The following is a 57,671-nucleotide window of genomic DNA, read 5'->3' as shown; positions in this document are numbered from 1 at the left end:
TCTTTTTTTATCTAATGATGCCGTTACTATAATATCATGAAGCCCAAGCAGGTACGTAATCTTAGAAAACAAAAGTATCAGATAATTGAATAATTATTTGGAAAATCATCTCAGATACACAACATTATAAGCTTTAATGCAGCGATCAATAGACACTGAGATGCAATTCTGACAACTGAAATAAAAATCAATGATAAATTCGATCACTCAGGAAGAAATGAACAGTGCTATTCTGAATAGCATTGGCGAAGCAGTGATACTCGTTGACCCCGACGGGCGAATTATCAGAAATTGCAATACGGTCACTGAAGAATTGTTCGGTTATAGTAAAGATGAGTTGATCGGACAAAAAACATCCATCTTACATGTAAGCCAGGAACACTTCGAGAAATTTGGTGAAGAATCTGAAGCCATGCTGGACGAAAGCGGTATCTATGAAGGGGAATTTCAGATGCAACGGAGAGATGGGAGGATCATTGATACCTATAATACCGTGAGCGCACTGCGAAAAGAGGAAGGCTGGGAAAAAGGAGTGGTCAGCGTTATAAGGGATATCACTGATAAAAAAGAAACAGAGAGGCAGCTTCAAAGCCATAAAAAAGAGCGCTCCATCCTATTGGCAGAGATGCACCACCGTGTAAAAAACAACCTGGCCATCATTGCCGGACTGCTTTACATGCAGATCGAGTCTTCAGTTAATGAGAATGTAGTTGAAAGCCTCAAGACATCATATTGCCGCTTACAGTCGATTGCGCAGGTACATGAGCAACTTTATAAGGATGCTGAAATGGATGCCAACATTTCCTTGTGTGCTTACCTTCATGAAATGGCTGAAAGCGTAGACAATGTCATTTTAATGCCCGGTAAGAATATAAATATCGATATAAACTGTGAAAGTATCACTATTCCCCTGATTCAGGCTGTGCCGCTGGGTTTAATTATCTCGGAGTTACTGGTGAATGCCTATAAGCATGCTTTTGTAAACAGAAATGAGGGACATATTCAAATTACGGCTGAACAAATAGAAGAAAAGCTGATGATCGAGTTCAGGGATGATGGTGTCGGGTTACCTGACGAATTATCTTCAGATAACACCTCTATAGGTTTCAATATCATTCAGGCTCTTACTGATCAGCTTGACGGTAAATTCTCATACTCTTCTCAACCGAAAAACGGCGCTGCATTTACTGTCTCATTTTCGATACAGTAGTAAGTTAAAGCATTCCTGACCCACCACCACAAGTAATGTAATTATGCCTGCATTAAATGGCTTAATTACCCCTTTAATATTGATCTTCATTAACCTTACTATATTTGCTTGTCTCAATTTTTTAGCCGTTTATTAGAACAGTCCATCCATCTAAAAATAAGGTTTAAGAACATACAGGAGGAAATAAGCGATGTCTGATCAACTTCAATGTCAATGTTTAAAAATCCCGGTTCAAAAGGGTAAGATCAAACAAATTGAGTCCTGGATCGCAGGCTTGTCGGATCGGGAAAATGAAGTGATCGAAGCCTTGCGATCAGAAGGAATCAGAGACGAAGCCGTATTTCTTTTGAATGAAGGCGAAATGAGTTACCTCTACCTATATTCACGTTCAAAAGATCTTGTGTCTGCAGGTCGTGCTTTTGAAGAATCATCACTTCCTGTCGATATTGAGTTTAAACAAATAATGGCAGAATGCCTCGATCTTTCAAATGCTGTTCCGCTGAAACTGGTTTTTAGTGCTGATGGTTCAGAGAAAACCGTTTTTTCCGAAGAACCGGAAGGTTGACCTGTTTTCAGGCTAAATTTCATCTCAAGGTTTCTAAAAAAAGAACTGGTGACAAAAAACGGAGAAAAAATGGCAAATCTTAGGCCAGGAACATTGATCAAACAATGGGTGGATGTCTTCAATCAAGGTGATGCAAAAGCCTTATCCGAATTTTACGCGGAGGATGCCGTAAACCATCAGGTTGCCGAAGATCCGGTAGAAGGCAGGCCCGCCATTCGCGAAAGGTTTGAAAAAGAATTCAGCACTGCTGATATGACCTGCATCATTGAAAATATATTTGAAGATGGCGAGTGGGCTATCCTGGAATGGAAAGACCCACAGGGACTCAGAGGGTGTGGCTTCTTTCATATTATTGGTGGGAAAATACAATTTCAGCGAGGGTACTGGGATAAACTCAGTTTCCTGAGACAGCATGGGTTGCCCATTCCTGAGAAATAGAATAAATCTAAAAAAATAAAAACTATCGGTTTACCTGATCGATCTTCTGGATTCCAGGATATGTTGGTATCCTCCCTCAAAGTAACAGATGAGAGGTTCTGCTTTTTCCAACATCACAAATAACCCATTTATTCTTGAATGTACTTAGGATGGCTCTCTCGTTTTGGGAAAAATACCATTAGAAGCAAAACGAATGAAAGCCCCCAAAGCAGTAGAATAGTATTATCACCCACTCCCGGAAAAACTGAGGTCAAAAAGATATAATCCTGAGCTTGTAACCATATCAGCAGGGAGATCAGTATGACAAATAGAAACAGATCTATGTATTGCAAGAAGGCAAAGGTCCTGAATCTCATATTGAATCTTCTACTGCCTTTTGCAGATCAATTAAGATCCTGGCTGCAATAAGCAGAACTATCACCAGTATCAGAATGTTCAATACCCAAAGGATTGTTATCGCATTGGAGATCAGTTTCATTCCAACTGACTTTATTCCGATTCCTTCTGTCCAGGCACCTAGTATTTGTGATATCAGTGGCCAGCTTCTTGAACTGTTTGTCAGGATCACAATACCCTCTCCTTTTTCCGGTAACATATGAAAATGTGTCATCCATCCATGCCCCTGTCCTCCACCAAAAACAGCCTTTTCGCCTCCCGGTAATGCTTCAATGAAATGCCCCAAACCATATGTATCCGAAACCAGGCTGTAAATTCCGGCGGTTTCAATTACAGGCTCATACAGTTCTTGTAAACTCTTTTCGGAAAGCACGTTCTCCGGAAAATAGAACTCGTTCACCATACCCGAGATCACAAATTGAGCCAGATCCCCAACGTTTGCAAAAAGCCCTCCGGCTGCTTTTTCAGAGTAAACATAAACAGGAACTGGTCTTCCGTTCTGCTCATAGCCGTTTGGGACCGGTGTGATAAAATCTTTTCTCCATTCAAAACCGGAATCTGTCATCCCAAGGGGATCCAGGATCTCTTCCTGCATATATTCTGAATAGACTTGTCCTGTAACATCTTCTATCAGCAATTCAAGAAGATGATAGCCTACATTTGAATAGTTGAATGCCATTCCAGGTTTGTGAACCATCTTAACTTCTTTCGAAAGACTTTCCCTCAAGGTTTGCTTAATAGCATTAGGAGCATATTCCAAGCCAAGTGTACCCAAGGTTAGGCCGGAACTATGGCTGAGTAATTGTCTTATCGTAATGTTTTGCACATCAGGTTCTGAAGGAGGAAATTGCCAGCTATGAATGTACTTTACCAAAGGATCCTCAAGGTTTATCAGACCTTCTTCCACAAGCTTCATGATAGCCCTTGCCGTTACTGATTTCGAGATCGATTCTACCCTGCATACAGTTTCAGTGGTCATAGGTGCATGTTCTTCCAGATCGGCTACACCGTAAGCATTTGACCAACTTACCATTCCTTCCTCTATAACAGCAATTATGACCCCGGGAACTTCATATTTACTCATCCAACGCGGAATTTGTTGGTCAAGCTGTTGAATATTATTCCCACCTAAGTTGCCATCATCATGGCCAAACTTCAGGAACCCCATTATCATAAAAAATGGAAGCAGTATTAACGCACTAATTATTTTCAATCCTTAGTAGCTTTATGCTAGTTTATCAATCAAACCTAACTATATCGGCTCTTACAGTCACCCGTACTTTAGTATAGACAAATAGATTTATGATGTCGGTATCATATCTTACATTTACCAGTGCGAGCTTTTGGTCCTTTACATCTTCACCCGTCACCTCAAAGTTCTCCCAAAGATTTTCCAGAGCCTCAGCATACATCATCCCAGTTCCATCTACCCTTGCGATCGCAAATGTCGCAGCTGTAAGTCCGGTGGAATAACTCAACCCAATGATGTAGGCTGATTCAGATTCACCCATCACATTAGTGGCTGCAATGGTATAATTACCCTCCTCCAGATTTACTATGGTCTGATTTGCTGATAAAAAAGCCCCGGAATTTGAGCAACCGCCGATGACCAGAGTTAAAAGAACCAGTAAATAAATATTATCTCTCATTTAAACTCCCTTAATACATTGATTTAGTTTTGTATATCCTAAGCAGTTTAATACCATATAGTATGTAGGGGAAATACTGATTCTAGGGTCTTTTTGAAACATTAGTTCAGATACAATTTGTATTGGGAGAGGAGGAATTGATATCGGAAATGGTAACGATACATTGATCCTTTCTAAAATCTTCAACAGTCACTATGTTAAGGATATGAAAAACCCCTTCTCAGATCTCCAGAACCGTGAGTTTAGGATCCACCGCATATTCATAAGGATCTTGTTGGCGCTTCTCTTTGTTGAATGGCTGCTTCTTTTGGTAGATCAAAGCTGGCTGTCTCTTTTCCTGGTCACACTCATCATTATTACGGTGTTCTCTCCCATTCTTTTTCGAAGACAATTACAAATGGAGATCCCTGCAGAACTTCATTTTACGGCTGTTATATTCGTATTCGCTTCTTTTTACCTTGGAGAAATTCAAGATTTCTACCATCGATTATGGTGGTGGGATATGGCCCTTCACACCTCAGCCGGACTGCTGATGGGGATCCTCGGTTTCATCCTTGTATATGTATTAAATGAAAGTAAACGCGTACATGTAAACCTGACCCCGGGATTCATTGCCTTTTTTTCCTTTACCTTCGCCCTGGCCATTGGTTCTGTTTGGGAGATCTTCGAGTTTGGAATGGATCAGCTATTCGGGATGAACATGCAGAAAGAAATGCTGGGCGACCCCTCCGGGCTAACTGATACTATGTGGGATATCATCGTGAATGCGCTTGGGGCTTTCCTTATTACTTTTGCCGGCTATGGTTACCTAAAAAGGGAAAAAAGCTTCTTTGTGAAGGACTGGATCCGGTCTTTTATAGAAAAGAATCCTGAGTGGTTTAAGCAATAGGAATTTAACATCAACTCAGAGTTTTACTCAAGACCTGAAGATATTATCGGCTGTAATATATAATCCCACCTTCTTTATTCCCCGACAAAAATTCTAGAATCCCGTCCCCATCCAAGTCTGCAAAATGTGGAGTACTGAATTGGGTTACCCTGATATTGACCGGAAGATCTTCTTCACTGAATTGCGCCCCCTGTGCATTACCGGTATTTCTATAAAACCTGATGCCTTCCACTTTTGAACCGAGAAACAAGTCCATATCTCCATCACCGTCCACATCATAAAAGGCAGGTGCACTTCTATGGCGGACTTCCACATTGGTGAAAGCATCTTCAACAAGCTGGAATTCAGGTTCGTCGGGCGTTCCGATATTTTCAAAATAAGCTACACTTCCTCCGGATGCTCCTACCATCACATCCAGGTCCCCATCTCCATCCAGGTCTGCCATGGCCGGTACCGCATTACTCCCACGAGGCAGTTCGAAAATAGTCTCTTCGACTAATTCAAAAGTGCCACCTTGATTCTCATAATAAGCCACTCCGCCTCTCCATCTGCCAAGGAGCAAGTCATCGAGACCATCCCGATTCAGGTCTCCTAAAATGGGAGCATAATGATAGGCATCAGGCAGGTTCAGGGTACCATTTTGATGGTATTCAGGAGCGGTTTTAGTTCCAAGGTTTTCATACAGATATACGATCGAGGAGTTTCTGTTAAACGGGTCGATCTTATTAGCCAGCATCAGATCCAGGTCCCCATCTCCGTCGATGTCGCCGGTGGCAGGAATGCTTTCATTACCAACATCCAGATTTCTGAGGAATTGTTTGGTTTGCAAACTGAATTCTCCCGATGATAGCTGTTCGTAAAACAGAAAATTTTCAGCCAGTGTCTGGTTAGCATTATAGGCACCACCCAACACTCCAAGGAACAGATCCACGTCTCCGTCATTCCCCCAATCAGTGAGCGTGGGAGCATTATATCCACTGGTTTGAACCGGATCTCCGTATGGAAAAGGACGCGGTTCACCCTGAAACTCAGGATTGGTTGGAGTCCCCCGGTTTTCCAGTAAAAGCACGCTTGGTTCAAAGAAATCACCCCAGAATATATCCTGGTCACCGTCTGCATCAATATCCATAAATGCCATGGTGTTGGCACCGTGCATGGTACCGAACTGTTTTACGATCTCAATATTTTCGAACCGTTGGGTCACCAGCTTAAACTGTGGAATTTCGTTTTTGTCTCTCCCAACTGACTCATACCGCATCAGTGTACCATCCAAACGTCCTATGAACAGATCAAGATACCCGTCATTATCAATATCTGTGACGTTTGGAATATTTTGGCGATCGGAGAAGATCGGTTCCCCATTTGTATCCCTTAAAGAATCAACGGCGAGCTCAAATTTCGGACTGCTTTCATTGCCCGCATTCCTATATACCCTGATGTAGCTATAAGGTTGTTCTGTGAGCAGATCCAGGTCGCCATCCTGATCCAGGTCCACAAACCGGAACCACTCCCCGATATCCAGGGTTTTATATTTATCTGTTTTCCAGATTAATGGAAATCCATTTTCTATACTTGTGTACTCAAAATATTTTAGATCTCCGGTATTTTCCTGCACAAAAAGGTCAGGGTCACCATCAGCATCAATATCCACAAACTGGGGACGGGGAGCGTTGAACCCACCAAGAAATGGGAAATCGATCGCTTCGCCATTTTGATCAAAAAATGGGAATGGTTCCACATATTGCTGATACGCTTCCGTGAGCCTGTAATCCGTGTTAACAACCGTTTTTGAGGGACTGCAAGCGTTAAGTAAGGTCAGTGACAGCAGTATGGGAAATAATTTACGAAGCATTTTGAAGATCATTTTATAATCAGATTACCGGATATTGGTACCAATGCCTGATGGGTAGTGTCCAACTTCGATCACTTTTACAATACTATGCGTTTCTGTGTCGATTATAACAACAGTTCCCGGCAGATCCTGCTCACCCTCTGCTCCGTCGGGGTTATAGGTTCCATCCAGGTTATTATTTGTGATGTATAGATACTTACCATCCCCGGATAGAGCAGCACCATGGGGTTGCGCCAAACCCATTCCCTTTATGGTATCTTCTACCGTTTTAGACTGCAGATTAACAACGGATACACTGTGGTCTTGTTTGTTGGCAAAATACGCATATTTCCCATCTGCTGAGATCACAGGGTGCCATGGTTGTGCGCCAACTGCTACACTTCCCGTCAATTGGGGAGTCATCGGATCTGATACATCAAAAAATAGCAACTGCCCGGATACCTGTCCGGTTGCGATCATGGTTTTGCCATCCGGAGTAATGGCAAAATTCACAAATGTATGGGTGGGTCCCGGTACATTGATCAAATTGGATTCTTCTGACTCAATATTGGTTGTATATATCTGGTTCTCACTAAGGCTGCCTATATACATCCAGTCGCCTTCAGGAGCACTGACAATGGCATGTGGACGGGCAAAAAACAATCCGACTTCATCTATGACTTCCATATCCGATCGATTCACCACTCCAAAACTCTGAGGTGGGTTGACCGCACTCATGGACCGGCCTACATACAAAATATCTTTTGTTGGGTGCATAGCCATTAATCCCGGAACTTCCAGTTCAACAGTTGCGATCAGTTCATTTTCACGGTTAAATTTCAATACTCGGTTTTCACCGATCAAAGTGAGATACCAGTATGAACCATCTGACTCCGCAATGGCATAATGTGGCTTGGCATTGGCTGAAAAACCTAATTCCTGTAAGTCAACCGTTTCAGCTATTTCATTGGTTGAAACATCGATTACGGTGACCGTTGCAGACCCTTGATTACACACATAAATATACTGAGGAAGATCATTCGACTGAGCAAACAGGTCAACTGACAATACAAGTATCAGTGTGGTGACCATTATAAATCTTGATAACACATTCATAGATCTCATCTTTAATGAATAAAAAATGGCAACTTCAAAAGCCTTCAAACCGAAAACTCCGAAGTTGCCAAATTATTTTAGTGTGCCTTTAATCGTCCCGGTTGGCATCTAAAATGAACAACCCTTCGTTAGAGCTTGTCATTAATACGATGTCATCGAAATATGGATAATTACTCCAGGTTCCGGGAAAGCCGGGACCGTCTTCTTCGAATGGATGTGAATCAAAATAACCGACACGCTGAGGTTCCGCAGGGTTGGAAATATCGATCACCTGTAATCCGCTTGAATAATTGGATTGATACATGGTATTACCCTCGATATACAGGTTGTGGTCAGATGATGGATTTGGAACGAAGAATTCCGTCACAAACTGCGGATCATCCAGATCACTTACGTCCCAAACCAAGGTACGTGTTTGGTCCACATTTCCTGAAAGCTCATCCAGTTCATCGTTCTGGAAGAAGTAACGCTGATCTTCTGATAACCATCCCTGGTGGATGTAAGCATGATCCGGATATGAAGCTGTTGAAAGAGCAATTGGGTTGTCTTTATCTGTTACATCCGCAATGCTGACGGCCGTTTCATTCGAGCCAAAGCAAACTTCACTTCCCTGATGATCTTCATCAGGTCCTTCATAGATCACGCACTGCGCATCATGTGAATATCCGGTTCCGGATCGCCCTGTAGATGGATCTGCAAAGCAACCGGCAAATGTAGGATTCTTGGGATCCTGAATATTGATCATGTGAAGTCCACCGCCACAGGTTTCGCCTCCGCCGCTGCTACCTACTGCAAATGCAAAGCCCGTGCTTTCGTTGATCACGATATTATGGGCACTGTTTATATTGCGATAGATCGCATCTTCTTCAAACAGTATCGGTTCACCGTCAAATTCTCGCAGTTTGGTCAGGTCCAGAACCTGCATGCCATGTTCTCCTGCATTATCGGCAACCACAAATACATGGTTCTTGTACACTTTCATGTCTCGCCAAACATTGGCACGGGAGCCTTCGGTCATCGGTAAATTGCCCACATAGATGGGATTCAATGGATCGGTCACATCCACAAATGAGGTTCCTTCATTACGCCCTACGATCGCATAATTCTTACCCGTCTCATCGTCGGCCCAACCCCACATGTCATTGAGACGAACTCCACGGTCGCCACCAATGGCACTGATGGGAAGGAATGAGATCAGGTCAACGTTATCACAACCATAAATTCCGGCCATTCCGTCCTCACAATCCACGCGACCACCTGTGATCGGCTCCAGAACATCATCGCCTTTTCCCATCAAAATTTTCTGAGTTGCCCAACTGCCCGCATCATTTTGTTCCATGATCGCAGCCGAACCGGCTCCATAATCAGCACCGGTAAGACCCACAACAGCAATATCTCCTTCAAGAGCCAGGGTTCCGGCAAAATTGGCTCCTTCTTCCTGATCCGATCTCATTTTCTGAGCACTGATCCAATTACCTGAGTCATCCGAATTAAATTCGTAGATAGCTCCATTCCCTCCGTCTGCATTCGGAGCCCCTATCCATACACTGTTACCGGAATATTCGATAGCGGCCCCAAACATGTACCAGTTTTGGGCATCAAATGCCACTAAACGGCCGTCCTCTGTCCATTCACCACTTTCTGCGTCTTTTGAAAAGACAAATACAGCGCCGGCAGCTCCATTTTGACGGGGTGCAGCAACAAAGATCTGTTCACCTTTTATATTAACTGCGGAACCAAAAAGGCTTCGTTCGTCAGCCTGATCACTGTTTAGGGTAGCTGTTAAATTCCAACTCGAGCCTGCATTTTCAAACACATATGCATTACCACCAGAACGTTGAGGAGCACCTACTACCAGGTTCATCCCGTCCATTGCCAGGGTTGATCCAAACCCTGAACCACTGGTATCAGGATTAACGATAGTGGCAGTTTCATTCCAGTTTCCGTTACGGTTTCGGTAGACCACAACAGCTCCGGTGCCATCTGCATGACCCGGTGCCCCAATAAATGCATGATCACCTTTCAGCAAAACACTTGATCCAAATGACGTTCCTTCTGTATTCAAAGTTAGAATAGCCTGTTCATTCCATTCTCCGGCTTCTGCCTTATAGTAATATACAGTACCATTGCCGTCCATTGCTCCGGGAGCACCGATCAGGAGTTGTTCAGAGTCAGCAGATAGTACAGAACCAAAGTTATTGCCGATCTCACCATCTGATGCTTGCAACTGGACCTGCTCCACCCAATCTCCCCCATTTTTTGCATATAGATAGACGATGCCCGCTTGGTGATAGTTGGCAGGTTCACCAATAAACACTATTCCATCAGACACATCTACCGCACGAGCAAAACCTTGCATCGGTTCAGCTTCTCCATCGGCTGTAGTTTGTGCATGTAATGGAAAGAATAAAAAAGTAAAAAGCAGTAGCGGAATTATGTGTGAATATCGTCTCATAGGAAAATGTATTTGTTCTTTGATAATCTAGATCTAACGGGCTAAAGATACATTCAACCTATCAAAAAACAATAAAAAGAGAGCAAACATTGCCTACAAGGTTTTAAAAATTCTTAAAACCTTACAAAAAGAGCGAAACATTAAATGCTTCGGCACTCATCCAATTGAGACTTATTCTCCCCTCAATTTATAGATACTCCATGCTGTTACCCCGAGAATAGCGGCGGTACCACCGAGTATGAGTGCCAGGTTAACATCCCGTTGAATACGCTCAGCGCGAGATAGATAATCTGCCCCAATTCCTCTCTTGTGTATCAGGTTCTCTATCTCTTCAATTTTTGCTTCCAGTTCTTTTCTGGTTTTATTCTTGAGACTCATAATACTCCTTGTCCTTGGTTTTCTAAACTCTATACCAATAACATAACATAGATTTATGTAGTTCATTTGAAGCTAAAGCTAATGTATTGCCTGAAGACCTGTTATTTACTCAGGATCATGTACACACAAAGCAATTCGATACGTTCATTTACAAATAAGCATTTCAATTCGCTCTTAATGATGCTATATTCCCAACCCCAAATTTGAACCTCAAAAAAGACAAGATGAGCGTATTAGTTGGAAATGATACCCGCCTGATCGTACAAGGAATTACCGGTAGTGAAGGTAGCTTTCATGCGGAGCAAATGATCGAGTATGGCACCAATGTAGTTGGTGGTGTAACTCCCGGAAAAGGCGGACAAACCCATTTAGACCGACCTGTTTTTAACACTGTTGCTGATGCCGTTAAAGAGGCAGATGCCAACACATCCATAATTTTTGTGCCCCCTGCCTTTGCTGGTGATGCTATCACCGAGGCAGCATTTGCAGGCATCAAAACCATAATTTGTATTACCGAAGGTATCCCGGTTAAGGATATGATCGTAGCCAAGCAGATCGTGAAGAGTCACGGTGCTACATTGATCGGCCCTAATTGCCCGGGTGTTATTACTCCAGGCGAAGCCAAAGTTGGTATCATGCCCGGAAATATCTTTACTCCCGGTAAGGTTGGATTGATCTCCCGTTCCGGAACGCTCACTTATGAAGCTGTTGACCAGCTCACCAAAGAAGGATTGGGACAAAGTACAGCCATCGGTATCGGCGGTGACCCGGTTATCGGAACCACCCACCTTGATGCTGTTAAATTACTAAATGACGATCCTGATACGGAAGCCATCGTACTGATCGGTGAGATCGGTGGTACGGCTGAAGAAGAAGCCGGTGAATGGATCAAAGAAAATTGCAAGAAGCCTGTAGTGGCTTTCATTGCAGGATCAACAGCACCTCCGGGCCGACGAATGGGGCACGCTGGAGCTATCATCTCAGGCGGTAAAGGAACCGCGCAGGAGAAGAAAAAATCACTGGCTGCTGCAGGTATTACTGTAGTTGACAGTCCTGCTGAGATCGGAGTGACACTGAAGAAAATGCTGGAAACTGCCTAAACTCTTCAGTTAGCCTAAGAAACTTAAAGCCTCTTCCCTTTCGGGTTGAGGCTTTTTTATTATGTTTTCACTACACTTGTCAGTAGTGTCGTAAAAATGACGTTAACAAGTCGTACAAATTGAATTCTTTACCATTTACATTTTGCGCAGATCATACAACCAAATATTAACGAATAGTAGAATTGAATATGTCAGTTGCAAATAATGTAAAGTCATTTAGGAAGAAGTTTGGATTATCACAGGAAAATCTAGCCGAGGAAACCGGACTAAGTTTACGAACCATTCAGCGTGTTGAAAATAATGAAACCGAACCCAGAGGTGACACCCTTAATAAGATTGCCAGTGCTTTTAAAGTTTCTCCGGAAGAGATACTGGAATGGAACAAGGAAGAAGACACCTCTTATCTAATGGTCTTAAGCCTGACTCAGTTCACATTTATTATTTTCCCACTTTTAAGCGTTCTTATACCTTTATTGCTATGGATACTTAAAAGAAAAACAATTTCAAAAGTTGATGATATCGGTAAAAAGATCCTGAATTTTCAGATTACCTGGTCTATCACAATTTTTGCAGGATTGATTACCTATTTCCTTTATGTAAGCAGTATAATTTTTAGGGATATTGAACAATATTTTACTGCTTATCAAAACAGCATGATCAGCTTTTGGCTATTTGCCGGTTTAGCAATATCGTATAACATTGGTATCATCGTGTTCAATACCCTAAAGATAAAAAGAGGCGAACAGGTTTATTTTAAACCAGCTATTCCGTTTCTCAAATAGTAGTCCCATCCGGGATCGTGGTTTTCTTTTTCACGATCACTATGCCATCTCTTACATAATGATACTTATGATCTCCATCCTCAAGGTGGTCGCCCCCCACTATCCGTACATCATTCCCGATCCTGGCATTTCGGTCTATGATACAGTTACTCAGATAACAGCGTTGACCAATTCCCATTGCTGGCTTTTCTGGTGAGGCATTATCAATATCTTCTCTGGCCTGGAATATATCATTACCCATTACTATGGAGTTCTCGATGGAGGTCCCTTTTCCAATCCGTGACCGGATCCCGATCACTGACCGCTCAATGCGGCTTGCTTCAATGATACATCCTTCAGCCACCAATGCATGTTCAAGCGTGGTGCCCCTCAGCTTTGATGGTGGCAGCAAACGAGCCCTTGTGTAGATAAAGTTCTCATTGTCATATAAATTGAATTCCGGTATGGTATCTGCCAGCGAAAGATTCGCATCAAAGAATGACTTGATAGTTCCAATATCGGTCCAATAGCCCCCAAATTCATAGCTGCAAACTTTTTGGTCGCCATGGACACATTTGGGAATGAGTTCTTTACCGAAGTCGACCGCATCAGGATTGTCATTAAAGAGTTTATTCAGCACCTCACGATTGAAGATATAAATTCCCATCGATGCGAGGTAATCCTTACCTTGAGAGCTGTAAACTTCAGGCACATCAGATTTCCAATCACCCAGTTCATCCGTTGAGGGCTTCTCAATAAAATCTTCGATCACACCATCCTTATTGGTCTTCATGATCCCAAAACCGGTGGCATCTTCTGCATTCACAGGAATAGTGGCCACGGTCAGGTCAGCATTATTTTCCTTATGGCGTTCCAGCATCTTACGGTAGTCCATTTGATAGAGCTGATCGCCTGAAAGGATCAGCACATGGTCATGTTCATGGTTTGCCATATGATGAAGAGACTGACGAACAGCATCAGCCGTTCCCTGAAACCAACCGGTGTTATCCGGGGTTTGCTCAGCTGCCAGGATATCCACAAACCCACTGCTGAATACATCAAAATTATAGGTGTTCTTAATGTGGCGGTTCAGCGATGCGGAATTAAACTGTGTCAGCACATAGATCCGTCTGATATTTGAATTCAGACAGTTAGAGATCGGGATATCCACCAATCGGTACTTACCTCCAACCGGAACCGCGGGTTTTGACCGATGGTCTGTTAATGGGAATAAGCGTGTTCCTCTTCCCCCTCCTAGAATGACTGATATGACTGATGAACTTTTCATAATACCCTGTTTAATCCTTTAATAGTGACTTATACATTTCTTCGTATTCCCGTGCCGAACGCTTCCAGGAAAAATCCAGCTTCATAATTCTACTTAAAACTTCGGAATATTTCTTAGAATCTTTGTAAAGGTCGACAGCACGACTGATGGCCTCGGATGCCGCCTCTAAACTAAAGTCTTCAAAAGTGATCCCGTAGCCGCCTTCTTCCGAAACATCTTTAACCGTATCCTTTAACCCCCCAACGGATCTCACAATTGGCACCGTTCCATAACGCATGGCAAACATTTGGTTCAATCCGCACGGTTCAACCCTTGACGGCATGATAATAAAATCAGAACCGGCATAGATCTGATGAGCAAGCTTTTCATTGTATTCAAGTGTTGCATCAAAATAACCCATATGATTTCCTTCCATCTGCGTAAAGATCTGATGCAGCTGTGGATCACCGGTTCCCAGTAAAATGAAATTAACTTTCTGATCTGAGTACATGACCTGCCTGAAGAGGTCCGGAAGAAGATCCGCTCCTTTCTCTCGAACCAAACGACCTATAAATGCCACCGTTGGATGATCCGGGTTTAGGTCAAAGTGCTCACATAAGTACTTTTTGTTAAGGCTTTTTCCCTTCTTTCGGTTGCGGTGACTGAAGTTATGCTCCACCAATTCATCTGTTGCAGGATCCCAGACTTCCGTATCTATTCCATTGATGATACCCGTTGATTTCTGACGTTCATGCTGAAACAGCATTTCTAATCCATTACTATTATCAGAAAGTTCACTCATATAGTTTTTAGACACGGTCGTGATCTTCCAGGCACATTTCAGACCGGAAGCCAGTGAATTGAGCTGACCATCCCAATCCAATAAACCAAGCTTGTCAATATTAAAGGCCGGCAACAAATGGTATTTTTCTATGTCTTGCACACCATGATATTCGGCATTATGTACGGTGATCGCGGTCGGTATATCACTCATATCCCGATATCGGTTGCACTGAGAGGTCATGAAAGGAACCAATCCGGTATGGTGGTCGTGACAATGAATGATATCAGGTTGCCTGTCGCGCAACTTCAACCATTCCAATGAGGCGATCTGAAAACTCACAAAACGCTCCAGTTCGTCCCAATATCCGTGCCCCGACCATGGATCTATATAGATTCCGGGCCGATCGAACCTACCCGGTATATCGATGACATAAAAAGGAAACCCCAACGCATCGTCTTTGTGTCTCTGTACCGAAAAGGAGACCTCTTCTGATCCCATTACAAAGGTACCTTCATGAACGACATCGAACTTCTGCTTCCCTATCCAGGTATTATGATACTTTGGGATGACAACATCACAGTAGTGGCCTGATTGATTCAAATATTTTGGCAGTGAGCCAACTACATCTGCGAGCCCGCCGGCTTTGGCCGCAGGATAACATTCTGCACTCAGATGAACAATGTGCATTTTAGTGTAACCTTCTTCCTAATTGTTCGTTTACTTGTTTATATCAGGAAATAAGCAATCTTTGGGCATCTTCCAAAATAAATAAGGGCTTATTGGGCAAAATTTTATGATTTGATAATGAGCAGAATAATAAGTTCGATATTATTTTTGTTTCTGCATGTTCCCGCATTTTGTTTATCATTTGCACCAATTTAATTCAATCAAAATCACCAATAAAACATGGCTATAATTAATGTAGACGGCATCAGTAAATCGTTTGGTAAAACAAAGGCTGTGAACGATGTCAGTTTCGAAGTACATAAGGGGCGTATTTTTGGGCTACTTGGACCAAACGGAGCAGGTAAAACCACAACGATCCGGATGATCAACTATATCCTCACACCGGATACCGGATCGATCGGAATCAACGGGATCGAAGCGAGCCCGGAGACACAGAAAATGATCGGGTATATGCCGGAAGAAAGAGGATTATATAAAAAAATGAAGGTCTTTGACCAACTCATGTACCTGACCCAACTAAAAGGAATGAACAGTCAGGCTGCCAAAAAAGCCATTGACTACTGGCTTGATCGTTTTGATGCTTCCGAATGGAAAAAGAAGGAGATCAGTGAATTATCTAAGGGAATGTCTCAGAAAATACAGTTTATTGCCACTATTGCTCACGATCCCGATATCTACATATTTGATGAGCCTTTCAGTGGGCTGGATCCCATCAATAGTGAGACCCTCAAAGAGATCATCATTGAATTAAAGGACAATGGAAAGACCATTTTATTCTCCACTCACCGCATGGAACAGGTGGAACAAATGTGTGATGATATTTGCCTGTTCAACAATGGTAAAGCTGTGCTAACCGGAAAACTGAGGGAGATCAAAGCTTCCTTTGGCGAAAACACCATTAATCTGGAATTTGACGGTGATGGTTCATTCCTCGATAAACTTGAGGAGGTTCGTATCAACAATCGCTCAACAAATTTTGCTGAGATCCGAGTACTGAATGACCAGAATATGCAAGACATCCTGAAGCTGGCTATGGATCATTCAGAGATCCACAAATTTGAGCGCATACAACCATCACTGACCGACATTTTCATTTCCACTGTAGGAGAAGACAATATCAAAAAAGAGGAGATCCAATAAGATGAGTTTACATAAGATCTGGCTGGTACTGAAAAGAGAATATTTGACACGGGTAAAAAGTAAATCCTTCATCATTATTACTGCATTGACTCCCCTCGCCTTTGTGGCTTTTATGGGGATCATCGTTTACATCAGTATTTCTGAAACCGAAGTTGAAAAAAGGATCGGTATACTGGATGAGACCAATGTTCTGGTTGAACGACTGATCGAACTAAATGAAACCCGGTATTTTGATGTCAGTGACCGTGAAATTGATCAACTTAGAGATGAGGTCATGGCTGGTGATCTGGATGGATACATCGTATTGTCTGACTCTGTGATCGAACATTCCAAATCTCCAACTCTTGTGCACGGTGGAAGCGGTGGCCTTAGCTTTCTTTCTGCTGTTCGTTCGGATCTCAGGGAAGCTGTTCGTGAAGAGCGCTTGACACGGCAAAATGTATCTGATGAGATCCGGGATATCTTCGAAACCCGAACAGGATTGGAAGCCGTGAAACTTACAGAGGAGGGTGAATCTGAAGACAACACTGTATTTGCCTCGGCACTTGGCTTTATATTAGGCCTGCTTATCTTCTTCGGGATCTTTTTCTACGGTGCCTTACTTATGCGGAGCGTGATCGAGGAAAAGACCAACCGCGTACTGGAAGTGATAGCCTCTTCAGTAAAACCAATTGAACTTATGTTCGGTAAATTATTTGGGGTCCTATCGATCGCCCTCACTCAATTTGGAATCTGGATCCTATTTTACACCGGGCTTTCTATTGCAGCTGCACCTGTGGCAGCCATGATCGTGGATGCACAGATGGATTCCCTCCCCCAGGAAGCCGCCAGTGAGGCCTTTGACCCGGCAATGCTGGATAACCTTGTGATCGATCCATCGATCTTTATTTATTTCCTGCTGTTCTTTTTCCTTGGTTTCCTGATCTACAGCGCTCTGTTTGCAGCCATTGGCGCAGCCGTTGACAACGAGCAGGATACACAGCAATTCATGCCCATTGTCGGTATGCCTATATTCATTGCATACTTTCTCAATACAAAGGTGATGCAGGCACCAGATTCATCGCTATCAACCTTTGTTTCCATTTTCCCACTGACCTCTCCGATCAACATGATATCCAGAATTGCCTCAACCTCAGTTCCGGCCTGGCAGATCATTGTATCTATTTTACTCATGATACTTACTTTCCTGGGGATCATGTGGCTGGCCGCCCGTATCTACCGAGTAGGAATTCTGATGTATGGTAAAAAACCGAGTTTCAAAGATCTGGCTAAATGGATCAGGCAGTGATACACAAAAATATATACTGATCCTAAAAAGGGTAAGACATACATCTTACCCTTTTCCTTTTTAAGATTTGTATTTCTTTTCCAAATAACTCGATTCGAATTAGTGATTAGGATTCAAGTCATTCCCTTATATGTAGAAATCTTATACACCTTTTTGACTTGACGGTTGAACCCAAACACCTATTTAATTTTGCTCTCTAACAGCGAAATAACTTCCTGCTCTGTCAGAAGTAAAAAACCAAAAACTAAATCAATTCATCAGAGACTCTATCCTTCGGATCACCCTTGGATCAAGTTCTTCATTAAGCATAGATGATAATAGCTCATCCCTTTGATCCGGGCCCAAATGCTTTACAGCCTCCAATGCATGATATCTGATGCGCGCATCACGGTCTTCCTTCAACGCATTCAGTGTCTCATCCCAGTATCCAGCACTCGTGTTGTTGTCGATCAACATTTGCAATGCTTCTTTTCTGACCTCGTAAGGGTAATTACCAAGGGCATATCGATCAGCTAACTGCAGAGCTGAACCGGTCGTATCGGTTTCGATGACAGCCTTCAGAGTTTTCAGGGCTTTATGATCATTATTATCACTTCCCTCGAATCTCTCGGCTAAGCTTATCAAATCACTGACCGGAGCTATTTTTATATACGTACGAAGACCTGTATTAAAGACAGTATCTTCTTCAGTTCTGATCAGTTTATTACGAACCGTGTACGCAGCAGACTCATTTCCTTCATAATTAACAAGCGCCTTCAATCCTGAAAGCTGTGTAGCTATGTTATCAGAGTTAACGTAACTGATAAATGTCTCTTCAGTTCCGGTGGCATCTTTGGTTATGGAGGATAAAGTCTCAAGCATGGCAGCTCTTACCTTCTCATTCTGCTCCTGCCCCATTACATCTCTCAGTGCCAGCTGAAGGTCGGGATTATCACTGAATGCTCTTAGCGACTCAGCTGCCTGAATTCTGTTTTCAGGATCCTGATCTCTTAACTGACCGATCCAGAACATGAATGGTTTTGATTCATTCAGGATGAGATCCGGGTACTCCGGTATGTTGATAGTCAGGTAATCAATTCCTGAAGAAAGATTGACCCCCACCGTATCTTCGGCCCCGGTAAACGTAAGTTCTGTTTTTGTGGTATCGGTAAAGCTATAGGCTGTAGCTTCAACGGAAACCAAGGTTTCAATGGGATCTCCTTCTGACTCAAAAGCCAGCAACAGGCTGCCGTTTAACTCATCATAGATGTACTCCACATTGTAAACGGGCTCATTTGTTGATTCGGTACGCTCCTGAGATTCAGTAACCTGTGGCTCAGGCAACGAATCCCAGTATAAACCCACTTTATCATACCACAGATCCGCATAGTCATCCCAACCGGTCACACCATCAAACTGTTGCATCATGTTACCAAAGGATCCTTTGATCACCTCTTTGAGGTAGTTTTCATTTATAGTGTCTATGCCTTTCTCCCAGATATTCCAACGATGAACTGATTGAAGGTTCCCATCATTGTTTAACTGATCCGTATTATCTGTATTTGCCATAAGGACTTTCAGGAATTCATACCTGTGGTCGGTGGTATTCAGATAACGGTGATAGTTTCCAAACCACTGCCCGGCAATTCCGCGTCTTAATTGTGTAGCCAGAGAACCCATATTTTGGTAAAGATATATGACACCGGCTCCTGACTGTATCTCTTCCCAATGATGATCAGGAAGAACTACCACATTCAGCGATCGATAAGGGAATTCAAAAGATACTTTTTGTTCATAATCTTTTAATGTGGATACAGCTATATCCAGTAACCCCTCTCTGACTTCCGGAAGCAACGCATTCTCGTTGGCAAACAGTGAAACCTGTTTGACACCTGATCGGGCACTTATGGTCTCATAACTACCCAATGCAAAGGTCAGACCACTGACCGGTATTTTTTCCTCTGAATTCCATTGAACCGTTTTTTGATCCACTGAAGTTAGATCGTCAGAAACTTTGGTGCCATGAGTTATTACCGATAACTCTGTCGGAATGGTAAAAGTGGTATTTAAAATAAAGCTTACTTCAGGATGATCCGGCAATGGGATCCAATATCGCCTGCTTTTAGGATTAAGCGAGGACCAAAGATTACCATACACATCCTTATTGATACCATACCGGGAATTAGAGGTCCATTTGATCGTTAGTTCCATGCGGTTACCGGTGCTGATAGCCTCTGCTAAGGTAATGATCAAAGAATCTGATGAGACCTTAAAGTTGGCCTGCTCACCGTTAATGAGAATATCCTCGATCTGAGATTCAGATGTATTGAATACAATTTCTGATAATTCAGGATTTCTGGACATGATCGTATAAGTGCCCTCTGAGATCATCATCGGTTGTTGAGGATCGATACTCATCTCAAGATCCAGTTTTTCTATGGTAAAGGGCAAGTCAGGGTAAGCAGCATACTGCCATATCGTGCCCTCATTTTGTGCAAAAAGCTGACCGGTAAAAACAAACAGAAATAGTAAGGTTGCAATCGATTTCTTCATTCTGAAAAGTATTTTTCAAAGATTTTCTTTAATTCAGGAGATAAAAATTCATTCGTGGAATATCCGTTTCCTGAATGTATGGTTTGTTTACCATATACATCGCAGAAAATTCCTCCGGCTTCCTTAACTACCGGTAATAACGCAGCGGCATCCCAAATATTCAGTTCAGGATCATACATCAGGTCTGCGCGACCTGTGGCTACCATCATATGTCCATAGGCATCTCCCCATGTTCTGTGAAGCTTAGTTTGATCCAAAAGTTCCTGAAACAACTCCTGTTGCCCCATTTGCCGGAACCGGTCGATCTCAGTCACCAGAAAGGTAGCGTCTCTCAGGTCTTTAGTTTCGCTGACACGGCAGGGTTCACCATTGAATGTAGCTCCCAATCCGATACCGGCAGCACAAAGTTCGTCAAGTGCCGGTGCATAAATTATACCAACTACCGGCTCATTATCGATCAATATTCCAATGAGTGTGGTGTAAAAAGGAATCCCATGAATAAACGATTTGGTTCCATCTATTGGATCAAGTACCCAGGTAATGTTACTGCCTTCATTGGTTTGACCATACTCTTCCCCAATAATACCATGCTCGGGGAAACGTTTAATTATTTCATTGCGTATGATCTGTTCCGTTTCACGATCAGCAACTGTTACAGGAGAATCATCCTCTTTTGAAATTATGGTTATGTCTTTCTTGAAATATTTAAGGGTATGTGTTCCACCGATTCGTGCAATTTCGATGGCTGAGTCCAATAATTCTTTTGTCATTAACTTCGTATGTTCATATAAAATTTAAAATAGATCTTTAATATCCTGCCAAAACTATGAGTATGATTAAAACACTGTCAACGTTGTTGGTTGTCACATTTGGGTTACTGCCTGTCTTAACACTTGCTCAGGATGGACAGGTTCAGTTAAGAGACAGCAGTAAGTTAAGCATTAAAGGAAAATCAAATGTAAATGAATTTACCTGCGAATCTGAGCACGAGCTTCAAAAAGATTCACTGGATTATGCTTACACTGTCAGTGGTGATACTGTACAGGTAAGTGGGGTTAACTTAAATCTTGAGATCGATCAGTTTGATTGCGGTAAAAGAGCCATTAACCGGGATTTCAAAAGTACTTTAAAGTACAAGGAATTTCCTTTCATTCAGATCATATTAAATGAACTGGTAGTCTCAGATTCAACCAGCCTGATCCCTAAAGAAGCAAAAGTGACCATCCGGATCGCCGGAGTGGAACGTCATTATACCGTACCACTCAATTCATTTTCCAGCAGTGAAGAAAGTTTTACAGTTGGTGGTAACAAAATACTCAGAATGACTGATTTTGGCCTTGAACCCCCATCTCCTATGTTTGGCCTTATCAAGGTTGAGGATGAGCTCGATATACAATTCGACCTGGTGATCGTTCGAGATCCTTTCGGCACCTGATCTCTTTTTCTAATTGAGAACCCTCCAGCTTCCTCCTAGCTGTTCATCCTCTGTTCCTATTGTGAATACACTGCCCGGAATCAAACCGGTTCCTGCCGATATCCCTTCAACTTTATACCCATCTATTCTTTTATAGACAACCATTGGATCAGAAAGTTCAATGGGATCTACGCTACTTCCCTGAACCCTGCCTATCCTGAAAACAATGGAGTTAAAGGGGCCATTTTCACCTAATTCCTCAGAAGCAACCGCCCAAAGTCCGTTATCCTCATCTAAATGTAGTCCGGAAATATCTCTGTTCAAGCTATCATTTGTCCAGTGCCCGGGGGCGTTTATTTCAACTCCTACTTTACCCTTAGGTGTCCATTTCAATTCATAGGTATCCAGGTCAGCCTGTGCCCACCTGATCAAACCATTTTTATAAGCATTGGATCCTCCTCTTTCTCCAAACAACACCATGATGTCATTAGAATCAGTCAGCAAACATGCTATTCCTTCTATCTCATCACCCGCATCGTCATCCGGACCTTTAGAATCAAATTCCGGAATATCGAATAAACCCAGTACCTCAGCTTTAAAATTCGTGGCTGCAGCATACAGCCGGATATGAAACATACGGCCAAACCGTCCATCCCATTTACCTGATTCCGCGATCAGAAATTCATTCTTCTGACCGGGCAAACTGCATACGGATTCAAGATCACTGCCTTTCCCATCCGCGTGCTGCCAGTTAGCAATCGGAACTGGGTAAACATTTATCCCCTTATTTTCCGATAGCCTGATCACCCCCACCCTATACCCTTCCTCAAAACTTTTCAGGTCATATACAGCCAGAAAAGAACTGTCGCTGATCATATCCATACCGCTGATCGCCATCATGTCCGGATCATCCGAAATTGATTTTTTAACACTCTTTTCACCGTTACAGGAGATCGCTATAAAGACTAGAAACATAAGGCAGGCTATTTTGCCTGCTGAAGAAGGTGCAATAAGGCGCATAAAAAAGATTATAGATGTGATTTAAACCAATCCGATCAAATATAAATAATACACCAATAGGATCACGGTACATTTATTTTGTCCATCAGTTCATATTAAAAACCAGCCTTCTCGTAGAGACACGATGCATCGTGTCTCTACGAGAAGGCTGTTAATACATTTTAAAGGGTTTGGATTCCCGCAAACAAAAAAGCCGAACGGCCGGATCTGAGATCCTGTACCATTCGGCTTTAGCGAATACCGAACATAAAAAGGGCGAGCCTTTCACAGCGCGCCCTTTTCCTATGAGGTCGGTATATTAGAAGCTAATAACTGCTTCTAACATGATTCCGCTAAATTCAGCTCCGGCATAATCGCCGCCGAAGTTATCGTATGATTGTTTCACATACTCTAGTTTGGTCATCACATTGTCGGTCATGAACCAGCCACCGCCAATATTTAGTCTTGTTATATCTACATCAACGTTATTTACATCTTCACCAGATACGGTATTGTAACGAGTACCTAGATAGAAGTCTTCATCCATTCCAAATCTGTAAAGCAGCTCCGCACCTAACTGTGTGAAAGAACGGCTGTCTGCTTCTGTGTCGATTTGACCAGTTACAGTTTCAAATACTCCAAAGAACTCAAGACCCTGGAATTTTACGAATGGATTTATCATGATGGCTGTCATTTCACCAGCAATTGGGCCACCTGGAGCTCTACTGGATACAGTATAGGTAGGAGAAAATCTACCGGCGCGGAAGTTTCCTGGCTCAATAACGTTGTAGTAACGAGTACCGGCACGGTCGCCTGAGTATAGGTAGATAGAAGAACTTTGAGATACTCTGAACAAAGAACCGGTCAATCGAAGTCTTAGATCATCATTAACCTGACTGTCATAACCAATTTTAGTTAGGAAAGAAGGCTTGGTTTTGATCGTTTCTTCGTTAGTACTTTGATTTAGTTTACCATTAGTTAAACCAACCATACCAAAGATATCTCCAGAGTAAACATATACTTCACCACCAACTTCTGTGGTAAAGGAATCCATAATGTAGTTACCTACGAAAGGATTAAGAATAGCTGCACCGTTATCTGATCTTCTGAAGTGTGTGTCACCATAGTTATTTTCCATGTGACCTACTTTTATTCGGATATTATCAGACAGACTTGACAGGAATCCTTCTTCAATGAAGTCGAAACTGTCAATTTGGAGATAACCACCTTTTACCCACGCCTCAGAATGGTGCTGAGAAGACAGATAAGTACGAAGGTGCATTCTCATACCGGGTGCTAAAGCAACATCAAAATCGAGGTTGGAAGTAGCCAGGTTAAAGTTAGATTGTAAATCAGAAAGATTATTAGCGTCATTTTCGTGACTTAGTCCCTGAAATTGTAGTGTGTTAGAACCACCAATTCTTACATAAACACCGTCAAATTCTTTGTCGGTTGTAAATGGGGCTTCAAATACATTCAATCCTGCCTTGGTAGGTGGTGTGTAATATTGAATGTTATTGCGTTCCTGTGCTTGCGAGGAGAATGAGAATGCTCCCATAACAACCGCAGCAAGTAACATTGTGATAGATCTATTTAGTAGTTTCATGACCTTAAAGGTTTAGTTAGTTGTTGGTTAGTTAAATTGAGTTGGGTTGTTACTGAATGAATTTGGCGTCAAAGATCACATCCACTTCTTCGCCGGCTTTGATGGCTCCGAACATGGCTTTTGGCGGATCTACGTCATAATCCTTCATATTTATATTTTGTGTACCATTGAATAGTACTGAGCCGTCCGGAAGGATCTCATATTCAACTTCCATTTGAATAGATTTTGTAACTCCGGATATGGTCAGGTCACCAGTTGCTGTTAGTGAACTGTCGTTTATTGAAGTGACTTCTGAAAGTACGAATGTAATATTTGGGTACTTTTTCTTGTTAAGGGCGTCATAAGTTTTACTATCCATTCCGCCTTTACCACTTTTTATTCCATCCACCACAACATTAAATTGCAGATCTGTAACGGATATAAGTGAGTCCTCTTCAATTCCGATGGTTGCATTTCCTGAGAATTGTTCAGCTTCAGATTCCCAGTCGTGTACATTAGACGTCCCGTCAATGACCACTTTACTGTTTTCAACATCTATGCTGTAGTTCTGTGCAAAAGCAAGCATACTACTGAACGCAAACATTAATGTGATTAGAATTCTTAACATGTTGACCTCATTGGTTTATTTTGAATTGTTGTATTTGAATTCGTTACCAATATCTCCTCTCAAAATGAAGAAAAAATGAAGAGACAATTTTATTTTTTTATTCTCTCAAACCATTAGGTAATAAAAACTTACATCAACGGAATTTCAAGCTTTATGTGAAGATTCGATGAAGTTGTTATAACAGGCTGATATGTAAGGTGTGGCCACATTGCATTTTGTTCCCTCATAAATATTAAAACCCATGGATTATTGATTTAACACTGAAGATAGTTTCCGAAACCTCATTAATTAATTCTTCAGATCATTCTACCGGCAGGCCTTCCATCTGCATGATCTTAAGGGCATTGGTTGTAGGACAAGGCCCTTCCTTGATCTTGTACTCGAAACTCATTTTACCATTTTCTATGGTTTCTGCAAAATGCCAGTTGCTTATACCTGATATCTCTTCCTCCAGGGATGCCAGCTCCAGATCATGCGTAGATACCATCCCTATACCATTTTTGCCGGCCACGTTCTTCAAAAAGGCCGTACTGCCCTGAAACCGCTCCCGGTTATTTGTCCCCTTGAAGATCTCATCCACAAAAAAGAATAAAGGTACAGAATGATCCCCTTCCAGTTCATCCAATAATCTCCGTAATCTTCTCACTTCAGCATAGAAGTGCGAAAGTCCACCCTCCAATGAATCCTTCACATTGATACTGGTGAAAACCCTGAATTCTCTGGTATAAAAGTCTGATGCATTAACCGGAGCCCCGGCAAAGGCTAGTACCAGATTCACTCCTACAGTCCGTAAAAAGGTGCTCTTCCCGGCCATATTGGAACCGGTGATCAAAAACAGGTCATTTCCTTGCTTTACAGTAAAATCGTTTGTAACCCTTTCAGAATAATGGATCAATGGGTGCCCGAGATCACTGGCTTCCAAATGGGTCTCACCTTCTGATTCAAAATCAGGGAAACTATAAGATGGATTCAGGTACCCAAAGTTGGCTATGGAGTTGAGTACTTCCAATTCATAGAAATCATCCAGCCATTCCGTCAGTTTTGGTTCAAGTTCCCTTTTCAGGTCTTCCATTTTCATAGAAAAATACATATCCCAGGGTATCACCATATTAACCAATGGCCAAAGCACCTGATTAGTTTGTAAAGATGCGGCACCGGCCATTCTGGAAGCCTTTTTTAAATAATTTGAAGGAGCGTCTCCCTCCTTCTGAAAATTTGAGAGAAAATCAGCAAGCTTAGACCCATCTGAAAACTGATATTGTTCAATGTATAGTAATATCTTTCCAAACCGATCCATCTGTTTATCGATCTGATATCCGGCATCAAATAAACCGGCGATCTTATGGCTGTTGAAATTATAGTACCCTAAATACGTCAGAAACGTGATCAGCACCCAAGGTCCGGTGAGTCCTGAGATAGCTGTGATCAATAAAATGATGTTTGATATGGATAACAGACTTAAAATTGCCAGGGTTAATCCAAATTTCACATTACGGGGCTCACGCATCCAGCTAAGTAATCTGTCCAGGCTCCAGTCTTTGTCTGATTCTTCCTGACGGGAAATAAAAGCCTGAACCTGAAGCCTGTCCCTGAAACTGTTCAATGGCATAAGTTCCTTCACCAACTGATGTCTTTTGATGACCTGCTTTGTATCAGGCACTTCATTTAATAACCAATCGGCTAACCGTTCCGAGCTGCCTTCATATATAGAGGTATCCATTAAATGATGAATAGAGAATTCACCTGTTATATGAAGATCATTTGAGAAAGCATGATCATTCAGGTCTCTGCTGAACGTATATTCGGGTAATTTATCCCATTGCAGGTCCATTCGTCCGATCTGTTGCTCCTTTACCTCCTTCAAAAAAGAGAGTTGATCCCTGTGATCCGTGATCTTTTTATGGCGTGAAATGAGATAAATGAATCCACCTGTCAATGCCAGTAAAGAGGTAAAAAAGGTGCCGTCACTTCCGGTTTGTGCTACAGCATATAAAGCGATCACAGAAATCACAAAATAACCCCCTCTGATATAAGAAAAGCGGGTGCTTGCGTTCTCCAGTTCAATGATCAATCTTTCCAGTTTATCGATCTGCTGATTGAACTGATCTCGTAATTTCTGTTTTGGATGCTTACTCATGGAATAGTTGATTATAAAATGGTCGCGAATTTAAGGATAGGCATAATTGAACTTAGTAGACAGTCTTCAATTATATTTAAACTCAACGGGGATCTTTGAGTGACATTTAATCATTTTTTATTTAAGATCGATGCTTATACAGTTGTCCCTGAATTAATTTCCAAACTTACAAACAAACGCCCTATGTCCGGATCCTTAAATCTTGCTGTATTGATCACATTGTTACTCATATCCGCATGTACCCCCGAGGCTGACAAAGAACCTCAGAATCCTTACAAGGGTGTTACAGGTACCGTGGAATATCATGAAGATTTCGAATCAGATTTTGTAGCACCGAGAAATGTTGAGGTTTGGCTTCCTCCCAATTATTCAGATGAAGACTCATCCTACCAGGTGTTGTATATGCATGATGGGCAGAATGTTTTCAATCCACAAACCTCCTATAATGGAAATGACTGGATGGTGGACGAGGTGCTTACCAATCTGATCAGGGAAAACAAAGTACAAAAGACCATAGTGGTAGCTTCCTGGAACACTGGCGAAACACGATTTGCGGAATACATGCCCATTAAACCGGCAAAACAGCCCTCATTGGGCTATGACGAGGTGATCTCGGATGAATACCTGAAGTTTCTGGTTCAGGAATTGAAACCCTTTATAGACACCAATTATCGGACGAAGGCACAACCTGAGTTTACATCTATCATGGGTTCCAGCATGGGGGGACTCATCTCCTTATATGCCATTATGGAGTACCCGGATATTTTTGGAGCTGCAGCCTGTCTGTCAACCCACTGGCCGGTGGCAGACAATGGTGATAGCGACTTTCTGAGTTATATACCGGAAGCCCTGCCGGATCCAGAAACTCATAAGATCTATTTTGACTTTGGTACTCGAGGGCTGGATGCCAAATATGAGGTCTATCAGGATCAGGTAGATCAGATGATGAGGAACAAGGGGTATGAAGAAGGCCTGAACTGGGTGACTAAAAAATTCGAAGGTCACGACCACAAAGAGCAGTATTGGGCTATGCGTGTGAATGAGCCTCTGACCTTCATTCTGAATTAGCAGACTTTAGTTCTGCGATAGTGGCACCCCAGCCACTTCTGTCGCTGGCCAAACTGTATGATTCAACATTTGGATTCCGGTCTAACAGGCTGTGAACAGTTCGCCTGATTACACCCTTCCCCTTTCCATGAATGATCCGAACTGAATAGATCTCATTCTTCAAACACTCATCAATATAATCAGGGATCAGGTCTCCCAGATCTTCCGGCTTAAAATGATGCAGATCCAAACTACCATCGATCGGTAATTCTACCGGCTCCAGTTCAGACATTATGACCTCCTGGCTACAATTAACTGATAGTTATCCATGGTTCACTGAACATAGTCTGTAACCCGACGTTCACTGACTACTTTTTTGATGAATGAAACCACTTTTTGGTGATCCGGGTGGTCTGCATATGTCTGAAGGTCTTCTTTGGTTTCGCAGCTCACTGTCAAAACCACATCACAAATGGCTTCACTGTCACCTTTTAAAATATTAAGGCCTACCTCAGCTGACTTCAATTCTTTAATTTTTGAGGGAAGATCTTCCAGTAATTTCTTCATGGTTTCAGCATTTTCTGCCTTGGTCTTACCCTCTGCTACGTCCTTCAGCTTCCACATTACGATATGCTTGATCATTTCGTTATTCGTTATTCATTATTCGTTCAAGTAAATATCTTATTTACTATCTCAATTCCCAAAATAGTATACTTCAAAATTCAATGTTCCTTGTTCAATGTTCGATATTCTACTGCTGTCAATTAATGCTTGGAACCCTTAACTTTGTGGTTCTGTTTAACAGGCGAAAGTAACTACCTGTTATCTACACAAACACAACCCGAAATTTTGAAAACATTGGATTTAGATAAGATCACGGCCGAGGAGATCGGCGAAGACCACGTAAGTACCTCAGCACAAACTCCACTTAGAGAGGATGCCTTTGAAATGAGCGATTCAGAAAAGATCGATACCATTCAGGAACATTTTGCTGAGATCATGAAGACTCTGGGATTGGATCTTGAGGATGACAGTCTGAAAGGAACTCCATATCGCGTGGCAAAGATGTATGTCAAAGAGATATTTGAAGGGCTAAACCCTAAGAATAAGCCAATCGCCCGCCAATTCAGCAACAGTTATGAATATAATGGTATGCTGATCGAAAAGAATATTCAGGTTACCTCCTTTTGTGAGCATCATTTTCTGCCATTTATTGGCAAAGCACACGTAGCCTATATTCCCTCCGGAAAAAAGGTGATCGGACTTTCCAAGATCAATCGTATCGTGGATTATTATTCGCGTCGACCTCAGGTACAAGAGCGCCTGACACTGCAGATCGCTGACGAATTACAAGCAGCTCTTGAGACCGAAGACGTTGCTGTTTTTATTGACAGCAAACATTTATGTGTGTCAACGCGCGGTATCAAAGATCACAGCAGTACCACGATCACAGCTGAATACCGCGGTGCTTTTAAGAATGAAGACACCCAGCAGAAATTCATAGATTACATCAGAACCAACACGCAGATAGACTAATACTGTGGCTGAAAAAGCAAAGAACCTTCAGGTTTACAATACTCTTTCACGACAAAAAGAACCGTTTGAACCTTTAAACCCACCTCATGTGGGTATGTATGTATGCGGTCCTACTGTATATGGTGATGCCCATCTTGGCCATGCCAAGAGTTATGTTTCTTTTGATGTGATACTCCGATACCTCCGATATCTTGAATATAAGGTCCGTTATGTGCAAAATATCACGGACGTAGGTCACCTGGTTGATGATGCTGAAGAAGGTGAAGATAAGCTCAGCAAACAGGCCCGTATAGAAAAGGTGCAACCTATGGAGATCGCAGAGAAGTACACATATACCTACTTCCGCGATATGGATGCCCTGAATGTACTCAGGCCGGATATAGCACCCAGGGCAACGGGCCATATCCCTGAGCAGATCGCCATGGTCAAGAAATTGATCGAAAACGGCCATGCCTACGAGGTTAACGGCAACGTTTATTTTGATGTTTCTTCCGATCCGGAATATGGTAAACTAAGTGGACGTAAAACTGAAGATGCTGAATCAGGTACCCGCGTTGAAACAGCATCTGATAAACGAAGTCCCGAAGACTTTGCCCTTTGGAAGAAAGCAGATGATGGACACATAATGAAATGGGACTCCCCCTGGGGGGTTGGCTATCCAGGTTGGCACGTTGAGTGTTCGGCTATGAGTACCAAGTATCTGGGCGAAAGTTTTGATATTCACGGGGGTGGACTTGAAAATCAGTTTCCTCATCACGAATGTGAGATCGCCCAGGCTGAATGTGCCCACGACAAACAATTTGTAAAATACTGGTTGCATAACAATATGGTGACCCTTGAGGGTCAGAAAATGGGTAAATCGCTGGGAAATGCGATCAACCTGCATGAATTTTTTACCGGAGACCATAAGCTCCTGACCAGAGCATGGCCACCGGAGGTCATTCGTTTCTTCCTGCTTCAGTCTCATTACCGCAGTACCACTGATTTTTCTGAAGAAGCTTTGGGTGGAGCTGAAACAGGACTTAAGAATCTGCATTCCATGATCAATTCTATTGAGAATGCTGAACCCGGCAACGATGCAGCTTTTGATCTTGATGGTTTAAAGAATTCTGTAGAAGGTGTCATGAATGACGACTTCAATTCTGCTCAGGCCATTGCGATTCTTTTTGAGCAATTAAAAGAGATCCGAAAGCTGATCACCGATAAAAAATCACCGTCCAATCTTGAAGAGATCAAAACCTTTCTTCATGATTTTGTGGATGGTGTGTTAGGGATCTGGCCACAGGAAGGCGGAAGCAATGAAGAACTAACCAAGGGTTTGATCGAATTGCTTATTGAGATCCGTAAAGATGCACGAAGCAACAAGAATTTCGAACTTTCAGATAAGATCCGTGATGACCTCAAAGAATTAGGGGTTCAGCTAATGGACGGAAAAGAAGGAACATCCTTCGAAATCGAGTAATGAAATGGCTGAAGCTCATATTCAGCAAACTGATCGTTGGATCAGTTCGCTTCTATCAGTTGGCCATTTCCCCCTGGCTGGGTAAAAGCTGCCGGTACACCCCTACTTGTTCTCAATATATGATCGAGGCAGTAAATGAGTGGGGCCCGATGAAAGGCTTTTGGCTGGGTATAAAGCGAATCGGAAGTTGCCACCCCTGGGGCGGTGAAGGCTATGATCCGGTTCCAAAAAAGAATAACGAAAATGAACATTGAACAACGAATATCGAAGTAAATGAGTGACATTAAATTCAAAAATCGTATTACCGTAGAACAAGTAGAAGAAGGCAATGACCTGGCTCCTAAATTTCAGGATGATGGACTGATCCCGGTTGTTACTACCGATTATGAATCCGGTGAGTTGCTGATGCATGGTTACATGAATGAGGAAGCTCTGAAAAAGACCATTGAGATCGGTGAAGCCGTTTATTACAGCCGCAGCCGAGAAACACTCTGGCATAAAGGTGCCACCAGCGGTCTTGTTCAAACTGTTAAGGAAATGCGTATTGATGATGATCAGGACTGTGTATGGCTTCGGGTTGAAGTACAGGGTAACGGTGCCAGCTGCCATGTGGGATATCGTTCTTGTTTCTACCGCAGTGTCCCAACCGGTGAGGAATTTGAGAAAAAAGACGGCGAATTGAATTTCGAGGAAGACGAAAAAGTCTTCGACCCCAAAGAGGTCTATGGAGATGCGCCGAACCCAACCAAGCTGTAGTAGAATAGCTCAGCTGCTATAAACTTTCAGTTAAATTACTAACCGTAGGGGCAATTCATGAATTGCCCCTATGGTTTTTTTATACTACCCTATTATCCTTTCATCCACTTTTAAGTTTGGTTCTGAAAGTTCTGCGTTGGAACCAATAGCTTAACTAAGCTAACTCTTTTCGGAGCTCTGCTCCGAAATGCCACTGACAGGATCCGACTCCTTTTGCCTCAAGAATTTAATGGTAACCAACAAAAAAGCCCTGAACCATTGCTGGAACAGGGCTTACATACTTTACGCTCCGACGCAGAGCGTCAGATCGAGTCTGTATTGTAGGTTCTTAATTCATATTCTGAGGCTCAGTAAAGCTTCAGAACTCACCTGATTGATCGTAATGCACTATGAGCATGTAAAAGCTCAAAAACTGGCTCCAAGCGCTCTGCACCGGAGCCCCATAATTATGCATAAACCTCAGGACTTCTTTTCTTCTTGATACGTCCGCCTTTGGCTTTTTTGGAGCCACCGGAGTTTCTCTTTCCCTTGTTAGATCTTCCGCTATTTCCAGAGGATGAACCATTTTTATCCGGCTTGGCCAGTTCAACACTGATATCACGGCCTTCAAACTGTGTTCCATTCATGGCATCAAACAGTTTTGAATCAAATCCTTCCTCAACCTCAAAGAATGAGAAATTTGTTTGAATATCGATCTTACCGAAATCAGGCTTCTTACCGTGCATTTGCTCATTGACAACGCCCATGAGTCGTGCAGGATTCAATCCGTCTCGCTGACCAACATTCAGGAAGTAACGGGTATATCCTTCCTCAGCCACACGATTATTGCTGCGGCCGCCTGAATTGCGTTCTCCCTTGTTTGAAGAATTTCGCTTGTTATTCTTTTTATTGGATCTGCCTGCAGATGCGTTGATATCACCGGCCTGCTCGTAGTATTCCAGGATCTGATTGAATTCCATGGAAACAAAATGCTGAATGAGTTCCTGCCATCCAAGATCAGAAAGTCGCTCATAGACTTCCGGCAAATACTTTTCGATCTGCTTTTCGTTGACTTCTGTGGTTCTGAGTTTCTCAACCATGTCCATCATGCGGACACCACAAACTTCTTCACCTTTCGGCACGTCCTGTTTTATGAAATTCTTACCGGACATTTTTTCCAGTGCTCTGATCTTATTCATTTCACGAGTGTGAATGATGGAAACAGAGATCCCACTGTTACCTGCACGACCGGTACGCCCACTTCTGTGAATGTACACTTCCAGATCGTCAGGCAGGTTGTAGTTGATCACATGTGTGAGGCTGTCTACATCCAGTCCACGGGCAGCAACATCTGTCGCTACCAATAGCTGAAGTTCTCCGGAACGGAATCGGTTCATAACTTCATCACGTTGGTTCTGCGAAAGGTCTCCATTCAGCAGGTCGGCATTATATCCTTCCTTAGAAAGTTTTGAGGCAATATCAGCCGTTTCACGGCGGGTTCTGCAGAAGATGATCCCATAGATATCCGGGTTAACATCTGCAATACGCTTGAGAGCATCATAACGATCTTTGGCGTTCACCATGTAGAAATGGTGCTCCACATTCAGGGCGCCTGAGTTACGGGCATTGACCTGAATCTCTTCAGGGTCATTCATGTACTTACGCGCCATTTTTGAGATTTGTTTTGGCATGGTTGCCGAAAACAGAAGTGTTTGCTTTTCTTTAGGAGTATCATGAAGAATGGCATCCAGATCATCCTGAAAACCCATATTCAGCATTTCATCGGCTTCATCAAGGATCAATGAGCGAACATTTGTTACATCCAGTTTTCCTCTCCTAATGAGATCCAACATTCGTCCCGGTGTTCCGATCACAACCTGAGTCCCTCTGTTGAGAGCGCGGATCTGAGTAGAAATGTTTGCACCACCGTAAACGGCAACTGTGCTGATTCCCTTCTGATACTTAGCAAAAGCTTTAAGATCTTTTTCGATCTGTATGGCCAGTTCACGGGTAGGTGAAAGCACCAGAACCTGAACATTGTTTGAATTGGCATCCACTTGTTGCAACACAGGCATACCAAATGCACCGGTCTTACCGGTACCTGTTTGGGCAAGGGCAACCAGGTCTCTTTGTGAAGCTAAAATGGTTGGAATAGCTCTTTCCTGAACTTCAGTGGGGTTTTGAAAACCGAGATCTTCTACGGCTTTACATATTTCGGGCGACAGGCCCAGTTCTTTGAACGTTGACATATAGTAATTTTAAGTCGTTTTTATCCCGTTCAGAAATTGGTGCTGTACTGCTTCTTGTCCGGAATGTTAAATGGGGTGAGCTATGGACAAGAGGCAAGCGCGACTGCTTGATTTACAAAGGCCAGCAAGGTTCTATAAACCTGAAAAGTATAGGATTCCAGTCTTATCGCGAACTCACAAATTTTCAATAAGCCTTAAAGATACGGATAAAAAACTTCTGTTATGAATTTGAGGTGAAAATTAATTTCAGATCATTACAGCAACTAAAAAGATTTATAAATTCAGCTTTTATATTCATATCAATTTTAACAACCGGGATTTATTTTCCCTAAATTGGGTTTAGTACATTTGATATGATAACCAAACATTTCAATTAACTGCTATGAAACATATTTCTGACTATTACAACAAAGCCGTTTCGCTCACTGATCTTAAAGAAACCATTATAAAAGAATTTGATACCAACGAAGTTCCAATATCCAACTCTATTTGGGGAACTTCAATTTGCAGCGATGAGATCAACAATACCTTTTTAACCTTAGGTGAGCTCTTCAAAGCACCCGGACCGTTTTTCTTCGGGGGTATTTCTGGCTTACCATTCACCGGAAAAACAGGATTTGGAGCCTTTGCAAGTCATATTCCGGATGATGGAGCAGCTATGATCCTCTATGGCCCACATATTGGTGTTACCGGAGATGGCTCTTTTGGAAAGGTGCTGAGAGAAGGACAAGAACAACCAAGTTCAAGCTGTGGGTCCCTTATTGCAGGGTTGAATGCTGTGAAAAAAGGAGCCGTTTTAGAGGTTGAACATAATGATTATCAGCAGGGGCAGGTCAACAAAGTGTTAACAGAAAATCATGAAACGATCATTAAAGCTGAAAATGAAGTGATTGAAACCACCGAAGTGGCCTATGATCAGATAAAGCGAGAACTCACTGATATCATTGGTTCAGGGATCGAAAACCTTGGTAGTAGCCCTTTACTTTTAGTTGGCGGAGTGATCCTCAACACCGATTGGGACAAGGAAGATCAATTCGACCTTCGCGATATTTCCTGGTTTAACAAATAATCTTAAATCCAATCCTATGTATAGAGTTAATACCATTGCGCTATTTTCGATCATCCTGTTTGGAATGATCGGGTGTCAATCTTCCGAAGAACAATCATCCCTAAAACTTAATACCGTACAGGATTCAACGGATATCGCTTACACTATCACAGGACTCGATGGTCCTGAAGCGGTTCGGTATGATCCGGGACAAAAAGTATATTTCATCGCTAATTTCACCGGTGGCGGAAACGATCAGGACTCTACAGGGTTCATCACAAAAGCAGATGCCGAAGGAAATATCCTGGAACTAAAGTTCATGACCGGGACCGATGAAGCTCCTCTTCACGCTCCAAGAGGTATGTATATAGTAAATGAAACTCTTTGGGTAGCCGATGTTTTAGGGGTTCATGGATTCAATAGAACAACCGGAGAACAAACCGATTTTATCGATTTCACTCAATTTGAGATCGGGTTCCTTAATGATATCTCAGCAGACGAAAACGGTGTGCTATATGTAACCGATACCGGAACCTCAGTCGTTTATCAGATCAAAAATGGAGAACCATCTATCTTTCTGACCAACCTGCCAAGTGCCCCCAATGGGATCACTTTGGATCCAAACAGTGGTAAATTCCTGCTGGCACCCTGGGGTGGTGATCAGGTGTTCTACTCTTTTGATAACTCAGGCGAATTAGAGGAATTCGCAACGCTTGAAGGCGGAAATTTTGATGGTATTGAATTCATGGGTGAGAATTTACTCTCGGCGAGTCAGCGTGATTCTTCAATTCGGGTATACCGTCCCATGCATGAAATGATATTGATACTTACCACCGGCAGACCTGCTGATATTGGCATTAACACCGATCTGAACCACATAGCGGTTCCCTACATAGCCCTGGATAAAGTTGAGATCTGGGCGCTAAATTAGGTCATAATTATGGCGGATTCCGCATCAAAGCGTTCTAATACTGAGTTCCAACGACTTCTTAAACTGGCAGAACTGGATGTTGATTTTTCTACGGTTGACCAAAAACTGGATGACCTCACCAAACTGGCAGCATATATCACCGGAACCACTATCTCCCTGATCAATTTATTGGAGGCAAATACGCAGTGGACCGTTTCAAATTATGGCCTGGACATCAGGCACACACCGCGTGAGGATACCGTTTGCCAGTATGTGATCCAAACCGATGAACCGCTTGAAATTGCAAGCATGCCTGAAGACGATCGGTTCAAAGATAAACAGTATGTGATCGAGTCTCCTCACCTTCGGTATTACTATGGGATACCTCTTTCAAACGGGGATGGGAATCGAATTGGTGCATTATGTGTGATGGACACCAAACCTAAAGATCTAACCGATGCACAGAAAGAAATGTTAGATGTCATCGCTGATCAGGCTATGGCATGCATTCAGAATCATCACAAAATGAAGATGATGCAGGAGGCAATAGACAACCTGAAACTGGTTCAGCAGAAAGTAACTCACGACATCAGAGGACCGGTCGGTGGAATTATAGGTATAGCTGAGATCATGGAAGGTGAACTGGAAGATCCGGATCTTGATGAATACCGGCGTTTTCTGGAGTTGATTAAAAGTGGCGGGCAATCTGTACTAGATCTGGCAGATGAGATCCTGTCAAACGATTTCAGACTCAGTGAGCATGTGGAAGAATACAGGTATCAAACCAATATCAAAGAGCTACAAACCAAACTCCGAACTCTCTATAAACCTCAAGCATTATCTAAATCTTTAGAACTGAATATTACGGTTACAGCTGAGGAACCTGAGCGATATTTCCCAAAGCACAAACTTATGCAGATCTTTGGAAACCTTATAACAAACGCCATAAAGTTCACTCAGTCCAGGGGCATTATTGATATCGACCTTGCTCTTGTTGAAACAGATGAAACCATTCTGAAATTTAAGATCACAGATAATGGTCAGGGTATGAGCCCAAAAAGGATCAATGAAATACTATCAGGCAAACCAGAATCAACGGCTGGAACTAAGGCAGAAAGAGGATTTGGATATGGCTTTCAATTGGCTCGTCATTTGATAGCATCCCTGAATGGGGATCTGTTTATCGAATCAGAGCCGGATGCAGGAACTTCTGTGACCGTCCATATTCCGACTTTACTTCCCTGATAAAAGGTCCGGTTTTGTATCTATTAACCTTTTTTCAGGATCTGCTCGATCACCCTCATATTTGCAACGGCATCTTCCAATGGTGTTGGAACCGGACCATTTTCAATAATGGCTTCTGAAAATGCATCTCCCTGAAGCGTGTAGTGATTAGCCTGAACCTTTTTTTGTTCAATGATCTTTTCACCCTTGATCAAAGACACTTTGACTTCTTTTTCCAGTGGATTGAAGGGAATTTCAAATTCAATGATACCCTCAGTCCCATATATGGTCATGTTCTGATAGCGATCCGATTGGGTGGAACAATATATTGACGCGGTACCATGAGGAAACTTCAACAAAGCAGAAACATGACGATCCACCCCAAAATCAGGATCTATGTCGACGATACTATGAATACTTTCGGGCTCGCTTTCAAAGATATAACGAGCTGAAGAAATGCAGTAGCTCCCAACGTCCAGCAGTCCGCCCCCTCCCATTTCGGGGTGATTGCGGTAATCATCCTCGTTTTTATTAAAGTAACAAAATGCTGATTGAATGGAATTTACCGTGCCAATCATGCCTACACTCAGCCATGATTTCACAATGTCCCACTGTGGATGAAAGCGATACATAAAAGCTTCCATTACTCTGATTTCAGGATATTTTTTTGAGTGCTCCAATAAGGTTTTGGCTTCAGAAACATCCATGGCGATAGGTTTCTCACACAACACATGCTTACCTACTTCCATAGCTTTGATGGTCCATGGTACATGTAAATGATTGGGTAACGGGTTGTATATGGCATCGATCTCTTCGTCTGCCAACAACTCCTCATATGATCCAAAGGCTTTTCGGATGCCCAGTTTTTCAGCCACTTCTTCTGCCTTTTCTGCATCTCTTGAAGCAATGGCGATCATATCCGTCAATTCTCCTTTTTGCATGGCCGGTATCACGTGCTTAACACCAATATTAGCTGTACTAAGAACGCCCCATTTGATCTTTTCTGACATAATTCATTTTTAGTTGATTAAATCCCCTTTAAAATAGCTGAAGTCAGGTTGTAATAACAACAAAAACAGAATTTTTTGCATATTCAAAACGTTTTAACAACAGCTTCACAAAAAATTCACATTAGCTAACGACCTTTGAAGCGAATAAAAGACATGCGCATCTGAAATAGAGGTCGGACACGCTTTAACCCAAAATAATCAATTCATCACCATGAGATATTTACTATCTATTTTAACGATCATTACACTGGCATTTTCAACCGCTGTAATGGCACAGGATACGGTCGAGATCACTATTGAAGGTAACGACCAAATGAAATATAACCTTAACGAGATCAAAGTTAAGGAAGGTCAAACCGTAAAACTTACGCTTAAGCACGTGGGTAAACTTCCAAAAGCTGCAATGGGCCATAATTGGGTTCTACTCAAACAAGGAACCAATATTCAGGAATTCGGAGCCGCTGCTGCTAAAGCTGCAGGTAACGATTACATCCCTGAAGGTACTGACAAAGTAATTGCTAACACCAAAATGCTGGGCGGCGGAGAAGAAGTAACCATCGAATTCACTGCTCCTGCAAAAGGCACCTATGATTTCATCTGTAGCTTCCCAGGTCACTATGCCATGATGAAAGGAAAATTTATTGTTGAATAGGAGAGTAGTTAGTTGCACATCTAAACTACTTATTTATACCCATAACCCCGGAAATTTGACCATCTCCGGGGTTTTTTATTTTCAGGATACTTCGTGTACAGCCTTCTCTATATCTCTAGACCCTTGTAAAAGATCCAGGCTACTGCCATAGGTATTATCCGCGTTCAACAGGTATAAAATAACTTCAGCTACGTCATCTCGGGTGACACTTCTATCCCCTATTTCTTCAATACGCTCGCTTAATTCTACTTTTCCGGTCCCCTCCTGATTGGTCAGGCGACCTGGCATTAATATGGTATAATTTAATCCAGACTCCCTGAGATAACTGTCTGCGCTGCTTTTGCCTCATAGTAGTGCTGCATAGAGGTTGGCCATCGCTTTGGATCTCTGTTTGCCATCAATGCACTGACCATTACAAACCTGTCTACCCCCTTTTCCACTGCCTGATCAATCGCTTTTTTGGCACCATTCTCATCGATCACCTTTGTCTGTGACCTGGGAGTGTCTGCCCCGGATCCGGCTGTAAATACAACTCCATCAATATTATCGAAAGCGTGGGAAATATCTTTCTCAAGATCAGCTAATACTGCTTTTATACCCTGATCTTTAAAGTTTTGGATCTGCTCTTCTTTTCGGACCATTGCGATAGGTGTATGATCGCTGTCTTTAAGTTTATGGGCAATTCGTGTTCCGATTTGCCCATTTGCACCAATTATCAAGATCTTCATATTTATATATTTTATTCAATATCGATTTGTAATAACCTACAAAAGAACTTAGGTCAGCTTCGTTTCAACTATTATAAAAGACGATTCGATTATTCTTATCAGGTTATGATAGATTCTTTATACTTGGACAACCTTTAAGTATTTGTTCAATATTCAAATTACACCTCAGATCTATGAAAAAAATATTAGTAGCTACCGGGGGCGGAGACTGCCCCGGTTTAAATGCCGTCATCAGGGCTATTGTGAAACGCGCAGAAGTTGCCGGAAACTGGGAAGTACATGGTAGTATTGAAGCTTTCAACGGGGTACTCAGAGAACCAAAAGAGATCATCAAACTAAATGATGAAAATGTAGGTGGCATTCATGCCAAGGGAGGTACTATCCTAAAGACCACAAACAAAGGAGGCCCTTTTAACTGGCCGGTTCAAAATAAAGATGGCAGTTGGGAATCGGTTGATCGCTCTGATGAGCTGGTAAAATTCCTTAATGACGAAGGTTATGATGCCGTGATCAATATTGGCGGTGACGGTTCTCAAAGGATCAGTCAGGCCTTATACGAAAAAGGGGTTAACATAATTGGGGTCCCAAAAACCATTGATAATGACCTTTCCTGTACTGACTATACTTTTGGGTTTCAAACTGCTGTAGATATCGCCACGGATGCCGTGGATAAATTAGTTACTACTGCTGAAAGCCATCACAGACTCATGATACTTGAGGTTATGGGCCGCGGAGCCGGTTGGATCGCTTTACACGCTGCCGTTGCAGGTGGCTCTGAAGTCTGCCTTATCCCTGAAATTCCTTATGACGTGAATAAAGTTGTTGATCATTTGAATGAAAGGTATAAAGAAGGCAAGGGTTTTGCCATTGTCGTCATTGCAGAAGGTGCAAAGGCAAAAGATGGAACGGTTATTTCACGTAAAAGTGAAGAGGCAGGATATACAAACCCAAGGCTCGGAGGTGTAGCTTACCAGTTATCTGAAGAAATAAGAAAAGCCGGTTTCAAGCATGACATTCGTGAAGTAGTACTTGGGCACTTACAGCGTGGTGGGACCCCCATTGCTTTTGACCGGGTGCTAGCCACCCAATTTGGGGTTAAAGCGATGGAAATGGCAATGACAGGTGATTTTGGTAAGATGGTCTCTTTCCTTGATAATGAGATCACTTCTGTATCACTAAAAACAGCTACAAAAGGGCAAAACCTTGTAGATCCTGATAGTTTTCTGGTGAACACCGCAAAAGGTGTAGGCATCAGTTTCGGGGATTAAGTTTGTCAGCCTAACAAACCGATAAGTTTTAGATAAAGTAAACTTACCAGCATTGCCAAACCGAAACTTAAAAGGGTACCGATAAGGATATATTCTGTAAGCTTTATCCCCTCTTTTTCCTTCAGATCACCAAAACGGAAAACAGATTTAGCGGCTAATAAAAAACCAATACCCGACCAATTTCCACTTACTACAAATCCGAAGACGAAGAGTCTTTCCAATATCCCGATCAATTTTCCTGCATTGGCCAGAGTTTTCTTCTCCTTGCTTTCGTTTTCGGGGAGCCATCCTGCGATCAGCATCTTTATGATGATAGCAGATGGTTGGGTCAACATAAAAAGACAGAGAAGTAGCACCAGATTTTGCTGTTTGAAAAGCATTGTAATTAATCCAAAAGACTCTTCATCGATCCAGAACCAGATACCGAATATCACCAGCAGATGAAAAAACTGATCCGTAAAAAAGAGGACCTGCTCATTTTTGGTATTCTGTTCATAGCTTTGCTGTACCGTATTCTTCCACAGCATAAGCTTGACGGCATCAATTATAAAATGGGTGATGAGAATGATCATGGGAATCCATAGATACATTGGGTCTTTACTGATCTCCGGCCACAACAAAAGTAAAGTGATTAAAGCATGAATAACTACGTGAACATACAAATAGACTGATCTCATGCCATATTCGTGCTTATGGTCCACCCATTTTTTGAACTGAAGACCAAAATCACCGACCAGATGAGCCAATATAAGTTTAAGCAGAACGGTCATATCAAAACTCCCGGTTTCTTAGCATTTCCCGATATCGATCTTCCACCGCTCTTACTTCATCCATGTATGCACGCTTATGTCGCTCACTCACCGAAGACTGCGTGATGCCCAATTTCTTGGCGATATCTTCTTGCTTCAGATCTCCTGTCAAATTCATACGCACATATTCTGCCGATTTTGGGGTCCAGTTATCCATGGCAATAAGCAACAAACGCAAATAAAGATTTATTTCATCATCAAAGGCGGCATCAGGGGTTTTCACGATGATATTCTGTTTACCGGTCAATAAGAGTTCATAGGCTTCACCAGAACGAACAAAAGCATCCCCATTCGATTCAGTAATATTTGGAGCATCAAATGTTTTGTTACCAATACCAATGCTTAAACGTACGTCTACCCCCTTCACTTGTTTTACCGACGCCTTGATATCAATAACATGTTGAAGGGCGTGTTTCGGATCGGTGATCTCGGCTTGAAAACTGTCACCCCGGTAGATCTCCCAGCTTTTCGGGGAAGAACCGATCTCATCGAGAGCTTCTTTAAGCGGTTTCAGCCACTTTTCAGCTTTCGCCTTTCTTGAATTGATGATATCACCGGTTATTACACTGATCATGTTAAATTATAGGCTATTTATCCGATAAAATCAATTATCGGCTTTAAAGCCTGTATTCACTCTTATTGATGATATAGCCGATGTAATTCTCAGAAATGGAATACAGGCTTATTAAAAGAATGCCATGCAGTATGAACTTATCCTACCCTGAACCTAAGCTCATCAATAGTAGACAGGATCTCATCCCGGTCCATATCCCTGTAACGTTCCGGAAGTAGTTCCCTGGACGTACATTCAATGACCGCACTTAGAGTTTGCAGCTCTATCTCTTCCGGATAGGTTGGTGGGAGAAAATCTTCAAGGGCAAGATCCAGGGTTTCAGGAGAAACTTTAACATGACCCTCAGCGGCTGCTCGAAACTTGGCCCTGGTCAATGCCGCTTCCATATCAGCTCCCGAAAAAGTCTTATCACCCTTTTCAATAACTTTAGGAATATATTTTTCTGTCATCTTGAGGCCGGTTTTTCTGGCCATTGCTTCAAATAACTCAACCCTTTCTTCCTTGGTATGAGGTGGGAATAAAGCAAGGTGTTCCTCAGCCCTGCCTTGTCGCTTAAGGTCGACCGGCATGAGATCAGGCCTCGCAGTCATTAAGAACCAAACGATGCGACCTCTGTTAGCCGTATCACTCATGAAGGTTGCGATCTGCGAAAATACCCGGCTTGAAACGCCGCTGTCACCGCTTGCATCGCGATCACCAAGGTAAGCATCCGCTTCATCGATCATGACAGCCACAGGGGCCATTGCCTTAAGCAGAGAAAGAATCTTTTCCAGGTTACCTTCGGTTACTCCCTGCCATTGACTTCGAAAGTTCTTGAGTTTAACCATGGGTATCCCAACTTCACTGGCAAAACAGGTAACCAAAAAGGTCTTACCGGTCCCAACAGGCCCACACACCAGATATCCCATTGGCATTACATCCTGCCGCCCTGCTTTTAGGGCTTGAACAGCCTGACGAAGATGTTTCTTTACATGAGTATGCCCGGCCACGTTATCCAGAGAGTAAGGTGTTTCAACAAACTCCAGGAGCCCGTATGCTTCTGCCTCTATGAGCTCTTTTTTGGACTCAGATAATCCTTCAAAGGTGATCTTTTCCTTATTTTCCCTGGCATGAGATATTACACTCCGAATATTCACAAAGTTCAGACCGGCTGTTTGCTGAGCCACGATCTCAGGCTTCACATTTGAAATATTTTTCCATTCATCATTTTCAGCTTCATACTTGATGAAATCAAGACGATCCTTATCTCCCGGTATATTGATCTTTATATCACTTGTATAAGGATTCTGTACCAAAGTCTTGTTCAGATCAGCCAGGTTTTCAGTGATCAAAACCGTTGTAAAGTCAGAAGCCAGAAACATAGGGTCATGTGCCCATCTTGAAAGGTAAACCATGGAAGTCCGGTCTTCATTACCTATCGATGCCGCATCACTCATTGGCACTATGGTCTCAGCATAATCAATGATCAACCCAATACTCTTCTTCTGGTCGAGTCGGAGACGGAAATATTGTTCCAGCAGCGACATCACTCTCACAGGATCCTTAGGCATTTTATTCGCGAAGTCAGTACCAACCAGGCTGTCTCTTCCTGCAAGCGCCTGATTGAAATCAGCCTGAGATTCCTTATCTCGGAAATAGATACCGGAAGCCCGGTCGTAAAAGATCACAAAGTCGCGAGCTCCAAAGAATTCATCAGATAAAAAAGACTTAAGCCTGTTGAACTTGGTACCTTCCTCAGTTTTCAGCGGAACCAGATCATGAACATTCCCATGAATAATAAACTGGTTAATAGTCCTGCTAAGGTATTTCCTGGCAAATTCCTGCGACCATTTCGGATAGTGTTCAAACATGTTATTTGAGTTACAGAGTTACAAAGTGATTGAGTGACAATGTTACAAAGTGATGAAATTCTTTGACGCTTTGTAACTTTGTCAATCGATTAATACGAGCTTCACCGTTTCAATACGACTTGGTGTGGCTTTGCTGATAATGAACTTATTTCCGTCAATAACCACTTCCTCATTTACCTTTGGTATGCGCCCTAAATGATTTATGATGTAGCCTGCTACGGTATCATACTCAGAAGGTTCCACAGGAAGATCAATAATTTCAAACTTTTCACAAAGTTCAGCGATCTCGACATTACCACTTATCACAAAACTGTTATCTGACAGCTGCTTCATGATCTCATCTTCCACATCATACTCATCCTGAATATCACCTACTACTTCTTCAAGAAGGTCTTCGATTGTGACCATACCTGCTGTTCCTCCATATTCATCCAATACAATAGCCACAGACATGTTGGATTGCCTGAATTCTGTAAGCAGGTCATTCGATTTCTTGCTTGAAGGCACCAGCTTTACCGGCCTGATGATCTCATGTAGGCTTTTGGGTTCGTGAAAGAAATCGTGGGCAAATACCACTCCTATCACATCATCAATAGAATCTTTATATACCGGCAGTTTTGAATGGCCTGTTTGAATAAACATATCAAGCACGTTATCAATAGAAGTATCTTTTTCCACCGCCTCGATCTCTATACGGGGGATCATGGAGTCTTTAACCCTTTTATTGGATAGCTCCAGTACATTATGAAGGATCTCAGAATCTTCTTCATCAATATCTACACTGCCGCCGCCATCACGCAGTTCTTTGAATATCATCTCCACATCCTGTCGACGATAATAGTTTTCAGGAACTTCAGCATCTTTAACCAATAACCTGATCAGAATATTTGAGGATCCTCTCGATATCTCGATCAGTGGCCTGAACAGATAATAGGCTATACGAAGCGGGACTGAGATCGCTGTGATCATATTATCAGCCAAAGCCCGGAAAATGGCTTTGGGCAGTATCTCACCAAACAGCATTATGACCACAGAGGCAAGAATAGTTTGCACCAAAAGGGTCTCAAGGTCAGTTGGGATGATACCGAACCAGACCTCACTGTACCTTTGTATGGGTTCCACTAAAAATATAGCCATAAAGGTGGCATACAGTACATTCACTATGTTATTTCCAACCAGTGTCGTTGTTAGGAAGGTTTCCGGCTTACGGGTAAAGAACTCGATGGAGTTACCCAGAAAGTTATTCTTCCGGGAGGCAACTTCCAGTTTTAGCTTGTTGGCTGTAACAAAGGCAATTTCGGAACCCGAAAAAAATCCGCTCAAAATGATGGTTACAACGATCAGGAGAAATTCGGTCATAGTAATCCCCCTGAATCTGCTGATGAACGTTTAAAAGTGTTATAACTACCCGATGGAGGTTCGTCTTTCATTCAGAAATAATTCGTTCTTATTTACCGGAGAAATTTGGCTTTCTTTTTTCGAGAAATGCGCCGGTACCTTCTTTAAAATCAGCAGTACCACATAATTCTCCAAACAGACGGGCTTCCGCTTCGTAGCCATTATCGGAATTGGCTTCTTTTACGGCCAGAATAGCATTTTTAATTGCTACAGGGCCTTGTTTTAAGATCTTACCCAGCATAGCTTTGGCTTCTTCAACAGGATCCGTCTCGGTAACCTGATTTACCAGGCCAACCTCAAAGGCCTCATCTGCCTTAACCTGTCGCCCGGTCATAATATATTCAAGGGCTTTGGCGCGACCTGCCAATTCAGATAGCCGCTGGGTTCCCCCATATCCGGGTATCAACCCTAGAGAAACCTCGGGCAGACCAAGCGCTGCACTTTCAGATGCAATCCTTAAGTGACATGCCATAGCCAATTCACATCCGCCACCAAGAGCATAACCGTTCACTGCAGCGATCACTGGAATAGTCAGGTCTTCAATTTTTTGAAAGATACGCTGTCCTTTTTCTGAAACTTTTTTTCCTGAAACTGGATCGAGTGAACTCAGCTCCTTTATGTCTGCTCCTGCTACAAAGGCCTTTTCACCAGCCCCGGTAATGATCAATGCGTTGATCTTATAATTATCTTTGATCGCATCAACAGCGGTATCCAGTTCATCCAGCACCTTATTATTGAGTGCGTTAAGTTTATCGGGGCGATTTATGGTTAGAGTACAAATTCCGGATTCATCAACATCTAGAAGCAACGTTTCGTAGGACTGATCCATGTTTATTCTTTAACTTTCCTTGTGGGTTTGATTTCGGTTTCAACATCGTCTGAGAGTTCATCCAATATGGAATCAAAATCCATATCATTTTCCCATTCATTATTGTACTCAGGTAAAATATCCTGATCTAGGTCATCAATCAATTGTGAAGTTTCTTCAACTTCGTTCAGAAGGTTGTCCAGTTGGAATCCGATCTCTTCAGGATTACTCATGGTCATAGACTGCTCATAGATATACCTGACGGCATCTTCTATGGTTTCAAGATGAGTTTCACAAACCAGATATTTTTCTTTGGCAACGCTGAATTTCTTAAGTCGCTTCTGCATAATTGCTACGCGCCGAGCTTTTGTGCGCTTCAGCTTCTCTGATTCCAGCTCTTTGATCTCCTCGATCTGCCGCTTTACCTCTTCTTTCAGGTTGCTTTCCAATGAGGTGTTTAAATATACTTCGTAGCGCTTGATCAAGTCAAGCAGAGTCAGGTAGTTACCCAACAATTCATCTATCTTCTTGCCAATATTATCCAGCAATCCCTGAGAGCTGTACGGTAATTTTTCAAAGTTTTCCTGTACCAACTTGGCCAGGTGTTTCAGTACCAGGAATCGCTTTTGCGACTTATTATCCAGCGATTGAAACAATTCCTTCTCATTATTGGCCGCATGTCGTTCCTTGATCTTTTTAAGCTCAAGTTTTTTCCTGAATCTTGGCAACTTGGGTACAATACCCAGGTACATCAGCTCAATACCAAAAACGGTGGTTAAAAGAATGCTGGAAACATCCCCGAAACCACTCATGAAAAATGCCGTCAGCGTAGACACCAGTAATACCCCAAGGTTTATGGGGTTCATGAATGCTTCGCGCGTGTAGTTAATGTTTAGTTCTTCGCTCATAACTTCACATCCGGTGAATTATCTGTTTTATCTGAATCTGCTTCTGAGTCGATATCTTTTTCAGTATCAGTTGGGGTATCCGGTCTTTTTCTACCAATGGTTTTCTCAGTTTTGATCTCATCTGCATGTTTTTCGATCTCACTGTAAAGCATTCCCATTTCGGCTTTAACCTGTTTAAGAGTTTGCTTGGCCCGCTGCTTTTTCATTTCCTCATCCAGCTCTTCCTTTTTGATCTTACTTGCGGCTTCTGAAGATTCGTCTTCCAGGCTGTCTAAAGCCACATCAAGGCGGGCTTCAACATGAGTAACCTTATCGCGAACCTTGCCAAGAAACTCATCCATGGTCTCCAACAGATTATCAGCATTCATTTTGTGAACGGCATCTGAGATCTTGCCTTTTTGCTCAGCTCGCTTCAGGCGTTCCTTGGCCTCTTTAATACGCCGATAATGGTCTTTGTATTCCTGTTTGAGGCGTTCGCGATCTTGTTCTCCTTTGGTACTCATGGCTTTTCGTTGTTATGAGCCTGATTTCTCTTTGTTGCCGATGGTTTTGGAACCGTCCTTTTCTTTAGCCGGTTCTTCCTCATCTATATTGATGGAACCACTCTTCTCACCCATCTCCATTTTGAATTGCTCCACCAATGATTTGGCACGAAGTTTCTCAGCATTCGCTTCAATTTCCATCGTTTCAGTGTCGATACTATCCAATGCGATCTCCATACGGGCTTCGTTTTTGGCTGATCGTTCATTCAGACGATTGATCATTTCATCGTGGGTCTGATCGATACCCCCTACCTCGAACTGCTCCAGGGTATCCGCGATCTTAGCCTGCCATTCTGAACGTTCACTGGCGCGAAGGGCTTCCTTGGCCTCCTGGATCTTGCGATCTTTTTCTTTCATGAACACTTTCTTCACTTTAAGTGCCTTTTCATAAGCACGTTCAGCAAATTCTAATTGTTCTTTGGTATGTACCAAGCTTTCCTTCGCTTTCTCAAGTTGAAGCGCATAATTCTCTGCTATGTCATCCCTATCTGCCTGAATAGCTGATCTTACTTTATTGGTAAGATCCTGTATCTGCTTTTCATTGCGATTCAGCTCTTTCTGAAGCATCAGAAGGTTAGCTTTGACCGTGGCAATGTTGTCATTCATTTGAGGGATCTGATCGTTCATTTCCCGGATATTTTGCTCTAAAATGAGTTTTGGATCCTCAATTGAGCTTATCAAGCCACCGAACATAGATTTTATTGCGCGGATAAATCGTTGAAACATAATACTTTCCTTTATTTTTTAATGCCCTGTTAATCTACAAACTAAATTAACCGATTATTAGTGTTTTTCAAGCAGTTAAAGCTCAAATGCCCTGCTGCCGTCTTTATCAATGATATGACTGATCAAATTCACCGTTTCGGGTTTAGTTTCAGCTATCGTTACTGCATCGATCAATTGATCACTTGCAACCTCAATAGCTGATGGGTTGTTCGTATAACCCACCATAATTGTTTCACCTTTCTCAATTTTGTCACCGATTTTCTTTTTTAGATCGATTCCTGCCTGTGGATCCACATCATCTTCTTTCTTTCTTCTCCCGGCTCCCATTTGAACTGAAGCCATCCCGATCTCATAGGAATTCATTTCAGACAGGTAACCGGACTTATGAGCTTTGATCTCAAATTCATATTGAGCCTTTGGGTATTTGCCCGGATAAATGATTACTTCGGTATCGCCACCCTGTTCCTCTACAATATCCAGCCATTTCTGAAAAGCTTCACCATTCTGAATCTGTTGTTTACTGATCTCAATACCTTCCTTCACGGATTCAGCCTTATCACCCAAATAGATCATGGTTCCGGCCAAAAGGTGCGTGATCTCCATGATATCATCCGGACCATTTCCATGCATTGAGTCAATACATTCTTCCACTTCCAGCCAGTTACCGATCTTATAACCTAATGGCTGATTCATGTTTGTAACATAGGCTATCGTTTCTTTTTCAAACTGTGTCCCAATTCCGACCAGGGCTTCACCGAGTTTGATGGCATCATCTTTGGTTTTCATGAAAGCTCCGGATCCGGCTTTTACATCCAGCACCAGGGCATCGATTCCCTCAGCCAGCTTCTTACTCATGATACTTCCGGCTATCAGTGGGATAGATTCTACCGTGGCAGTAACATCTCGAAGGGCATACAATCTCTTATCCGCCGGTGCGATCTCAGCGGTCTGCCCTGCAAGTACAAGATTGTGTTTTCCTATGATCTCTTTATAGCGGGATAGGTCCATGTCTACAGTAAATCCGGGAATGGACTCCAGTTTATCAAGCGTGCCTCCGGTATGCCCCAAACCCCGGCCCGAGATCATCGGCACCGGAACCCCGGCTGAAGCCACAATAGGTGCAAGTATCAGTGAAAGTTTATCTCCCACACCTCCGGTTGAGTGTTTATCAACCTTTTTACCTTCAATTTCAGACAGATCCACTATTTCTCCTGAATGCAGCATCGATTTGGTCAGAGCTGCCGACTCTTCATCATTTAATCCATTGAGGAAACAAGCCATCAGAAAAGCGCTGATCTGATAATCGGGTATTTCATCGGCCGTATACCGATCGATGAGATATTTAATTTCTTCGTTCAGGAGGGTTTCTCCATCCCGTTTTTTGCGTATGATCGAAACTATATTATATTTTGATTCCATTATCCAAGTATAGGCTTTCAAACACTTATTTTCTCACTCAAATCAGATTTTTTGATACACGCAGCAGCCGATCAAAATCTTTATAAAATTAAAGAACTGATCCCACCGAATGTACACCTTCATCTGTACGACCCATCTAAAGGAATACCGGACCTTCAAGGACTTGATGCCCTTCTAGTTCGCACAGTTACTCACATAAATGCGGAGACGCTTCCTCACATTCCATCGACCCTGAAGTTTATTGGTACAGCTTCTTCAGGAACTGATCATCTTGACATTGAGTATCTGAAATCCGAAGGCGTTAAAAAACTTTCCAGTGCTAACGGATGCAACGCCCGATCTGTGGCTGAGTATGTTATGACGGCACTGTTGCTTTGGAAAGAAAAAAATAATCCTGAAAAGACATTCGGAAAGGTGGGTGTGGTTGGTGTTGGTAAGGCTGGAAGTGCTGTGATCGACCTGCTCTCTGATTTTGATATTGAATGTGTGGCATATGATCCACCAAGAGAGATCAGGGATTCAGGTTTTTCATCTGCTACTTTGGAAGAAGTCCTCGACTGCGACATTCTAACCTTTCACGTTCCCTTGAACCGAAAAGGTGAGCATCCCACCTACCATTGGCTGGATCGATCAAAACTTAGGGCCCATGATTACCAGTTGGTCATCAATGCATCAAGGGGTGGCGTCGTAGACGAGAAAGCCTTGCTGGAAGCTAAATTACAGGCTAGGGTTGACAGTTTTGTACTGGATGTCTGGGAAGGCGAACCCGACTTTAATACTAAAATAGCGGATCAGGCATTCATTGCTACCCCGCATATTGCCGGTTATTCTGAGCAGGCAAAGATCAATGCCACCAAAATGATCTGTGATGAGCTGGCTGATTTCTTTGACCTGCCCCGATCTGCTCCGGAACTCAGAAATATTTCAAAGACAGAAGATCTGGCACACATTCAATATGATCTCACTAAACTGATCACCCGACTCCACCCCATCATGGGATATGATGCAGCGTTGCGTGACCTAAAAGGTAGGCCAGATAAGGGTATCCTTTTTCAAAATCTGAGAAATGAGTGGCCATATAGATATGAATACTCATTCTTGAAAATTAGGAATGATTTACTGAATGAGTTTAAAGAGCTTAAAAAGCTTGGTATAAAACCAGTACCATAAGTGGCATAGGTTTAGACCAACCAATTCACTTCCCAGATTCTGCTTCCCTCGCAATGCTATCGATCATTGAAGAAAAGACGAATAGATGGATCGGATACAAGGCGTACCAATACAGTAAACCGAATAGTCCTTTTGGTGCAAAATAAGCCGTTTGAACAAGTTTGGTTTTACCGGATCCTTCCTCACTGTTTGCCTGAAATTCCAGCCATGCCCGACCGGGTACTTTCATTTCAGCCCTTAGCCTGAGTAACTCTCCCGGTTTTAGCGCTTCCACCCTCCAGAAATCCAAGGCATCCCCGATGCGTAGTTTTTTGGGATGTCTTCGTCCCCTTCTAAACCCAACCCCGCCCACGAGTCGATCCAGAATACCACGCAATTTCCAGGCCCACTCAAAGGTAAGCCATCCTTTTTCACCGCCAAGGCTCGTAAATACATCAAATATCCTTTTCTGTGAAACATCCAGCTTTCGAATTCTTCTTTCAATGATCAAACCTTCTTTTGCCTCCAGAATAACCGGACGTTCATCACCCTTGCTGCTGATAAGGGCATCATTCCAGGTAGTTTCCACTTCATCGGTATCAAGTCTGGAAAGTGCCAATTCAACCGCTTTTCGATAGGAAATTGGCTGAACTTCCGGAAACAATCTTCCTGCTTTATCATTTTGAACCAGCACATCATTTTTAAGCCCCTCGATCAATGGTCGGGCAAGTGAGGCAGGGACCGGCGTCATCCAGTGGACCCAGTGTGATGAAAGCGCCGGGGAAAGAAACGGAACTGGTATCAGCAGTCTTTTGAGCCCTTTGATCTCCGCATACACCTTCATCATATCTGCATAGGTAATAATACTGCTTCCACCTATTTCAATGATCTGATCTTTTGTTTCCGGTTTTTCTATGGCAAGAACCAAATATTGTAGCACATTTCGAATGGCAATGGGTTGAACTTTACTGTATACCCACTTAGGACTGATCATGATGGGCACCCTTTCTGTCAGGTAACGTATCATTTCAAATGACTTGCTCCCTGAACCTACAACGATTGCTGCCCGAAATTCAGTAACAGCTACTCCTGATCTCCTTAACACTTCTCCGGTTTTTTGCCTGGATGAAAGGTGTTCGGACAGATCATCATCCTGATTGCCTAATCCGCCAAGATAAATGATACGATCTACGCCATTTTGTTTAGCAGCTTCCCCAAAGTTACGGGCAGCCTGCATATCGCGTTCATGGAAGTCAGCATCGCTGTTACCACTCATACTGTGGATCATATAATAAGCCACATCAACGTCTTGCATGACACCGCTTAAAGAATCCGGCTGTAATACATCGCCCTCCACGACTTCCACATCATTGATCCAGTTTCGCCCTTCCAGGCGTTCAGCATCACGGGAAAGAACCCTGACTTCATATCCTTTGGTTAGAAGCTGAGGCACGAGCCTTCCACCTATGTACCCTGTTACTCCCGTTACTAATATCTTTTTGTTGTGCTGCAATCTCTTTTCCCTTCTGTTTAGTAGCAAGTTACGACCTACAACAACAGTAATTACAAAAAAGGTTCGGAATTATGATTGAGAACGTAAACAGTTTGGACTCAACTTGCATTTAATTTTGAAAGGATTGTTTGAGCCATCAGGCTGCAGCCTTCATTAACCGAGTATTTGCTGACCGATCATGCCCAATAAAAATCCAATTACTGCACCTATGGATGGAGTAAAATGTGTTTTAAGAGACGATTTTGGGGCAATATCCTGAAATACTAGATATAAGATCCCCCCGGCCGCAAAACTCATGATAGAGGCCGTGATGTAATGCACTTCAACAAGAAGGTAATATCCTAGAATTGCTGCAACCGGGCCCAATAAGCTAATGATCAATAATATGATCAAAGTTTTCTTAGGCGTTACTTTATCAGAGGTTATTTCTCTGAAGGAATTAAAACCTTCGGGAAAATTTTGGGCAGCAATGAAAACTGCCAACAAAGTTGCGGCCTTCCTATCTTTTGAGAATAGAGCCCCCATGGCAAGGGCTTCCGGAACAAAATCCATGATCATGGCAAGAAATTGCGCCTTACTGCCACCTTTGGAGGAAAGGTATCGGTCGATCAAGCCAAATGTCATTCCTCCACCCAAAAAGGTGATGCAAAGTAATATTGGTGAAAGCGTATTCATTGCCTCAGGAGCCAGTGAAAAGGCAACGGCCGCTACCAATATACCTCCTCCAAAGGCCATCACACCATGAACAAATTCATCTTTGTTCTTCGATTCTATGGTTTGTTCGTAATGAGAAATAACGCCTCCTAGGAAAGCCGTAATTCCAGCTAGCCAGGAAAATAATAGAATAGTAGTAATCTCATTCATTAGAGATCATTTTGTTTATGGAACTTGCCAGCCAAATCAAGGAACCAAAAAAGAGTACGGCCCCAATTGGAAAGGTGATGAACAGATACCAGCCAGACATGAAAATACTATAAAGTACACCGCCAATATCCATACCTGCAACGATGCACGGTTGAATCGATCCCTCATTCAGGCTGCACCCGTTTAGATCAGCGATCAAGTCTACTGACCAGACAAGTATCAACGGACACACAGCAATAACAATGGAGATAATTAGCCCGATCAACGGCTTTTTAAAGAGTAGGTTCATTTAGCAGTGGATTATTTCCCTGAATATACCCTGAACACGGTATGAGCTCAAGCCCAATAAATGAAACGCTTCTAACTGCGGATCAGGTACTGAAATTTCACAAAGAACTCTCTTTGTGTCTGTCTGAATCCCCAATATGATCGGTTGGCAGAATTATCATAAAAATCAGTGTGATAACTTGTCATACCGATATAGAACTTTGTAAATGCATTAGCCTTATAGTATAAAAGCGGGTAGATCTGAACTTCCTCACTAAAGGAGTTATACTCAGTGATGAGGCGGGCAAACAATCGCTTGGTGAAATTATAGCGGGTATTTAACCGGTAGATATCACCGCTGTAATATGTTTGGGATCCTCCTTCCTCTGATAGTTTGGAGTAGTTATAGTTCAGTGTCATTCTGAAACGCGGAGTTGGTTTAACAGTGGCATCTGCAGAGATGTTATATCCAATGCCTACGGTTGGAACCTGTGAACGGTTGATATTTCTTCCATATTCAAAACTTCCTCCAAAAGAAAAGGTATCCATGGTATTGGAGCTGAAACTGATGGTTCCACGATAAATGTTGCGAAACATCTGCCCTCTGAACCGCTCATCATTGAGAGGTAAAAATCTAATGTTTAGATCGTTCTGTCCTACCAGTTTATTATCAAAACGAACAAACATAAACCGCTCCTGAAATTCCCCGTCAAAGTCGTACCGCCAGTTTCCACTTACTCTTAAAGAACCCTGAGACAGATAATTATTATCCGGATAATAAGAGATGCCCTGGCTGAATCCGATCTGACGCCGGTCGACATTATTGATGAATCCGGATTGTGTTTGCAGGGTCGGTGAATACGATTCATAATCAAATGAAAAATTGTAATACTTCGACTCCCGTGAGAATTCAGTGCTTAATAAAGTACCTCCAAATTGTTCACCATTGAATGCTGCATCATATGAAGAACTTCCCAAAGATCGGGTATCTGAAAAAAGCCCCATATTATCCAGTTCACGCGTATTGGAGTATCCGGCTTGACCTCGGAAATAGTAATTTGGTGCAACTGCCAGAGCCCAGTCCAAACCTCCAACATAGTTATGACCTCCTTCATAATTCCGTGTAGTGATCAGAGTTCCTACATGTGATTCCTCCCCCAGATTATACTTTCCCCGGATGATGTTATTATATGCATTCATATTGGTCTGAACCTGAGAGCTCCTTTCTCTACCCGGAACGATGAAAGGAGCTTCCCGGTCGTAGGCAGAAAGGAATGCAATACTAAAACTATTGGTCGCACGGGTAAATTTTGCAGCAGCAAAGGGATTATTGATGGTTCTTGAGTAATACAGGTTTTCCCTTGTACTAAAGAGATCTGCCCCTTTTACAAAAAACGGCCTCTTTTCAGAAAAATAGAGAGCAAAGGTTTCATTTACGCTTATCTGTGAAGCATCCGTTTCTATCTGACTAAAATCCGGATTTACCACTACTTCCAAGGAACTGTTTGTGGTCGGTGAATAGGATATACTTCCCCCCGCCTTGGCATGAATCCTTTCATTATCAAAACCTGAATCCCCATTATTTGGATCAACGAGCGCGCCTCGGTGAGTAGCTGCAGCATAGGGCAGGATCTCAACCGTTTTAGCTTTGTCAATATCCTTAATATTACTCAGTTCACCACTTTGGCAAAGCAGGCATGGGTTGTCCATACTGACGTTGGTCCAGGAGAGCTGGTAGCGGTTCTTCCGTGGGTAATTTCTTATGAATTGAATAGCCCAGTTTTGAATATTTCGGTCCGGAAAATTAAAACTCTTGAAGGGGATCTTCATAACCGCCGAAAAACCTGTTTCAGTGATAGATGCTTCTGAATACCATAGGGCATCAAAACTAAAATCCTCTGAGGTGGCTGTTCTGGTGGCATCCATCTGAATTCCCAATGGGTTCACAACAAATTCGTATGCCTGTTGATTATTGCTATAAGTATCCAGGATCACACCAACATAATCATCCCCAAAAAAACCATCCCGGTCGGTTACATTGGCTCTTATCCTTGAAGGATCAGGATCATCGCTCTCAAACCCAATATACAGGTGATCTTTACTGTAAAGCACCTTAACCCTGGTTTCCACTGGTGCGGGTTCCTGGTCATTAGGCTGCCGCTGATATAATAACAGAGTTGGCTCAGCTCTGTCCCAGGCAGGGTCGTCCATTCGGCCATTGATGGCAAAATCAGCCCCGATCTCAACCGGCTCATAGTTAAAGGATCGCTGAATCTGTGTCCAGCCCGGGTCAGGCACCAGAATACCATATATCATGGATACAAAAAACAATGCAAAACGATAACCGGCCTGATTCATAAACTTATATTTCTTCTCTTAGGATTAGCCCGTGAGATAATATCGGTTTATGAGTGCTACATTTTATAAAATTTATAAAAGAATAGGTTACAATTTAAACCTTTGGATCAATGACAATGCTGATGAGCCTCTGACCACTGCTCTCCGGCAGGACAATTTGGAACTCCGGCACTTTCATTAGACATCGCAGTCCCCCAAAACCAAAGTCCAAGCAAAACGATCACGACCAACCCCGCAACCCCAAGTTTGGACGACAGTTTATTCTTGTCTTTTTCCATACAGCAGTTCTTGTACTTCTTACCACTTCCGCAGTGACATGGATCGTTTCGTTGTAGCTTTTTAGTCATGATCATAGAGAGATTAGATTGACATATAATTCAATGTAGTAAGATTCAGGGAATCTGAAAAATAAATACCTCCTATTTCAGCTCATTTTAAATTCTAATTCAATTCCACAGCTCATTTTATTATTGTAACAAACAGTGAAATAAATATTAATTAAATGGGTACATATGAAAAATTTAAAACTATCTGCCGGGATATTAATTTGTATGCTAGCACTTGTAGCTTGCCAGCCTCAACAACCTGCAGAGTCTCAGCAAACTACTGTGCAGCAGGAACCTGCCACAGGAGGAATGATCATGAACGGGGAACTAAGTGGCAGTGAATTTGCTATAGCCACCGGTGCTGAAATGGATACTTTTATGACCATCGTAGAGAGATTCAATCAAATGGATGCGGAAGGTATATGGGAATTTTCTGCTGATACAGTATCAATGATAATGATCGATGGCTCTACTCAATTACTTACACAAGCCGCCTTTGAAGGCATGTTCGCAGGCCTTGATTCAGTGACATGGGAAATGGATGCTGTAATCCCTCTAAGGGTTGTTGGTACCGACCTGGTCAAGGTCCTGGTCGATTCCCGTGAGATGATGTACATGAAAGATGGATCCGTCTCGCGTGTCAGATTATTTGAGGAATTCACTTTCGATAGCGGCATTCTTACGAACGTACGTCAATGGTCAGCAGAACTGCCAGAGGGAATGTAAGTGAGATAATTTTAAGAACCTGTTATTGAAAGAAAGCCCATTGATCCGGGCTTTCTTTTTTATTTAGATATGGAAAACCAATACTGCACTATCGAGGTGACTGACAACAGCTTCACTCAAACTGGGTGAAAAAAGACCGGTCAATTTTGACTTGTCCATTTTAGCAATGGCGAATATATCAGCATCGGTATTTTCCATAAAATACAGGATCCCCCTTTCCTCATTATATGCATCAACATGATGTTTTTTACAGCTTTTCACCGGATACCCTTCACAGAAGAATGCATGCATATTTTCGATCTCCTCTGTTTCCCTA

Annotated in this window: 55 protein-coding genes and 1 pseudogene (1 of these 56 only partly in view); 21 read left to right on the top strand and 35 right to left on the bottom strand. The window is 42.5% G+C overall.

Going from position 1 to position 57,671, the window contains the following annotated elements; translation table 11 throughout:
* Window positions 1-190 precede the first annotated feature (190 nt).
* The 3 genes from AC13FX_RS08510 (at window position 191) to AC13FX_RS08500 (ending at window position 2,213) form a co-directional block, all read left to right on the top strand.
* Window positions 191-1,210 (top strand): sensor histidine kinase, encoded by a 1,020-nt coding sequence (locus AC13FX_RS08510; RefSeq protein WP_482880122.1) that lies wholly within the window; start codon window positions 191-193, stop codon window positions 1,208-1,210.
* A 190-nt stretch (window positions 1,211-1,400) separates the two neighbouring features.
* Window positions 1,401-1,775, top strand: a complete 375-nt coding sequence (locus AC13FX_RS08505) for a DUF6176 family protein (protein WP_482880121.1) — start codon at window positions 1,401-1,403, stop codon at window positions 1,773-1,775.
* A gap of 69 nt (window positions 1,776-1,844) precedes the next feature.
* Window positions 1,845-2,213, top strand: a complete 369-nt coding sequence (locus AC13FX_RS08500) for an ester cyclase (protein ID WP_482880161.1) — start codon at window positions 1,845-1,847, stop codon at window positions 2,211-2,213.
* 128 nt (window positions 2,214-2,341) lie between these two features.
* On the opposite strand, the gene AC13FX_RS08495 is transcribed toward AC13FX_RS08500, so the two are convergent.
* The 3 genes from AC13FX_RS08495 to AC13FX_RS08485 form a co-directional block, all read right to left on the bottom strand.
* A complete protein-coding gene (locus AC13FX_RS08495) occupies window positions 2,342-2,569 on the bottom strand; it encodes a hypothetical protein (RefSeq protein ID WP_482880120.1) in 228 nt (75 codons plus the stop codon).
* Entirely contained in the window at window positions 2,566-3,777 is a 1,212-nt protein-coding gene (locus tag AC13FX_RS08490; protein ID WP_482880119.1) for a serine hydrolase domain-containing protein, read from the bottom strand. The genes AC13FX_RS08495 and AC13FX_RS08490 overlap by 4 nt, the downstream gene beginning before the upstream one ends.
* Window positions 3,778-3,847: 70 nt before the next feature.
* A complete protein-coding gene (locus AC13FX_RS08485) occupies window positions 3,848-4,258 on the bottom strand; it encodes a DUF6567 family protein (protein ID WP_482880118.1) in 411 nt (136 codons plus the stop codon).
* 205 nt (window positions 4,259-4,463) lie between these two features.
* On the opposite strand from AC13FX_RS08485, the gene AC13FX_RS08480 reads away from it, so the two are divergent.
* Complete coding sequence (locus tag AC13FX_RS08480) at window positions 4,464-5,147, top strand: DUF2238 domain-containing protein (RefSeq protein ID WP_482880117.1); 684 nt, start codon at window positions 4,464-4,466, stop codon at window positions 5,145-5,147.
* A gap of 43 nt (window positions 5,148-5,190) precedes the next feature.
* Here the strand turns inward: AC13FX_RS08480 and AC13FX_RS08475 are convergent, their stop codons facing one another.
* From AC13FX_RS08475 to AC13FX_RS08460, 4 genes are all read right to left on the bottom strand, one after another.
* Window positions 5,191-6,999: an FG-GAP repeat domain-containing protein gene (locus AC13FX_RS08475; RefSeq protein WP_482880116.1), complete on the bottom strand. Its 1,809-nt coding sequence runs from the start codon at window positions 6,997-6,999 to the stop codon at window positions 5,191-5,193.
* Window positions 7,000-7,023: 24 nt separating this feature from the next.
* On the bottom strand, window positions 7,024-8,094 hold the full coding sequence (locus AC13FX_RS08470) for a YncE family protein (RefSeq protein WP_482880115.1): 1,071 nt from the start codon (window positions 8,092-8,094) through the stop codon (window positions 7,024-7,026).
* A gap of 88 nt (window positions 8,095-8,182) precedes the next feature.
* A complete protein-coding gene (locus tag AC13FX_RS08465) occupies window positions 8,183-10,549 on the bottom strand; it encodes a choice-of-anchor B family protein (protein ID WP_482880114.1) in 2,367 nt (788 codons plus the stop codon).
* Between the two features lie 171 nt (window positions 10,550-10,720).
* Window positions 10,721-10,927, bottom strand: a complete 207-nt coding sequence (locus tag AC13FX_RS08460) for a hypothetical protein (protein WP_482880113.1) — start codon at window positions 10,925-10,927, stop codon at window positions 10,721-10,723.
* 224 nt (window positions 10,928-11,151) lie between these two features.
* Here AC13FX_RS08460 and sucD point away from each other — a divergent pair, with 224 nt between their 5' ends.
* Entirely contained in the window at window positions 11,152-12,027 is an 876-nt protein-coding gene (gene sucD / locus AC13FX_RS08455; RefSeq protein WP_482880112.1) for a succinate--CoA ligase subunit alpha, read from the top strand.
* 188 nt (window positions 12,028-12,215) lie between these two features.
* Window positions 12,216-12,809, top strand: a complete 594-nt coding sequence (locus AC13FX_RS08450) for a magnetosome magnetite crystal formation protein family (RefSeq protein ID WP_482880111.1) — start codon at window positions 12,216-12,218, stop codon at window positions 12,807-12,809.
* On the opposite strand, the gene AC13FX_RS08445 is transcribed toward AC13FX_RS08450, so the two are convergent.
* Complete coding sequence (locus tag AC13FX_RS08445; RefSeq protein ID WP_482880110.1) at window positions 12,802-14,076, bottom strand: glucose-1-phosphate adenylyltransferase; 1,275 nt, start codon at window positions 14,074-14,076, stop codon at window positions 12,802-12,804. The two genes, AC13FX_RS08450 and AC13FX_RS08445, sit on opposite strands and share 8 nt — an antisense overlap.
* Window positions 14,077-14,086: 10 nt before the next feature.
* Window positions 14,087-15,526, bottom strand: a complete 1,440-nt coding sequence (locus AC13FX_RS08440; protein ID WP_482880109.1) for a glycogen synthase — start codon at window positions 15,524-15,526, stop codon at window positions 14,087-14,089.
* A gap of 219 nt (window positions 15,527-15,745) precedes the next feature.
* Between AC13FX_RS08440 and AC13FX_RS08435 the strand changes: the two genes are divergently transcribed.
* Window positions 15,746-16,666 (top strand): ABC transporter ATP-binding protein, encoded by a 921-nt coding sequence (locus AC13FX_RS08435; protein WP_482880108.1) that lies wholly within the window; start codon window positions 15,746-15,748, stop codon window positions 16,664-16,666.
* 1 nt (window position 16,667) lies between these two features.
* Complete coding sequence (locus tag AC13FX_RS08430; protein WP_482880107.1) at window positions 16,668-17,954, top strand: ABC transporter permease; 1,287 nt, start codon at window positions 16,668-16,670, stop codon at window positions 17,952-17,954.
* Between the two features lie 249 nt (window positions 17,955-18,203).
* Here AC13FX_RS08430 and AC13FX_RS08425 read toward each other — a convergent pair whose 3' ends face one another.
* Complete coding sequence (locus tag AC13FX_RS08425) at window positions 18,204-20,486, bottom strand: hypothetical protein (protein WP_482880106.1); 2,283 nt, start codon at window positions 20,484-20,486, stop codon at window positions 18,204-18,206.
* Window positions 20,483-21,256, bottom strand: coding sequence for an inositol monophosphatase family protein (locus tag AC13FX_RS08420; protein WP_482880105.1), 774 nt, complete (start codon window positions 21,254-21,256; stop codon window positions 20,483-20,485). Before AC13FX_RS08420 ends, AC13FX_RS08425 begins: the two co-directional genes overlap by 4 nt.
* 62 nt (window positions 21,257-21,318) lie before the next feature.
* Here AC13FX_RS08420 and AC13FX_RS08415 point away from each other — a divergent pair, with 62 nt between their 5' ends.
* Window positions 21,319-21,921, top strand: a complete 603-nt coding sequence (locus AC13FX_RS08415) for a YceI family protein (RefSeq protein WP_482880104.1) — start codon at window positions 21,319-21,321, stop codon at window positions 21,919-21,921.
* 9 nt (window positions 21,922-21,930) lie between these two features.
* On the opposite strand, the gene AC13FX_RS08410 is transcribed toward AC13FX_RS08415, so the two are convergent.
* The 4 genes from AC13FX_RS08410 to AC13FX_RS08395 form a co-directional block, all read right to left on the bottom strand.
* Window positions 21,931-22,875: a hypothetical protein gene (locus AC13FX_RS08410; protein ID WP_482880103.1), complete on the bottom strand. Its 945-nt coding sequence runs from the start codon at window positions 22,873-22,875 to the stop codon at window positions 21,931-21,933.
* A gap of 343 nt (window positions 22,876-23,218) precedes the next feature.
* Window positions 23,219-24,505: a hypothetical protein gene (locus AC13FX_RS08405; RefSeq protein ID WP_482880102.1), complete on the bottom strand. Its 1,287-nt coding sequence runs from the start codon at window positions 24,503-24,505 to the stop codon at window positions 23,219-23,221.
* A gap of 49 nt (window positions 24,506-24,554) precedes the next feature.
* Window positions 24,555-25,112: a YceI family protein gene (locus tag AC13FX_RS08400; protein ID WP_482880101.1), complete on the bottom strand. Its 558-nt coding sequence runs from the start codon at window positions 25,110-25,112 to the stop codon at window positions 24,555-24,557.
* A 301-nt stretch (window positions 25,113-25,413) separates the two neighbouring features.
* Entirely contained in the window at window positions 25,414-27,249 is a 1,836-nt protein-coding gene (locus AC13FX_RS08395; RefSeq protein ID WP_482880100.1) for a MutS-related protein, read from the bottom strand.
* 183 nt (window positions 27,250-27,432) lie between these two features.
* Here AC13FX_RS08395 and AC13FX_RS08390 point away from each other — a divergent pair, with 183 nt between their 5' ends.
* Complete coding sequence (locus AC13FX_RS08390) at window positions 27,433-28,317, top strand: alpha/beta hydrolase (RefSeq protein WP_482880099.1); 885 nt, start codon at window positions 27,433-27,435, stop codon at window positions 28,315-28,317.
* Here AC13FX_RS08390 and AC13FX_RS08385 read toward each other — a convergent pair.
* Entirely contained in the window at window positions 28,304-28,588 is a 285-nt protein-coding gene (locus AC13FX_RS08385; protein WP_482880098.1) for a Smr/MutS family protein, read from the bottom strand. The two genes, AC13FX_RS08390 and AC13FX_RS08385, sit on opposite strands and share 14 nt — an antisense overlap.
* Window positions 28,589-28,629: 41 nt before the next feature.
* Window positions 28,630-28,938 carry a Dabb family protein gene (locus tag AC13FX_RS08380; protein ID WP_482880097.1) on the bottom strand — a complete coding sequence of 103 codons (309 nt, stop codon included), beginning with the start codon at window positions 28,936-28,938 and terminating at the stop codon, window positions 28,630-28,632.
* Between the two features lie 207 nt (window positions 28,939-29,145).
* On the opposite strand from AC13FX_RS08380, the gene folE reads away from it, so the two are divergent.
* The 4 genes from folE to hisI are packed head-to-tail and all read left to right on the top strand — an operon-like array spanning window position 29,146 to window position 32,050.
* On the top strand, window positions 29,146-29,832 hold the full coding sequence (gene folE / locus AC13FX_RS08375; RefSeq protein ID WP_482880096.1) for a GTP cyclohydrolase I FolE: 687 nt from the start codon (window positions 29,146-29,148) through the stop codon (window positions 29,830-29,832).
* 4 nt (window positions 29,833-29,836) lie between these two features.
* Window positions 29,837-31,294, top strand: a complete 1,458-nt coding sequence (gene cysS / locus AC13FX_RS08370; RefSeq protein ID WP_482880095.1) for a cysteine--tRNA ligase — start codon at window positions 29,837-29,839, stop codon at window positions 31,292-31,294.
* Window positions 31,294-31,548 (top strand): membrane protein insertion efficiency factor YidD, encoded by a 255-nt coding sequence (yidD, locus tag AC13FX_RS08365; protein ID WP_482880094.1) that lies wholly within the window; start codon window positions 31,294-31,296, stop codon window positions 31,546-31,548. The genes cysS and yidD overlap by 1 nt, the downstream gene beginning before the upstream one ends.
* Window positions 31,549-31,567: 19 nt before the next feature.
* Window positions 31,568-32,050 carry a phosphoribosyl-AMP cyclohydrolase gene (gene hisI, locus AC13FX_RS08360; protein WP_482880093.1) on the top strand — a complete coding sequence of 161 codons (483 nt, stop codon included), beginning with the start codon at window positions 31,568-31,570 and terminating at the stop codon, window positions 32,048-32,050.
* Between the two features lie 446 nt (window positions 32,051-32,496).
* On the opposite strand, the gene AC13FX_RS08355 is transcribed toward hisI, so the two are convergent.
* Complete coding sequence (locus tag AC13FX_RS08355; protein ID WP_482880092.1) at window positions 32,497-34,278, bottom strand: DEAD/DEAH box helicase; 1,782 nt, start codon at window positions 34,276-34,278, stop codon at window positions 32,497-32,499.
* Window positions 34,279-34,660: 382 nt separating this feature from the next.
* Here AC13FX_RS08355 and AC13FX_RS08350 point away from each other — a divergent pair, with 382 nt between their 5' ends.
* From AC13FX_RS08350 to AC13FX_RS08340, 3 genes are read left to right on the top strand one after another with little or no spacing between them, the layout of a single operon-like run.
* Window positions 34,661-35,347, top strand: a complete 687-nt coding sequence (locus AC13FX_RS08350; protein ID WP_482880091.1) for a hypothetical protein — start codon at window positions 34,661-34,663, stop codon at window positions 35,345-35,347.
* A gap of 16 nt (window positions 35,348-35,363) precedes the next feature.
* Window positions 35,364-36,257 (top strand): SMP-30/gluconolactonase/LRE family protein, encoded by an 894-nt coding sequence (locus AC13FX_RS08345; RefSeq protein WP_482880090.1) that lies wholly within the window; start codon window positions 35,364-35,366, stop codon window positions 36,255-36,257.
* A gap of 9 nt (window positions 36,258-36,266) precedes the next feature.
* Window positions 36,267-37,481 (top strand): GAF domain-containing sensor histidine kinase, encoded by a 1,215-nt coding sequence (locus AC13FX_RS08340; RefSeq protein WP_482880089.1) that lies wholly within the window; start codon window positions 36,267-36,269, stop codon window positions 37,479-37,481.
* Between the two features lie 23 nt (window positions 37,482-37,504).
* Here AC13FX_RS08340 and AC13FX_RS08335 read toward each other — a convergent pair whose 3' ends face one another.
* A complete protein-coding gene (locus tag AC13FX_RS08335) occupies window positions 37,505-38,470 on the bottom strand; it encodes a Gfo/Idh/MocA family protein (RefSeq protein WP_482880088.1) in 966 nt (321 codons plus the stop codon).
* A 268-nt stretch (window positions 38,471-38,738) separates the two neighbouring features.
* Between AC13FX_RS08335 and azu the strand changes: the two genes are divergently transcribed.
* Window positions 38,739-39,122: an azurin gene (gene azu / locus AC13FX_RS08330; RefSeq protein ID WP_482880160.1), complete on the top strand. Its 384-nt coding sequence runs from the start codon at window positions 38,739-38,741 to the stop codon at window positions 39,120-39,122.
* Window positions 39,123-39,203: 81 nt separating this feature from the next.
* On the opposite strand, the pseudogene AC13FX_RS08325 reads toward azu, so the two are convergent.
* Window positions 39,204-39,850, bottom strand: a pseudogene (locus AC13FX_RS08325) (SDR family oxidoreductase).
* 173 nt (window positions 39,851-40,023) lie between these two features.
* Between AC13FX_RS08325 and AC13FX_RS08320 the strand changes: the two are divergent.
* Window positions 40,024-41,118 carry a 6-phosphofructokinase gene (locus AC13FX_RS08320; protein WP_482880087.1) on the top strand — a complete coding sequence of 365 codons (1,095 nt, stop codon included), beginning with the start codon at window positions 40,024-40,026 and terminating at the stop codon, window positions 41,116-41,118.
* A 5-nt stretch (window positions 41,119-41,123) separates the two neighbouring features.
* Here the strand turns inward: AC13FX_RS08320 and AC13FX_RS08315 are convergent, their stop codons facing one another.
* The 9 genes from AC13FX_RS08315 to AC13FX_RS08275 all read right to left on the bottom strand — a co-directional run bounded on the left by AC13FX_RS08315 (window position 41,124) and on the right by AC13FX_RS08275 (window position 50,152).
* A complete protein-coding gene (locus AC13FX_RS08315) occupies window positions 41,124-41,888 on the bottom strand; it encodes a DUF3307 domain-containing protein (protein ID WP_482880086.1) in 765 nt (254 codons plus the stop codon).
* A 1-nt stretch (window position 41,889) separates the two neighbouring features.
* On the bottom strand, window positions 41,890-42,501 hold the full coding sequence (locus tag AC13FX_RS08310) for a SatD family protein (RefSeq protein WP_482880085.1): 612 nt from the start codon (window positions 42,499-42,501) through the stop codon (window positions 41,890-41,892).
* 137 nt (window positions 42,502-42,638) lie between these two features.
* A complete protein-coding gene (locus AC13FX_RS08305) occupies window positions 42,639-44,351 on the bottom strand; it encodes an ATP-binding protein (RefSeq protein ID WP_482880084.1) in 1,713 nt (570 codons plus the stop codon).
* 81 nt (window positions 44,352-44,432) lie between these two features.
* A complete protein-coding gene (locus AC13FX_RS08300; RefSeq protein ID WP_482880083.1) occupies window positions 44,433-45,710 on the bottom strand; it encodes a hemolysin family protein in 1,278 nt (425 codons plus the stop codon).
* Window positions 45,711-45,798: 88 nt separating this feature from the next.
* Window positions 45,799-46,578, bottom strand: coding sequence for an enoyl-CoA hydratase/isomerase family protein (locus AC13FX_RS08295; protein WP_482880082.1), 780 nt, complete (start codon window positions 46,576-46,578; stop codon window positions 45,799-45,801).
* Between the two features lie 2 nt (window positions 46,579-46,580).
* Complete coding sequence (locus tag AC13FX_RS08290; RefSeq protein WP_482880081.1) at window positions 46,581-47,465, bottom strand: hypothetical protein; 885 nt, start codon at window positions 47,463-47,465, stop codon at window positions 46,581-46,583.
* Complete coding sequence (locus AC13FX_RS08285; RefSeq protein WP_482880080.1) at window positions 47,462-47,968, bottom strand: PspA/IM30 family protein; 507 nt, start codon at window positions 47,966-47,968, stop codon at window positions 47,462-47,464. Before AC13FX_RS08285 ends, AC13FX_RS08290 begins: the two co-directional genes overlap by 4 nt.
* A gap of 12 nt (window positions 47,969-47,980) precedes the next feature.
* A complete protein-coding gene (locus tag AC13FX_RS08280; RefSeq protein WP_482880079.1) occupies window positions 47,981-48,733 on the bottom strand; it encodes a PspA/IM30 family protein in 753 nt (250 codons plus the stop codon).
* Window positions 48,734-48,808: 75 nt separating this feature from the next.
* Window positions 48,809-50,152 carry a thymidine phosphorylase gene (locus AC13FX_RS08275; protein ID WP_482880078.1) on the bottom strand — a complete coding sequence of 448 codons (1,344 nt, stop codon included), beginning with the start codon at window positions 50,150-50,152 and terminating at the stop codon, window positions 48,809-48,811.
* 51 nt (window positions 50,153-50,203) lie between these two features.
* On the opposite strand from AC13FX_RS08275, the gene AC13FX_RS08270 reads away from it, so the two are divergent.
* Complete coding sequence (locus AC13FX_RS08270) at window positions 50,204-51,322, top strand: 4-phosphoerythronate dehydrogenase (RefSeq protein ID WP_482880077.1); 1,119 nt, start codon at window positions 50,204-50,206, stop codon at window positions 51,320-51,322.
* 25 nt (window positions 51,323-51,347) lie between these two features.
* On the opposite strand, the gene AC13FX_RS08265 is transcribed toward AC13FX_RS08270, so the two are convergent.
* The 5 genes from AC13FX_RS08265 to AC13FX_RS08245 all read right to left on the bottom strand — a co-directional run bounded on the left by AC13FX_RS08265 (window position 51,348) and on the right by AC13FX_RS08245 (window position 56,650).
* A complete protein-coding gene (locus AC13FX_RS08265) occupies window positions 51,348-52,814 on the bottom strand; it encodes an SDR family oxidoreductase (protein ID WP_482880076.1) in 1,467 nt (488 codons plus the stop codon).
* A gap of 153 nt (window positions 52,815-52,967) precedes the next feature.
* The gene (locus AC13FX_RS08260) at window positions 52,968-53,678 is read right to left on the bottom strand and encodes a ZIP family metal transporter (protein ID WP_482880075.1); all 711 of its coding nucleotides are present in this window, start codon (window positions 53,676-53,678) and stop codon (window positions 52,968-52,970) included.
* A complete protein-coding gene (locus tag AC13FX_RS08255; protein WP_482880074.1) occupies window positions 53,671-53,967 on the bottom strand; it encodes a hypothetical protein in 297 nt (98 codons plus the stop codon). The genes AC13FX_RS08260 and AC13FX_RS08255 overlap by 8 nt, the downstream gene beginning before the upstream one ends.
* A gap of 71 nt (window positions 53,968-54,038) precedes the next feature.
* The gene (locus AC13FX_RS08250; RefSeq protein WP_482880073.1) at window positions 54,039-56,303 is read right to left on the bottom strand and encodes a sugar-binding protein; all 2,265 of its coding nucleotides are present in this window, start codon (window positions 56,301-56,303) and stop codon (window positions 54,039-54,041) included.
* 107 nt (window positions 56,304-56,410) lie between these two features.
* Window positions 56,411-56,650 (bottom strand): SEC-C metal-binding domain-containing protein, encoded by a 240-nt coding sequence (locus AC13FX_RS08245; protein ID WP_482880072.1) that lies wholly within the window; start codon window positions 56,648-56,650, stop codon window positions 56,411-56,413.
* Between the two features lie 165 nt (window positions 56,651-56,815).
* Here AC13FX_RS08245 and AC13FX_RS08240 point away from each other — a divergent pair, with 165 nt between their 5' ends.
* Window positions 56,816-57,355, top strand: a complete 540-nt coding sequence (locus AC13FX_RS08240) for a hypothetical protein (RefSeq protein ID WP_482880071.1) — start codon at window positions 56,816-56,818, stop codon at window positions 57,353-57,355.
* A 63-nt stretch (window positions 57,356-57,418) separates the two neighbouring features.
* On the opposite strand, the gene AC13FX_RS08235 is transcribed toward AC13FX_RS08240, so the two are convergent.
* Window positions 57,419-57,671 carry the end of a universal stress protein gene (locus tag AC13FX_RS08235; protein ID WP_482880070.1) on the bottom strand. It continues 584 nt past the right edge of the window, so only the last 253 of its 837 coding nucleotides appear in the window; its start codon lies beyond the right edge, outside the window; its stop codon occupies window positions 57,419-57,421.

This window comes from Gracilimonas sp. B-17, from assembly GCF_056857935.1.
This window is presented reverse-complemented; position numbering and strand designations above follow the sequence as displayed.

Coding starts and splice junctions, on each gene's coding strand:
- AC13FX_RS08510 (WP_482880122.1), top strand. CDS start 191: ATGATAAATTCGATCACTCAGGAAGAAATGAACAGTGCTATTCTGAAT.
- AC13FX_RS08505 (WP_482880121.1), top strand. CDS start 1,401: ATGTCTGATCAACTTCAATGTCAATGTTTAAAAATCCCGGTTCAAAAG.
- AC13FX_RS08500 (WP_482880161.1), top strand. CDS start 1,845: ATGGCAAATCTTAGGCCAGGAACATTGATCAAACAATGGGTGGATGTC.
- AC13FX_RS08495 (WP_482880120.1), bottom strand. CDS start 2,569: ATGAGATTCAGGACCTTTGCCTTCTTGCAATACATAGATCTGTTTCTA.
- AC13FX_RS08490 (WP_482880119.1), bottom strand. CDS start 3,777: ATGGGGTTCCTGAAGTTTGGCCATGATGATGGCAACTTAGGTGGGAAT.
- AC13FX_RS08485 (WP_482880118.1), bottom strand. CDS start 4,258: ATGAGAGATAATATTTATTTACTGGTTCTTTTAACTCTGGTCATCGGC.
- AC13FX_RS08480 (WP_482880117.1), top strand. CDS start 4,464: ATGAAAAACCCCTTCTCAGATCTCCAGAACCGTGAGTTTAGGATCCAC.
- AC13FX_RS08475 (WP_482880116.1), bottom strand. CDS start 6,999: ATGCTTCGTAAATTATTTCCCATACTGCTGTCACTGACCTTACTTAAC.
- AC13FX_RS08470 (WP_482880115.1), bottom strand. CDS start 8,094: ATGAATGTGTTATCAAGATTTATAATGGTCACCACACTGATACTTGTA.
- AC13FX_RS08465 (WP_482880114.1), bottom strand. CDS start 10,549: ATGAGACGATATTCACACATAATTCCGCTACTGCTTTTTACTTTTTTA.
- AC13FX_RS08460 (WP_482880113.1), bottom strand. CDS start 10,927: ATGAGTCTCAAGAATAAAACCAGAAAAGAACTGGAAGCAAAAATTGAA.
- sucD (WP_482880112.1), top strand. CDS start 11,152: ATGAGCGTATTAGTTGGAAATGATACCCGCCTGATCGTACAAGGAATT.
- AC13FX_RS08450 (WP_482880111.1), top strand. CDS start 12,216: ATGTCAGTTGCAAATAATGTAAAGTCATTTAGGAAGAAGTTTGGATTA.
- AC13FX_RS08445 (WP_482880110.1), bottom strand. CDS start 14,076: ATGAAAAGTTCATCAGTCATATCAGTCATTCTAGGAGGGGGAAGAGGA.
- AC13FX_RS08440 (WP_482880109.1), bottom strand. CDS start 15,526: ATGCACATTGTTCATCTGAGTGCAGAATGTTATCCTGCGGCCAAAGCC.
- AC13FX_RS08435 (WP_482880108.1), top strand. CDS start 15,746: ATGGCTATAATTAATGTAGACGGCATCAGTAAATCGTTTGGTAAAACA.
- AC13FX_RS08430 (WP_482880107.1), top strand. CDS start 16,668: ATGAGTTTACATAAGATCTGGCTGGTACTGAAAAGAGAATATTTGACA.
- AC13FX_RS08425 (WP_482880106.1), bottom strand. CDS start 20,486: ATGAAGAAATCGATTGCAACCTTACTATTTCTGTTTGTTTTTACCGGT.
- AC13FX_RS08420 (WP_482880105.1), bottom strand. CDS start 21,256: ATGACAAAAGAATTATTGGACTCAGCCATCGAAATTGCACGAATCGGT.
- AC13FX_RS08415 (WP_482880104.1), top strand. CDS start 21,319: ATGATTAAAACACTGTCAACGTTGTTGGTTGTCACATTTGGGTTACTG.
- AC13FX_RS08410 (WP_482880103.1), bottom strand. CDS start 22,875: ATGTTTCTAGTCTTTATAGCGATCTCCTGTAACGGTGAAAAGAGTGTT.
- AC13FX_RS08405 (WP_482880102.1), bottom strand. CDS start 24,505: ATGAAACTACTAAATAGATCTATCACAATGTTACTTGCTGCGGTTGTT.
- AC13FX_RS08400 (WP_482880101.1), bottom strand. CDS start 25,112: ATGTTAAGAATTCTAATCACATTAATGTTTGCGTTCAGTAGTATGCTT.
- AC13FX_RS08395 (WP_482880100.1), bottom strand. CDS start 27,249: ATGAGTAAGCATCCAAAACAGAAATTACGAGATCAGTTCAATCAGCAG.
- AC13FX_RS08390 (WP_482880099.1), top strand. CDS start 27,433: ATGTCCGGATCCTTAAATCTTGCTGTATTGATCACATTGTTACTCATA.
- AC13FX_RS08385 (WP_482880098.1), bottom strand. CDS start 28,588: ATGTCTGAACTGGAGCCGGTAGAATTACCGATCGATGGTAGTTTGGAT.
- AC13FX_RS08380 (WP_482880097.1), bottom strand. CDS start 28,938: ATGATCAAGCATATCGTAATGTGGAAGCTGAAGGACGTAGCAGAGGGT.
- yidD (WP_482880094.1), top strand. CDS start 31,294: ATGAAATGGCTGAAGCTCATATTCAGCAAACTGATCGTTGGATCAGTT.
- hisI (WP_482880093.1), top strand. CDS start 31,568: ATGAGTGACATTAAATTCAAAAATCGTATTACCGTAGAACAAGTAGAA.
- AC13FX_RS08355 (WP_482880092.1), bottom strand. CDS start 34,278: ATGTCAACGTTCAAAGAACTGGGCCTGTCGCCCGAAATATGTAAAGCC.
- AC13FX_RS08350 (WP_482880091.1), top strand. CDS start 34,661: ATGAAACATATTTCTGACTATTACAACAAAGCCGTTTCGCTCACTGAT.
- AC13FX_RS08345 (WP_482880090.1), top strand. CDS start 35,364: ATGTATAGAGTTAATACCATTGCGCTATTTTCGATCATCCTGTTTGGA.
- AC13FX_RS08340 (WP_482880089.1), top strand. CDS start 36,267: ATGGCGGATTCCGCATCAAAGCGTTCTAATACTGAGTTCCAACGACTT.
- AC13FX_RS08335 (WP_482880088.1), bottom strand. CDS start 38,470: ATGTCAGAAAAGATCAAATGGGGCGTTCTTAGTACAGCTAATATTGGT.
- azu (WP_482880160.1), top strand. CDS start 38,739: ATGGCACAGGATACGGTCGAGATCACTATTGAAGGTAACGACCAAATG.
- AC13FX_RS08320 (WP_482880087.1), top strand. CDS start 40,024: ATGAAAAAAATATTAGTAGCTACCGGGGGCGGAGACTGCCCCGGTTTA.
- AC13FX_RS08315 (WP_482880086.1), bottom strand. CDS start 41,888: ATGACCGTTCTGCTTAAACTTATATTGGCTCATCTGGTCGGTGATTTT.
- AC13FX_RS08310 (WP_482880085.1), bottom strand. CDS start 42,501: ATGATCAGTGTAATAACCGGTGATATCATCAATTCAAGAAAGGCGAAA.
- AC13FX_RS08305 (WP_482880084.1), bottom strand. CDS start 44,351: ATGTTTGAACACTATCCGAAATGGTCGCAGGAATTTGCCAGGAAATAC.
- AC13FX_RS08300 (WP_482880083.1), bottom strand. CDS start 45,710: ATGACCGAATTTCTCCTGATCGTTGTAACCATCATTTTGAGCGGATTT.
- AC13FX_RS08295 (WP_482880082.1), bottom strand. CDS start 46,578: ATGGATCAGTCCTACGAAACGTTGCTTCTAGATGTTGATGAATCCGGA.
- AC13FX_RS08290 (WP_482880081.1), bottom strand. CDS start 47,465: ATGAGCGAAGAACTAAACATTAACTACACGCGCGAAGCATTCATGAAC.
- AC13FX_RS08285 (WP_482880080.1), bottom strand. CDS start 47,968: ATGAGTACCAAAGGAGAACAAGATCGCGAACGCCTCAAACAGGAATAC.
- AC13FX_RS08280 (WP_482880079.1), bottom strand. CDS start 48,733: ATGTTTCAACGATTTATCCGCGCAATAAAATCTATGTTCGGTGGCTTG.
- AC13FX_RS08275 (WP_482880078.1), bottom strand. CDS start 50,152: ATGGAATCAAAATATAATATAGTTTCGATCATACGCAAAAAACGGGAT.
- AC13FX_RS08260 (WP_482880075.1), bottom strand. CDS start 53,678: ATGAATGAGATTACTACTATTCTATTATTTTCCTGGCTAGCTGGAATT.
- AC13FX_RS08255 (WP_482880074.1), bottom strand. CDS start 53,967: ATGAACCTACTCTTTAAAAAGCCGTTGATCGGGCTAATTATCTCCATT.
- AC13FX_RS08250 (WP_482880073.1), bottom strand. CDS start 56,303: ATGAATCAGGCCGGTTATCGTTTTGCATTGTTTTTTGTATCCATGATA.
- AC13FX_RS08245 (WP_482880072.1), bottom strand. CDS start 56,650: ATGACTAAAAAGCTACAACGAAACGATCCATGTCACTGCGGAAGTGGT.
- AC13FX_RS08240 (WP_482880071.1), top strand. CDS start 56,816: ATGAAAAATTTAAAACTATCTGCCGGGATATTAATTTGTATGCTAGCA.